This is a genomic window from Pseudomonas sp. NPDC089741 (genome assembly GCF_044748825.1).
Classification (GTDB): domain Bacteria; phylum Pseudomonadota; class Gammaproteobacteria; order Pseudomonadales; family Pseudomonadaceae; genus Aquipseudomonas; species Aquipseudomonas helmanticensis.
The window spans coordinates 1-56,269 of the sequence record NZ_JBIVGT010000030.1; the positions used below are offsets into that span (position 1 = coordinate 1).

Consider the following 56,269-nt stretch of genomic DNA (forward strand, 5'->3'; position numbering starts at 1 on the left):
ATTCTTCAACAACTTCAACCACTTGCGCTTCCGATCTCTCGTCAGCGGGAGGCGAATTCTACAGCGTTACACGCTGCTGTCAACACCTCTTTTTCAACTTCCTTTCTGGCTTCGATAAACTGAAGCAACCTGCTGCCGAAACCTACATAACTCATTGAATCTCAAGGAGTTTTCCGTTTCGACTGCGCCGGAAGTGGGGCGAATTATAGACATCCAGAATCTGCCGTCAACCCCTATTTTCATAATTCTGTCACATCGGTCAAAAAACCCCGAAAACACGAAGGCCGACCCAAGGGGTCGGCCTTCGTTGCACTGCCCTTCTACTTATAAGCTAGGGAAGGCGAACTGCGAAGCCTCATGGCTGGCACGTTGCGGCCAACGCTGAGTGATTGCCTTGCGACGGGTATAGAAGCGCACGCCGTCCGGACCATAAGCGTGCAGGTCACCAAACAGCGAACGCTTCCAGCCGCCGAAGCTGTGGTAAGCCACCGGTACCGGCAGCGGCACGTTAACGCCAACCATACCAACCTCGATCTCGTCGCAGAACAGACGCGCCGCTTCACCGTCACGGGTAAAGATGCAGGTGCCGTTGCCGTATTCGTGATCGTTGATCAGCTGCATCGCCTCTTCCAGGCTGTTGACGCGAACAATGCACAGTACCGGCCCGAAGATCTCTTCTTTATAGATGCGCATCTCTGGGGTGACGTTGTCGAACAGGCAGCCACCGAGGAAGAAGCCTTCTTCATGACCGGCCACGCTGAAACCACGACCGTCGACCACCAGGGTCGCGCCCGCCGCCACGCCGTCATCAACGTAGCCGCTGACCTTGTCGCGCGCCTGACCGGTTACCAGTGGGCCCATGTCCAGACCGCACGAAGTGCCAGCACCGATTTTCAGCGCCTGAATCTGTGGAACCAGTTTCGCTACCAGCGCATCCGCCACCTGGTCACCCACACACACGGCAACCGAGATCGCCATGCAACGCTCGCCGCACGAACCGTACGCCGCGCCCATCAGTGCACTGACTGCGTTGTCAAGATCGGCATCCGGCATCAGCACCGCGTGGTTCTTCGCGCCGCCCAGTGCCTGAACGCGTTTACCGCGCTTGGTACCTTCGGCGTAGATGTATTCGGCAATCGGCGTCGAGCCAACGAAGCTCAACGCTTTGACTTCCGGCGCTTCGATCAACGCGTCCACCGCAGTCTTGTCACCGTGGACCACGCTCATCACACCTTTCGGCAGGCCGGCTTCCAACAGCAGCTGAGCGATCAGCAGTGTCGAGCTTGGATCACGCTCGGATGGCTTGAGGATGAAGCAGTTGCCGCAGACAATCGCCAGTGGGTACATCCACAGCGGCACCATGGCCGGGAAGTTGAACGGGGTGATACCGGCGACGATGCCCAGCGGCTGGAAGTCCGACCATGCGTCGATGTTCGGCCCGACGTTGCGGCTGTACTCACCCTTGAGGATTTCCGGCGCGGCGCAAGCGAACTCGACGTTCTCGATGCCGCGCTTCAATTCACCGGCAGCGTCTTCCAGAGTCTTGCCGTGTTCTTCGCTGATCAGTTGCGAGATCCGCGCTTCGTTCTGCTCGAGCAGTTGCTTGAAGCGGAACATCACCTGGGCACGTTTGGCCGGTGGCGTATTGCGCCAGGCCGGGAACGCAGCCTTGGCGGCATCGATGGCTTTCTGGATGGTTTCGCGGGTGGCCAATGGCAGCTTGTGGATAGCCTGACCGGTAGACGGGTTGAACACATCAACCGCGCGACCGGTCTCGGTCACCAGTTCGCCATTGATCAAATGCGGGATAACACTCATCGAAAACTCCTGAATTCTTGTCCACGGGCACCCGGTCAAGGAGTGCCCGTTTTTGTAGGTATATATAGAAGGAAAAATCAGTCGAGCTTGTTCAGCACTTCGCCGACCGCGTCGAACAGACGATCGAGGTCTTGCGGCTTGCTGTTGAAGGTTGGGCCGAACTGCAGGGTGTCGCCGCCGAAACGTACGTAGAACCCGGCTTTCCAAAGGGCCATGCCCGCTTCGAACGGACGCACGATGGCGTCGCCGTCACGACCGGCAATCTGGATCGCACCGGCCAGGCCGAAGTTACGGATGTCGATGACGTGCTTGGAGCCTTTCAGACCATGCAGCGCGTTTTCGAAATGCGGCGCGACTTCAGCGACGCTCTGCACCAGGTTTTCTTTTTGCAGCAGGTCGAGTGCTGCCAGGCCAGCGGCGCAAGCCACCGGGTGCGCCGAGTAGGTGTAGCCGTGCGGGAATTCCACGGCGTACTCCGGGGTCGGCTGATTCATGAAGGTCTGATAGATCTCGGAGCTGGCAATCACCGCGCCCATCGGGATCGCGCCGTTGGTGACTTGCTTGGCGATACACATCAGGTCCGGTGTGACGCCAAAGGTGTCGGCGCCGAACATATTGCCGGTACGACCGAAACCAGTGATCACTTCGTCGAACACCAGCAGGATGTTGTGCTGATCGCAGATTTCGCGCAGGCGCTTCAGGTAACCCTGCGGCGGAACCAATACGCCAGCGGAACCAGCCATAGGCTCAACGAATACCGCGGCGATGTTCGAAGCATCGTGCAACTCGATCAGCTTCAACAGCTCATCGGCCAAAGCGATACCGCCCTGCTCCGGCATGCCACGGGAGAACGCATTGCTCGCCAGCAGCGTGTGCGGCAGGTGATCGACGTCCATCATCGACTGACCGAACAGCTTGCGGTTGCCATTGACGCCGCCGAGGCTGGTGCCGGCGATGTTCACGCCGTGATAACCACGGGCACGGCCGATCATTTTGGTTTTGGTCGCCTGACCTTTCAGGCGCCAGTAGGCACGGACCATTTTCACCGCGGTGTCGGCGCACTCGGAACCCGAGTCAGTGAAGAACACGTGGTTGAGGTTGCCCGGGGTCAGCTCGGTGATCTTCTCGGCCAGCTGGAACGACAACGGGTGGCCGTACTGGAAGCCCGGCGAGTAATCGAGGGTGCCCAACTGCTTGGAGACCGCTTCCTGAATTTCCTTGCGGGTGTGGCCAGCGCCGCAAGTCCACAGACCGGACAGCGAGTCATATACCTTGCGGCCCTTGTCGTCGATCAGCCAACTGCCTTCGGCGCCAACGATCAGACGCGGATCGCGCTGGAAGTTACGGTTGGCGGTGTACGGCATCCAGTGCGCGTCCAGCTTCAGTTGGCTGGCCAGTGGCGACTGAGCGTTTTCAGGCATGTTCATCGGGCAAAACCTCGCAGGGCATAAGCATCAGGGAGATAAAAAGCGTTGTTGCAGCTAAATTGCCACGGCGATAAAGTCGGTGAAATTCAACTCTTCTAACCTTCAGTTAGAACTCCGCTAAACAATGAGAACAATAAGATGAGCAGCCGCCGCCCCGATCCGCTGGCCCAGGTCAGTGATTTTGATATTCGCCTGCTGCGGATTTTCCGCAGTGTGGTCGAGTGTGGCGGCTTCTCGGCAGCGGAAACCGTGCTCGGCATCGGTCGTTCGGCGATCAGTCAGCAGATGAGCGATCTGGAGCAGCGTCTCGGTTTACGTTTGTGTCAGCGCGGCCGCGCCGGGTTTTCGCTGACGGAAGAAGGTCGCGAGGTGTATCAATCGGCGCTGCAACTATTAAGTGCGCTGGAAAGCTTCCGCACCGAGGTCAACGGCCTGCACCAGCATTTGCGCGGGGAGTTGATCATCGGCTTGACCGACAACCTCGTCACCCTCCCCCACATGCGCATCACCCACGCCCTCGCGCAGTTGAAGGAACGCGGGCCGGATGTGCAGATCCAGATCCGCATGATTGCGCCCAATGAAGTCGAGCAAGGCGTGCTCGATGGGCGTTTGCATGTCGGCGTGGTACCGCAGGCCAGTGCTTTGTCGGGCCTGGAGTATCAGCCGCTGTATAGCGAACGTTCGCTGCTTTATTGCGCGGTCGGTCATCCGTTGTTTTATGTCGATGACAAGCAACTGGATGACGAGCGCCTGAACAGTCAGGACGCGATTGCGCCGACGTTTCGTTTGCCGGCGGATATTCAGGCGCATTACCAGGCGCTCAATTGCACGGCCAGTGCTTCTGACCGTGAGGGCATGGCGTTTTTGATTTTGACAGGGCGTTACATTGGTTATCTGCCGGATCATTACGCCAGTCTTTGGGTGCAGCAGGGGCGGTTGCGTGCTTTAAAAGCAGGAACGCGGTTTTACGATTTAAGTCTGGCATCGGTCACGCGCAAGGGGCGGCGCCCTCATTTGGTGCTGGAGAGCTTTTTGGAGAGTCTGGCGGCGACGCGTTGATGAGGGATGCGACGTTGGTGAAGTACAGCAAGAACAAGGGATCGCGGCCTTCGGCAGCTCCTGCAGGGGGATAAGTTGAGCAAGTGGACAGGTTTTTGCAGAGGGGGAATTACTTCGTTCCTTTGATAAGAAGCCTTTAGCCATGCAGCCAGATTCCGCACCGTCCAGTGATCTGATCTACGGCCTCAACGACCGGCCCAAACCACTCGCCGCGACGCTCGCGGCGCTGCAACACGTGCTTGCCAGTTTCGTCGGCATCATCACCCCGCCGCTGGTGATTGGTTCGGCGCTGGGGCTGACCGCGTACTTACCGTATCTGATCAGCATGGCCTTGATGGTTTCGGGCGTCGGCACGTTTATTCAGGCGCGGCGGCCGTTCGGCATTGGCGCCGGGATGATCTGTCTGCAAGGCACCAGTTTCGCCTTCCTGGGCGCGGTGCTGTCGGCCGGGTTTCTGGTCAAGCAACGTGGCGGCAGCCCGGAAGACATTCTCGCAATGATCTTCGGTGTGTGTTTCTTCGGCGCAATGGTGCAGATCGTCCTCAGCCGTTTCATCGGTCAATTGCGCAGAGTCATCACGCCGCTGGTGACCGGGATCGTCATCACCCTGATCGGCATCAGTCTGATCAAGGTCGGCATCACTGATCTCGGTGGCGGTTTCAATGCACCGGACTTCGGTGCGCCGGGCAATCTGGCGCTCGGTGTATTCGTGTTGCTGACGATCATTCTGCTCAACCGTTCGAACACGCCGTGGGTGCGTTTGTCGGCGATCATCATCGGTTTGCTGCTGGGCAGCCTGGCGGCGTGGTTCAGTGGGAAACTGCTGCCACAGCCATTGCCTGACTTGCCGCTGGTGAGTTTTCCTACGCCGTTCAAGTTCGGATTCAGCTTCGACTGGACGGCATTCCTGCCCGTCGCGCTGATTTACTTGATCAGCACCATCGAAACCGTCGGCGACCTCACCGCCAACTGCATGCTCGCCCGCCAGCCAATCAGCGGCCCTTCTTATATAAGCCGCCTGCGCGGTGGCGTACTCGGCGATGGCGTGAGCTGCATGATCGCCGCGACTTTCAGCGCCTTCCCCAACACCACATTCGCGCAGAACAACGGTGTAATCCAGTTGACCGGCGTTGCCAGCCGCTACGTCGGTTTGTACATCGGCGCGATCCTGTTTTGTCTCGGCCTGTTTCCAACGATTGGCGCGGTGTTGCAACAGATTCCAAAACCGGTGCTCGGCGGCGCCACCCTGGTGATGTTCGGCGCGGTGGCTGCTGCCGGCGTACGCATCCTCGCGCAGTCGCCGCTGGATCGCCGCAGCATGTTGATCATCGCCACTTCGTTCGGTGTCGGCCTGGGCATCGCCGCGCAACCGACCCTGCTGCACTTGCTGCCGAAACTGGTGCAGAACCTGTTCGACTCGGCGATCACCAGCGGCGGTCTGACGGCAATCGTCCTCTGCCTGTTGCTGCCGGAGTCGAAAACCGAGAACGCTGAAGTGCACGCGGCGCTGAACAAGATCGAACAGGCGTAACGGTTTTATCGTTTCAGGACTTGTCGGATGCCTGTGGGTGCGCTATCAACGCAACTGGTTGCACCCACAGACAAACCCGGAAGTGCCTATGACCTTTGAAGTCCCAGCCCATGGCGGCAAACCCGCCAGCCGCATTCGTCAAAAGAACGAAGAGACCATCCTCAAAGCTGCCGAAGACGAGTTCGCCCGCCACGGGTACAAAGGCACCAGCATGAACACCATCGCGCAGAATGCCGGGTTGCCCAAGGCGAACCTGCATTACTACTTCACCAACAAACTCGGTTTGTACGTGGCGGTGCTGAGCAACATCATCGAGCTGTGGGACAGCACCTTCAACACACTCACTGCCGAGGACGATCCGGCCGAAGCGCTGACCCGCTACATCCGCGCCAAGATGGAATTCTCCCGTCGTCAGCCGCAAGCCTCGCGGATCTTCGCGATGGAAGTGATCAGCGGCGGCGAATGCCTGAGCGAATATTTCAATCAGGATTACCGCGCCTGGTTCACCGGCCGCGCGGCAGTGTTTCAAGCGTGGATCGATGCGGGCAAAATGGACGCGGTCGATCCCGTGCACCTGATCTTCCTGTTGTGGGGCAGCACCCAGCATTACGCCGACTTCGCCACGCAGATCTGTCGTGTCAGCGGTCGCAGCAAGTTGACCAAACAGGATATGGAAGACGCCGGCAACAACCTGATCCGCATTATTCTTAAAGGCTGCGGCCTCACTCCTCCTCTATAAGACATTTATGCCTTTCTCCCTCAGCGGTTTTTGCGAGTTCCGCGAAGAAATTCGCAAAAGCCGCTTTATCACCTTCGCCACGCCGATCGGCAGCCCTGCCGAGGCGCAGGCGTTCTTCGAACAGCACAGCGACTTCAACGCTTCGCACAATTGCTGGGCGTGGAAACTCGGCGATCAATACCGCAGCAATGACGACGGCGAACCGGGCGGCACGGCCGGGCGACCGATTCTGGCGGCGATTGAAGCGCAGGATTGTGATCAGGTCGCGGTGCTGGTGATTCGTTGGTACGGCGGGATTCAACTGGGCACCGGCGGGTTGGCCCGCGCGTATGGCGGTGGGGCGAACAAGTGTTTGCAAACGGCGGCGAAGGTTGAGTTGATCAGCCGGGTGCCGGTGAGTTGCGCTTGCGGGTTTGCCGAGTTGGCGTTGGTGAAGTTGCGGGTGGCGGATCTGGGTGGGTTGGTTGTGGAGGAGAGTTTTACGGCGAATGGCGTTGAGTTGAAGTTGGCGGTGGGTGAGGCGCAGATTGCGGTGTTGCAGGGGCAGTTGGCGGATTTGAGTCGGGGGCGGATTTTGTTGCAGCGGTGAAGCAAGGTCCAACGATCGCAGCGTTCGGCAACTCCTACAGGGCTGCGATCTTTTGGGGCGACTGCGAAATTTCTTATTCCATAGACTTGCCCACATCTGCTGTGCACCCGACTGTGGATAACCTGAGTACATTCCGCTGTAACCCTTCTGTCACGTGGCTTTGCGCGGTTTGTTCACTTTTCGTTCAATTCACCCGACGAACTGAAAATATCACGCAGAAACAATCAGTTAGATCCGTTTATCACCATTGGAAGAAAGCACCGCGGTGCTTATGCCCGTGCTTGCGGCTTGCGCACAAAAACTGTGGAGCAACCTGTGGATAACCCGTTCATGACCGGCTCAGTCGCAGGTGCTGCCTAGCCCCCACGCAGTTGCTCGTTTTTTGATCAGCTAATCACGGGCAAAACTGGAGCCCGATCAACGGCTTTGCGCTGATTTGGTGCCATGGTTGCAGGTGAAACGCACGCCGATGCTCTGCACCAAGCGCTCGCAAGCGCCGTGCGTGCTGGTTCCTGACTCAATGGCCAGGAAATTGCTTTATCCACAGGCACAACTCCAAGCAAGTCGAGCCTGTCATGCCCATCGCTCCTCCTATCCCGCGCCTGCAACTGCGCCAGATCAGCAAACGCTACCCCGGTTGTCTGGCCAACGACGCCATCGACCTGAGCATCGCGCCCGGAGAAATCCACGCCCTGCTCGGTGAAAACGGCGCGGGCAAAAGTACCTTGATGAAGATCATCTACGGCGTGACCCAGGCCGATGCAGGGGAAACGCTTTGGCACGGCCAGCGAGTCAACATTCGTAATCCGGCGCAGGCGCGGCAGTTGGGCATCGGCATGGTATTCCAGCATTTCTCGCTGTTCGAAACCCTCAGCGTCGCGCAGAACATTGCGCTGGCGATGGGCGCAGCGGCCGGCACACCGAAACAACTGGAGCCGAAGATTCGTGAGGTGTCGCGCCGTTATGGCATGGCGCTGGAGCCGGAGCGACTTGTCCACAGCCTGTCGATCGGCGAGCGGCAACGGGTCGAAATCATTCGCTGCCTGATGCAGGACATTCGCCTGCTGATCCTCGATGAGCCAACTTCGGTGCTGACACCGCAGGAGGCCGACGAATTGTTCATCACCCTGCGCCGCCTCGCCGCCGAGGGCTGCAGTATTTTGTTCATCAGCCACAAGCTCGGCGAGGTTCGGGCGTTGTGTCATAGCGCGACGGTTCTGCGCGGAGGACGGGTGGCTGGACATTGCCTGCCGGCCGAGTGCTCGGATCAGCAGTTGGCGCAGATGATGGTCGGCGAAGCGGCGACGTTGATTGGCGACTATCCGAAGGTCAGCGGCGGCGCGGCGTTTTTGCAGGTAACGGGATTGAGCTGGCACAATCCGGATCCGTTCGGCTGCTCACTGACTGACCTCAATGTGCAGGTGCGCAGCGGTGAAATCGTCGGCATTGCCGGGGTCGCGGGCAATGGTCAGGATGAGCTGCTCGCGCTGCTCAGCGGCGAGCAAACCCTGCCCCGGGCGGAAGCGGCAACCATTCGATTCGCCGAGCAACACGTCGCCGATCTGCGCCCGGATGCGCGACGCAAACTGGGCCTGGCGTTTGTCCCCGCCGAGCGCCTCGGTCATGGCGCGGTGCCGGAACTGAGTCTGGCGGACAACGCGCTGCTGACTGCTTTCCAACAAGGCTTGGTCAGCCACGGCTTGATCGAGCGCGGCAAAGTCGAAGCCCTCGCCTGTCAGATCATTCAGCGCTTCGGCGTGAAAACCCCGGGTACGCAAACCGCCGCGCGCAGCCTGTCCGGTGGCAACCTGCAGAAATTCATCCTCGGCCGGGAAATCCTTCAGCAACCGAAACTGTTGATCGCCGCGCACCCGACCTGGGGCGTCGACGTCGGCGCCGCCGCGACCATCCACCGTGCGCTGATCGCGTTGCGCGATGCCGGCGCGGCGATTCTGGTGATTTCCGAAGACCTCGACGAACTGTTCCAGATCAGCGACCGCCTCGGCGCATTGTGTGGTGGACGCCTGTCAGCGCTGCACAACACCACCGATACGCAGCTCAGCGACGTCGGCGGCTGGATGGCCGGTCAGTTCGACAACCCACCTTTTGCCGCCACGGTTTAACGGAGTTTCAAACATGCTGCTTTCCCTCGAACCCCGTGGCCAGCAATCGCGCCTGATGCTGTGGTGCTCGCCGTTATTGGCGGCGGTACTGACGCTTGGCTGCGGCTCGCTGTTGTTTATCGCCCTCGGGCATGACCCGCTGCAAACCTTGCATACGCTGCTGATCGCGCCGGTCAGCGATTTGTATGGCGTCTCCGAATTACTGGTCAAGGCGTTGCCGATTCTGCTTTGCGCGCTGGGCTTAGCCGTGGCGTATCAGGCGCGAATCTGGAACATCGGCGCCGAAGGTCAATTGCTCCTCGGCGCGCTCGCCGGCAGTGCCCTGGCGGTGAACATCATCGACATGCACAGCCGTTGGGCGCTGGTGTTGATTCTGCTCACCGGCACCCTCGCCGGCGCGGCGTGGGCCGGGCTGACGGCGTGGTTGCGTACGCGCTTCAACGCCAACGAAATCCTCACCAGCATCATGCTCAATTACATCGCCCTGAACCTGCTGCTGTTCTGCGTGCACGGGCCGCTGAAGGATCCGGCCGGCTTCAACTTTCCCGAGTCGGCGATGTTCGGCGATGCCAGCCGTTTGCCGTTGTTGATGGAGGATGGCCGCGTGCATGCCGGGGTGTATTTCGCCCTGCTCGCACTGGTCGCTGTGTGGGTGTTGCTGCAAAAAAGCTTTGTCGGTTTCCAGATCAAAGTGCTCGGGCTGAACAAGCGTGCGGCGGGGTTTGTCGGCTTTCGCGAGAAGCGTTTGATCTGGCTGGCGCTATTGATCAGCGGCGGCTTGGCGGGGCTTGCGGGTGTCTGCGAAGTGACCGGGCCGATCGGTCAATTGGTGCCGCAGGTTTCGCCGGGTTACGGCTATGCGGCGATCACCGTGGCGTTTCTTGGGCGACTCAATCCGATCGGGATTCTGTTTTCTAGCCTGCTGATGGCGCTGCTGTACATCGGCGGCGAAAGTGCACAAATGACCCTGAATCTGCCGCAGGCGATCACCCAGTTATTCCAGGGAATGATGCTGTTTTTCCTGCTCGCCTGTGACGTGCTGATCCTCTATCGGCCACGCCTGAATTTGCGGTGGGTGAAGCGTACTTCGACTACCGCCGTAACCGCCGGAGCGCTGTGATGGATATCGATCTGTTGAGCAATATTTTCTACGCCATGGTGCGTTGCGGCACGCCGTTGTTGCTGGTGGCGCTGGGTGAACTGATCTGCGAGAAGAGCGGCGTGCTCAACCTCGGGCAGGAAGGGATGATGCTGTTTGGCGCGGTGATCGGTTTTATCGTTGCGTTCAACAGCGGCAACCTCTGGCTTGGCGTGTTGCTGGCGATGCTCGCCGGGATGTTGTTGTCGTCGCTGTTTGCCTTGGTGGCGCTGGTGTTCAACGCCAATCAGGTCGCGACCGGACTGGCCCTGACGATTTTTGGTGTCGGCCTGTCGACCTTTGTCGGCGCGGCTTGGGTGGGGAAACCGTTGACGGGTTTTGAGCCGGTGGCGATTCCTTATCTGAGTGAGATTCCAATGATCGGGCGGATGCTGTTTGCTCAGGATCTGCTGGTGTATCTGTCGTTCGCGCTGTTTGCGCTGGTGGCGTGGGTGATCGTCAAAAGTCGTGTCGGGTTGATCATTCAGGCGGTGGGCGAGAACCCGGATGCAGCCAGTGCGATGGGGCTGCCGGTGTTGACTGTGCGCACATTGGCGGTGCTGTTCGGCGGAGCGATGGCCGGGTTGGCCGGGGCGTATCTGTCGCTGGCGTACACGCCGATGTGGGCGGAAAACATGACCGCTGGACGCGGCTGGATCGCGTTGGCGCTGGTGGTGTTTGCCAGTTGGCGGGTGTGGCGGTTGTTGCTTGGGGCATATCTGTTTGGACTCGCCAGCATTTTGCATCTGGTGGCGCAGGGATTGGGGCTGGCGATCCCATCGAGTCTGCTGGCGATGCTGCCGTATGTGGCGACGATTGTGGTGCTGGTGCTGTTGTCGCGCGATGCGCTGCGTACGCGGTTGTATGCGCCGGTTTCGCTGGGGCAGCCTTGGCAGGCGGGGCATTGATGTAGTGATTTCAATGGCCCTATCGCGAGCAGGCTCACTCCTACATTGGATCGGGTTCACAGTTCCCTTGTAGGAGTGAGCCTGCTCGCGATGGCTCTTGAACAGGCAACACCTGAGCAACGCCCCACGCCAGTTCGAAGACCAGGAAAACCAGCAGAATCGAACTGGCGCCATGCAACAAGGCATACGCCTGCCAAGCCGCAAACAAAAACCGGGCCACCGCGTCATACCGTCCATAAAGCGCCTGCGGATCACGAATCCGCAGCACCGCCCAAACACACACCACCGACCCCAACAGATTCGCCATCAACATGTGCACAGGCTGAAACGCCGGCAGCCCACCCGGCAAGTTCAGTGCGCTCAACAACCCGTGCACAAAAGCAAAACTCCATGGCGTGGCAAACGCTGCCGTCACGATCAGGTCATACCAGGCGCTGCCGCGCACCACGTTGCGATACTGCGTTGAAGTCCACATCATCCATGCTCCAGAAATTCAGGGAGCAACCACGGTAAAGCCTGGAGTATGCTCCAGGGTCAACAGCTGTTTTGAGAGCCACTATGCGCATCGGTGAATTAGCCCAGGCCAGCGCCGTCAGCCGTGACACCCTGCGTTTCTATGAGCAGCGCGGATTGATCGCGGCGCAGCGCAGTGCCAACGGTTATCGCGACTATCCGCCGGAGATGGTGCAACTGGTGCTCTATATCAAAACGGCGCAGCGTCTGGGATTTACCCTCGGCGAGATCGGCGATAGCGTCGCGGCATTGTGGAACGCGCCCGATCCGGACAACGCCGTGGCGCAGTTGCTGCGCGACAAACTGCAACTGATCGAAACCCGCATGCGCGAACTCGACGTACTGCGTCAGGAGTTGCAACTTCGGCTCGGTCAGGCCTGTCCATTGAATCCATGATCCTCATTCATCAAGGAAGCCCATCATGTCTGCAAAAAACGCACTGATCATCGGCGCCTCCCGGGGCCTGGGCCTCGGTCTGGTGAAAACCCTGCTGGCCGACGGCTGGCAGGTCACCGCCACCGTGCGCAATCCGCAAAACGCCGAGGCGCTGCAAGCACTGGGCAAGGTGCGGATCGAGAAGCTCGACATGGACGACCAGCAAGCGGTGATCGCCCTGAGCCAGCTGCTCAAGGGCGAAACGTTTGATCTGCTGTTCGTCAACGCCGGGGTCAAAGGCCCGGCCGATCAGACCCCGGGCGGCGCGACATTGGCCGAAGTCGGTCAGCTGTTTTTCACCAACGCGGTGGCGCCGATCAATCTGGCCCAGCGTTTTGTCGGGCAGATTCGTGACGGCAGCGGCGTGCTGGCATTCATGAGTTCCGGACTGGGCAGCGTGACAGTGGCGGACGCGCCGGAGCTGGCGCTGTACAAGGCCAGCAAGGCGGCGCTGAACTCGATGACCAACAGTTTTGTCACGCAGTTGGGTGAGCAGAAGATGACGGTGTTGTCGCTGCATCCGGGTTGGGTGAAGACCGATATGGGCGGCGAAGGTGCGGATCTGGATGTGGAAACCAGCACCCGTGGCCTGGTTGATCAGGTGAATGCGTACACCGGCAAGGGCGGGCATCACTTCATCAACTACAAGGGTGAAACCATTCCCTGGTAATTGATGATCCCTTGTAGGAGCTGCCGAAGGCTGCGATCTTTTGATTGTAAAAAACAAGATCAAAAGATCGCAGCCTTCGGCAGCTCCTACAGGGTTGCGTATTTTGTTGGAATGGGCGTTGTCGGATCACATCGCCATTGGGTTGTGCATTTTGGTTGTGTGTTGTCTGGTCGGGTTGGGCTTGCCCGACGCGGCGTTTTGTTTGAAACTGCGCACCTCGTCCCTTGCGGCGACCCTGGATCAGCAGACAGGGCATCACTGAGCTGGCAACCCTGAACCCAATTTTCAGAGGAGCCGGCAACATGCCCGCGACCCGTACCTGGTTAAAAAATCCCCTCGCTATTTTCACCTCCAACGAGCTCGATGCCCGTGGCGGTCTAGTCGTGCAAGACGGTGTCATCGTCGAAGTGCTGGCTGCCGGCCAACAGCCGTCGGCGCCGTGCAATGAAGTGTTCGATGCCCGTGAACATGTGATCCTGCCGGGCCTGATCAACACCCACCATCACTTCTATCAAACCCTCACCCGCGCTTGGGCCCCGGTGGTCAATCAGCCGTTGTTCCCGTGGCTGAAAACCCTGTACCCGGTGTGGGCGCGTCTGACACCTGAGAAACTCGCGCTCGCCACCAAAGTCGCGTTGGCCGAGTTGCTGCTATCGGGCTGCACCACCGCTGCAGACCATCACTACCTGTTCCCGGACGGTCTGGAAAACGCCATCGACGTACAAGTCGAAACCGTGCGTGAACTGGGCATGCGCGCCATGCTCACCCGCGGTTCGATGAGCCTCGGCGAGAAGGACGGCGGCCTGCCGCCGCAGCAGACCGTGCAGGAAGGTCAGGTGATTCTCGACGACAGTCAGCGCCTGATTCACGAGTACCACGAACGCGGCGATGGCGCGCAGATCCAGATCGCGCTGGCGCCGTGCTCGCCGTTCTCGGTGACTCCGGAAATCATGTCGGCCAGTGCTGAACTGGCGAACAAGCTCGACGTGCGCCTGCACACTCACCTGGCTGAAACCCTCGACGAAGAAGACTTCTGCCTGCAGCGTTTTGGCCTGCGCACCGTCGATTATCTGGACAGTGTCGGCTGGCTCGGCCCGCGCACCTGGCTGGCGCACGGTATTCACTTCAACCCGGACGAAATCGCGCGTCTCGGCGAGGCTGGTACCGGTATCTGCCATTGCCCGAGTTCGAACATGCGTCTGGCTTCCGGCATTTGCCCAAGTATCGACCTGACCGATGCCGGTGCCTTGTTTGGTCTGGGCGTCGACGGTTCGGCGTCCAACGATGCGTCGAACATGATTCTCGAAGCGCGTCAGGCGCTGTACATCCAGCGTCTGCGTTACGGCGCCGAGAAGATCACCCCGGAGCGTGTGCTGGGCTGGGCGACCAAGGGTTCGGCGAGCCTGTTGGGCCGCACCGACATTGGTGAGATTGCCGTGGGCAAGCAGGCGGATCTGGCGTTGTTCAAGCTCGATGAGCTGCGCTTCTCCGGCAGCCATGATCCGATTTCGGCGCTGCTGTTGTGCGGCGCGGATCGTGCGGACCGGGTGATGATTGGCGGCAAGTGGCGCGTGGTTGACGGTCAGGTTGAAGGCCTTGATCTCAAAGGCCTGATCGCCGATCACAGCCAGGCGGCTCGCCAACTGATCGCCGGTACCTGATCCCCGGATCATCCCCATGTAGGAGCTGCCGAAGGCTGCGATCTTTTGATCTGTTTTTCTAGAAGCAAGATCAAAAGATCGCAGCCTTCGGCAGCTCCTACAGGGGGCTCGGCTGGGCTTAAAGGCCGAGCAGGGACAACATGATGAACGTCGCGAACAGCACAAAGTGCGTCATGCCTTCGATGGCATTGGTCTCGCCGTCATTCAGGTTGATCGCACTGACGATCAACGTCAGGAAAATCATCACCGTCTGCACCGGCGTCATCGCCATCTGAAACGGCTGGCCGGTGTACAGCGCCATCGCCTCCATCACCGGCACCGTCAGAATCACCGTCGACAGTGACGCCCCCATCGCAATGTTCACCACCGACTGCATGCGGTTGGCCAACGCCGCGCGCAACGCGGTCAAAATCTCCGGCGCAGCGGAAATCGCCGCCACCAGAATCGCCGTGATCACCGGCGGTGCGCCCGTGCCTTCCAGACCCAGATCGAGGGTCTTCGACATCACCTCGGCGAGTGCGCCAATCACCACCACGCCAAACACCAGAATGCCGATCGATAACGCCAGGCTGACCGGTTTTGGTTTCTCCTCGACGGGTTCTTTCTTGCGGCGTTTGTCCGGGTAGCTGTAGCTGAAAAAGTAGCTGTGCGGGCCGACCTGCATGCGCAGAAACAGCGCGTAAAGCACCACCATCGCGCCGATGGTGAACGCCGAATAAATCTTCCAGTTGGCCTCGGGAATAAATTCCGGCACCACCATCGACACGCCCATGGCGGTGAGAATCATCACGCTGTAGCTGCGTGCCGAATCGTCGTTGTAGGACTGCTCGCCGTGCTTGATCCCGCCCATCAATGCGGCGAGGCCGAGGATGCCGTTGATGTCGAGCATCACTGCGGAATAGATCGTGTCGCGCACCAACGTCGGCGAGGCTTCGTTGCTCATCATGATCGCCAGGATCACCACTTCGACCAAGACGGCAGCGAGGGTCAGGATCATCGTGCCGTAGGGGTCGCCGACTTTTTCCGCGAGCAATTCGGCCTGATGGGCGACGCGCATCGAGGCGGCGACGATGAATACGATGATGACCAGACCGCCGACCAGCGCGACGATCTGACCACTGTGCAACAGCCAGTGTTCCAGCGGATAGGCGACGCACGCGGCGATGACGGCCAATAGCAGAAAGCTTTCTTGCTTGAGGATCGAGAGCATGGCGGGCCTTTTTGCCGAAGAGTGCGAATGAGCTACTGACTGCGGGGCGGCGCTAACGTTTCGTTACACCTTAGCGCACCAAGCGATAGCGTGAATCCGTTGAGTTGCACTGCGTTGGTTCTGGCGCTGAAAAGATCGCAGCCTTCGGCAGCTCCTACAGGTTGTGCATTCCCATGTAGGAGCTGCCGAAGGCTGCGATCTTTTTTGTTTGTTGTCCTGTTGGTCAGCAATTTGCATTAGCCCTGACCACACACAACAAAATGGAGTTCGAATTCATGCAACTACGTCCGCTGCACAAACTGCTGTGCGCCGCCCTCGGTCTGGGGATCAGTCTGAGCGCCAGCGCTGCCGATCCGCTGAAGGTCGGTTTCGTTTACATCGGCCCGATCGGTGACCACGGCTGGACGTATCAGCATGAACAGGGGCGCAAGGCTCTCGCCGAGAAATTCGGCAATCAGATCACCACTAACTACGTCGAGAACGTCGCTGAAGGTGCTGATGCCGAGCGGGTGATCCGCAACATGGCCAAGGATAAGTACGACCTGATCTTCACCACCTCTTTCGGCTACATGAACCCGACGCTGAAAGTCGCCAAGCAATTTCCCAAGGTGACCTTCGAACACGCCACCGGCTATAAACAGGACAAAAACCTCGGCACCTATCTGGCGCGCACCTATGAGGGTCGCTACGTCGGCGGTTTCCTCGCGGCGAAGATGACCAAGACCAAGAAGATCGGTTATGTCGCTTCGTTCCCGATCCCCGAGGTAATCCGCGACATCAACGCGATTCAACTGGCCTTGAACAAATACAACCCGGGCACCGAGATCAAAGTGGTGTGGGTCAACTCCTGGTTCGACCCGGGCAAGGAAGCCGACGCGGCCAACGCGCTGATCGATCAGGGTGTCGACGTGGTGTTCCAGCACACCGACAGCCCCGCGCCGATTCAGGCCGCCGAACGTCGTGGCGTGTACGCGGTGGGTTACGCCTCGGACATGGCGCACTTCGGCCCGAAAGCGGTGCTGACCTCGATCGTCAACGACTGGGCGCCGCACTATATTCAGGCGACGCAAAGCGTGATCGATCACAACTGGAAATCGCAGGATTACTGGGGCGGGCTGAAGGAAGGCACGGTTGAACTGCCAATCAGCGACCTGGTGCCGGCACCGGTGAAAGCCGAGGCCGAGCAGATTATTGCCGACATCAAAAGCGGTGCCTTCCAACCGTTCACCGGGCCGATCAAGGATCAGGCCGGGGTCGAGAAAATCCCCGCAGGCGTGAGTGCGACGAATGCGGAACTGGCGTCGATGAACTACTACGTTGAAGGCATGAAGGCCGAGATGCCGAAGTAATCTACCTGACCCCGATCGTTCCCACGCTCTGCGTGGGAATGCCGCCCGGGACGCTCCGCGTCCCTGCTGAAAGCGGACGCAGAGCGTCCATTGAGGCATTCCCACGCGGAGCGTGGGAACGATCTCCCGTACTTTTCAAGGATTGTGTATGGATCAGCTTCCGATCATCGATATCAGCCCGCTCTACTCCGACGACGAAAACGCCTGGCCTGCCGTGGCCGCGCAGATCGACCTGGCCTGCCGCGAATGGGGTTTCTTCTACATCAAGGGTCATCCGATCTCGCCGCAGCGCATCGACGCCGTGCTTGATCACACCCAGCGTTTCTTCGCCCTCCCCGCCGCCGAAAAACTCAAGATCGACATCACCCAGACCCGCCACCATCGCGGCTACGGCGCCATCGCCACCGAGCAACTCGACCCGAGCAAACCCAGCGACCTCAAAGAAACCTTCGACATGGGCCTGCACCTGCCCGCCAACCACCCGGACGTGCTCGCCGAAAAACCTCTGCGCGGCCCCAACCGCCATCCAGCGCAAGCGGGTTGGGAAACCCTGATGGAGCAACATTACCTCGACATGCAGGCCCTCGCGCAAACCCTGTTGCGGGCGATGACCATTGCGCTGAACATCGAACGCGATTTCTTCGACTGCCGCTTCGTTGACCCGGTCAGCGTCCTGCGCATGATCCATTACCCACCGCGCCACACCGCCAGCTCCACCGAGCAGCAAGGCGCCGGCGCGCACACCGATTACGGCTGCATCACCCTGCTCTATCAGGACAGCGCCGGCGGCCTGCAAGTGAAAAACGTCAAAGGTGAATGGATCGACGCGCCACCGATTGACGGCACCTTCGTGGTCAACCTCGGCGACATGATGGCGCGCTGGAGCAACGATCGTTATCGCTCGACTCCGCACCGGGTGATCAGCCCGCGCGGCGTTGACCGTTATTCGATGCCGTTCTTCGCCGAACCGCACCCGGACACGCGCATCGAATGCTTGCCCGGTTGTCAGGACCCACAGCATCCGGCGAAATATCCGACCACCACCTGCGCCGAATTCCTGCTGTCGCGCTTCGCCGATACCTACGCTTATCGGCGCGAGCAGGAAGCCGTTTGATGGATCGCTTGGTCAGGTTTTGCCAATTGTTTCAGCGCGCATCTGTAGAATGCCGTCATTGCACCTGATGAGAAAAGAATATGTACGACTGGCTCAACGCCTTGCCCAAGGCTGAACTGCACCTGCATCTGGAAGGCTCGCTGGAGCCCGAGCTGCTGTTCGCCCTGGCCGAACGCAACAAGATCGCCCTGCCGTGGAACGACGTGGAAACCCTGCGCAAGGCTTACGCCTTCAACAACCTGCAGGAATTCCTCGACCTGTATTACCAGGGCGCCGATGTGCTGCGCACCTCGCAGGATTTCTATGACCTGACCTGGGCGTACCTGCTGCGCTGCAAGGCACAGAACGTGATTCACACTGAACCGTTCTTCGACCCGCAGACCCACACCGACCGGGGCATCCCGTTTGAAGTGGTGCTCAACGGCATCGCGGCGGCACTGAAGGATGGCGAGCAGCAACTGGGCATCACCAGCGGTTTGATCCTCAGTTTCCTGCGCCACTTGAGCGAAGAAGAAGCCGAGAAAACCCTCGATCAGGCGCTGCCGTTCCGTGACGCGTTTGTCGCTGTCGGTCTCGACAGTTCCGAGATGGGCCACCCGCCGAGCAAGTTCCAGCGGGTATTCGACCGAGCCCGCCACGAAGGTTTCCTGACCGTTGCCCACGCCGGCGAAGAAGGCCCGCCGGAGTACATCTGGGAAGCCATCGACCTGCTGAAAATCCAGCGCATCGACCATGGCGTACGCGCCATCGAAGACGAGCGCCTGATGCAGCGGATCATCGACGAGCAGATCCCGCTGACCGTGTGCCCGCTGTCGAACACCAAGCTTTGCGTGTTCGATCACATGTCGCAGCACAACATCCTCGACATGCTCGAGCGTGGCGTGAAGGTCACGGTGAACTCCGATGACCCGGCGTACTTCGGTGGTTATGTGACCGAGAACTTCTACGCGCTGCATGAGCATTTGGGCATGACCCAGGATCAGGCCAAGCGCCTGGCGCAAAACAGCCTCGATGCGCGCCTGGTAAAACCCTAAAAGCAAAAGATCGCAGCCTTCGGCAGCTCCTACAGGAGTACACATAATCCTGTAGGAGCTGCCGCAGGCTGCGATCTTTTCAGACCACCTCGGTCAGCTCTTCGAGGGTTTTACCCCGGGTCTCCATCCCGAACAACCACACCACCCCCGCCGCAATCGCAAAGCACGCCGCCCCCAGCGCAAACACCCCGCCCTGCCCGGTAATCGGAAACACCAGCCCGGTCACCAACGGCCCGAGCAACGAACCGACGCGGCCAATGGCCGAGGCGAAACCCGAGCCGGTCGCGCGCGCCGAGGTCGGATACAACTCAGGTGTGTAGGTGTAAAGCACCGCCCACATGCCGAACAGAAAGAACTGCATGAGCAATCCCGTGCTGATCAGCAGCGCCACGTTGCCGCCGAACACCGCGCTCTGCCCATACAGAAACGCCATCACCCCGCCGCCGAGCAAGGTGACGATGCACACCGGTTTACGGCCCCAGCGCTCGACCAGCCACGCCGCCATCAAAAATCCAGGAATCCCGCCCAGCGAAATCAGCACCGTGTAATACACCGACTGCGTCACGGCAAAACCCGACTGTTGCAGCAACGCACTCAGCCATGACGTCAGCCCATAAAAACCGAGCAGCGCGAAAAACCACAGACTCCAGATCATCGTTGTGCGCTGACGATACTGCGGCGACCAGATCTGCTTGAGCGCCGAAAAGAAATGACCCGGCGGCGTTACCGTACGCGGCAAGCGAATCGGTTCCGGCAGCACCGCACCGCCCATCGACGCACGCACCCGCGCTTCGATGCCGCTCAACACCTTGTCCGCCGCGTCATCTCTCCCGGCCTGCTCCAGCCAGCGCGGTGATTCGGGAATGAAGAAACGGATCGCCAGGACAAACACCGCCGGCACCGCCAATACGAGAAAGATGTCACGCCAGCCAATCAGCGGCAGCAGGAAATACGACAGCACCCCCGCCGCGACAAAACCCAACGGCCAGAAGCCATCCATCAAGGCGATGTAGCGCCCGCGTCGCCGGGCGGGAATCAACTCGGACAGCATCGACTGCGCGATGGGAAACTCCATGCCCATGCCGATCCCCAACAGAATGCGGAACAGTGTCAGAGCCTCGACCGTTTGCGCCGTCGAGCACAGGTAACTGGCCACGCCCCACAGGACGATGCTCCACTGGAACACCGGTTTGCGCCCGAAACGGTCGGCGAGCATGCCGGACAACGAAGCCCCCAGCACCATGCCGAAAAAACTCGAGCTGGCGAGCAGCCCAGCCTGGGCGCTGCTCAGGCCGAACTCGGCTTTGATCGAGCCGAGCAGGAACGTCATCATCGCCAGGTCCATGGAGTCGAAGAAAAACGCCAAGGCAATGATGATGAAAATGATCCGGTGATAACCGCTGATCGGCAGTCGTTCCAAGCGTTCTGCCGCGCTGAAGCCGTGAGTGTCCATGCCGCCTCCCCCATCCGAAAAGTCCCCGGATCGAGTGTGCGCGATAGCGACCCTGCGTTCGTGCTGGATGCGACCTGTTCGCAGCCGTAGACGACGTCAGCAACATTGAGCCAGCCCCGAACGTTAATGACGCGCGGCTCTACTACGCCATTTGCAGCGCGGTTTCCTTGGCGAAGCGCAGCAATTCGCGTTCGCCAGTGGCCGACAATTGCAGCGCTCTGGAATCATTCGGCAAGGTCAGCCAGCCGGACTGCATGAACAACTGCAACAGCGCCGCCCCAAGTGAACCGCCCATGTGCGGTCGGCGTTCGCTCCAGTCGGGGCACGCGCAGGCCACTTGCACATTGCGATGGGCCAGCGCCTGGATGAACACCCCGCGTCCGGCCAATTGCTTCGCGCCTTTGTGAGTCACAACCACGCGCTGGTCAAACTGTTCGATCCAGCCGGCATCGAGCAGTCGCTGATAAAGATCGGCAGCCAGCGTTCCGCCCAGATGGTCGTCGCAAAAGCGCGCGCGCAACAACGACGAAGGCGCGGCCTGCGGTTTCGCCATGGGCGTGGAGCGTTTGAACACCTCGGGTATTTCTCGTGGAGTGCTGGCGATGGTCGCGCTGGCCAGCGCTTCTATCGCCGCACCGACCTCCGGTGCCGAGAGACGGAAAAAACGCTTGCGACCACGGACTTCGACCTTCAACAGACCGCCTGTGGACAGCCGCGCCAGATGCGCGCTGGCCGACGACGGTGACAGCCCTGCCAGTAGCGCAAGTTCCTCGGTTTGCCGGGCCGAACCATCCATCAACGCCCACATCATCGCGCTGCGCTTGGGGTCGGCCAGCAACGTGGCGATCTGGCTGATGCAAGGTGCATGTTCCATGTATTCACTCCCTGTGGAATCGTATCGTCTACTGCTCGCAGACATCTTGACCAGTAATGGGTCGGCGGCCAAGACGCGAAAAACGCCACGTGCCGGGGCAATGCAGACCCTTGGCACAACACCTCCCGGCATAGACGTCGCGGCCTTGCGCTGCCCTGATTTGAACAGGACCCGCTTGGTCTGACGGTGTCCGCACCGGGGTTTCGGTACTGGCATGAGGCAGGCGCTAGTATAAGCGGGATGCAAGCTCCGTCCCGCGCCGGAGCCTGCGCGGGTGGTGATTGTTCCTGACAGAAATTTCTCTATTTAACTGCGACTAATGATCAAGTTTCGAGAAATCGGGAAATTGACTACTCAATTCAGCGCATCGGCTGGCAAGCATTTCCCTCAACAGGTTCACTGGCTTACTCAATTGTGCGCGATGTGCGCACAGCAAATTCAGCGGAGCGCGCTCGCACAGCAGCTCCGGCATCAACACCTTGAGCCGGCCCGCCAGCACATCGGCGCCCACGTCGAGCCAGGATTTATAGGCAATCCCGGCGCCGGCCACCGCCCATAAGCGCACGACGTCGGCGTCATCACTGAAGCGGTCGCCGCTTACGGTCAGACCGACTTCCCGTTTGCCGTCATGAAAACTCCAATGGTCGTGCACCCGACTGCCGAGCATGTACAACAGGCAATTGTGCTGGGCCAGTTGCTCGAGCTGGTGCGGTTCGCCGTGCCGGGCCAGGTAGGCCGGGGCGGCGCAGAGCACGCGGCGGTTATCCGGGGCGATGGGCAAAGCGACGAGGCTTGAGTCTTCCGGCTCGCCATAGCGCAAGGCGATATCCACTGGCTGGCGAAACAGATCGGCGATGCGGTCACCGAGCAGCAGGCGCACCGTCAGTTTCGGATGTTCGCGCTGAAACTCGTCGAGCCACGGCAGCAACAGATTGCGCCCGAAATCCGAAGGCGCCGACAGCTGCAAGACCCCACTGACCTGATCCTGCCCGCTGGCGAGCAGGCGCCGGCCTTCATCGAGACTGCTCAATGCCGCCCGCGCGTATTCGAGAAAACCTTCACCCTCGGCCGTCAGGCGCAGGCTGCGTGTCGAACGGGCGAGCAAGCGTGCGCCGAGTTGCTGCTCGATACGCTTGAGCGCCGCGCTGGCCACGGCGGCGGACATGTCCATTACCCGCGCAGCAGCCGACAGGCTGCCCAGATCCGCGGCGCGGACAAACAACTGCAAGTCATCGAAACGCAGCATTCCCAGCCTCGATTATCAAAAAAATATTGAAAGAGAGTGCTCTTTTAGCCGGTTTTATCTTGCAGAGAAATAGCCAATCATCTGTCCATCGAATTCATCCCGCTGCTCTGGAGCCGAACATGTCTCAGCCGTTCACCGCTATCGCTACCCTGATTGCCAAACCCGGCCAGCAGGATCTTCTCGAACAAAGCCTGCGCGCACTGGTTGCACCAAGCCGTGCCGAGGACGGTTGCAGCCAGTACGACCTGCATCGCGATCTCACCGATCCGCAGGTTTTCTACGTGATCGAACACTGGGCCAGTGAGGAGATCCTCCAGGCGCACAACGCCAGCGCGCACTTTTTGCACTTCCAGGCCACTGCCGGCCAGACCATCGAACACTTCCAGCTCAAGCGCCTCGGCGCGATTGCCTGATTCCTTCTTCCATTACCTGTACGGAGCCCTTCATGAAAGCCATCGCCTATTACGCATCCCTGCCAATCAGCGACGCCAAAGCCCTGCAAGATATCGAGTTGCCAGAGCCGGTCCCTGGCCCGCGCGACCTGCTGGTGGAAGTCAAAGCGATTTCGGTCAACCCGGTCGACACCAAAGTGCGGCAGAACGTGGCGCCGGAAAATGGTGCCGCGAATGTGCTGGGCTGGGATGTTGCCGGTGTGGTCAAGGCAGTCGGCAGCGAAGTGACATTGTTCAAGGCCGGCGACAAAGTCTTCTACGCCGGCTCCATCGCCCGCGCTGGCGGCAACAGTGAACTGCACACGGTTGATGAGCGCATCGTCGGCCATATGCCGAAATCCCTCGGTTTCGCCGAAGCCGCTGCCCTGCCGCTGACCGCGATCACGGCCTGGGAGTTGTTGTTCGAGCGCCTGCAAATCCGCGAAGGCAAAACCGCTGAAGGCCAGAGCCTGTTGATCGTTGGCGCGGCCGGCGGGGTGGGTTCGATCCTCACGCAATTGGCCAAGCAGTTGACCGGGCTGAAGGTGATCGGCACCGCGTCCCGCGAGCAGACCCGCGATTGGGTCAAGGAACTGGGCGCGGATCTGGTGATCGATCACAGCCAGCCATTGAGTGAAGAGCTCAAGCGCGCTGGCATCGACCAGGTGACTCACGTCGCCAGCCTGACCCAGACCGATCAGCATCTGGATCAACTGGTCGAGGCGCTCGCGCCGCAAGGCAAACTGGCGTTGATCGACGATCCGAAGTCGCTCGACGTGAGCAAGCTCAAGCGCAAGAGCCTGTCGTTGCACTGGGAGTTCATGTACACCCGCTCGCTGTTCGAGACGCCGGACATGATCGAGCAGCACAAGCTGCTTAATCGTGTCGCGGAGCTGATTGATGCGGGGACGTTGAAGACCACGGTGGGCGAGCATTTCGGTGTGATCAATGCGGCGAATCTGCGTCGCGCGCATGAGTTGCTGGAGAGTGGCAAGGCCAAGGGGAAAATTGTTTTAGAAAGTTTCTAAAGTCAAAAGATCGCAGCCTTCGGCAGCTCCTACAGGGGGTGACGAGCCACGGTTTAGTGCGCGCGGCCGTGTAGGAGCTGCCGCAGGCTGCGATCTTTGCCGTCAGTCAGATGGCTGATCCTTGTCACAATTGCGATCGTATTCAGGACTACAATCGAAGCCTCTGCGATACATCTTTTACGCAAGGGAGGTCAGCAATGAAGATCCTGATAAAAGAAGTGGCAAAGTCTCAATGGCAGGTTCGTCTCGACCAGCACGCCGTGACATTCCGCAGTGAAGCCGAAGCACTGGCCTTCACCCGCACCCTCGAAGCGCGACTCTGCGCGCCCCATCAGATTCCCGACCGCAGCCAGCAACGCGCTGCCGGCTGAGTTTTCTAGACCTCAGCCTGCGCCAGCGCCCGGGCATTTTGCAAACGCCGGGTGAGCAACGCGACGCTCACCACCAGCACACCACACAAGCTGATGACGATGGCCATCGGCACCGCCGTGCCGTCGTGCAACACGCCGACCAGCGCTGAAGCGCCGGCGGCGACGCTGAACTGCATGCAGCCGAGCAACGCCGAAGCACTGCCGGCACGCCCGCCCTGCCCGTTCATTGCGCAGGCCGCCGCATTCGGGCTGATGCAGCCCAGGCTGGAAACACAGATGAACAACGGGATCAGCAACGGCCACAAGGATTCCGTGTGCAAGGCGCTGACGGCCAGCAAGGTCAGCCCCGCCGCCAGATAAACCCAGACCGCCCGCGACAGCAGGAACGCCGGGCCACGCTTGGCCAGCAACCGCGCATTGACCTGCGCGACCAGAATGAAACCCGCCGCGTTGGTGCCGAACAGCCAGCCGAAGTGCTCGGCAGGAACGCCGTACAGTTTGATGAAGATGAACGGCGAGCCGGCGATGTAGGCGAACATCCCGGCGATGGCGATGCCGCCGGTCAGGGCGTGGCCGAGGTAGACCCGATCCTTGAGCAGGCGCCCATACTGGCGCAGTGCGCCGGACAACGGCTGGCGCGGCATATGCGCCGGCATACTTTCCGGCAAGCCCAGTGCTACCGCGAGGCCAGCCAGTGCGCTGAACCCGGTCAACACGAGGAAAATCGACTGCCAGCCGGTGGTGTTGACCAGCAGGCCGCCGAGCATCGGTGCCAGAATCGGCGCCAGGCCCATCACCAGCATCAGTTGCGAGAAGACTTTTGCCGAGCCCACTGCGTCGCATTTGTCACTGACCACCGCCCGCGAGATCACCATCCCTGCGCAACCACCCAGCGCTTGAACGAAGCGCGCGCCGATCAGCCATTGCAGATTCGGCGCATAGGCGCAGGCCAGTGAAGCCAGGGTGAACAGCGTCAGCCCGACGAGCAACGGAATCCGCCGACCAAAGCGATCCGCCACCGGGCCGTAAGCCAGCTGACCGATGGACAGGCCAGCGAAATACGCCGCCAGGGTCATCTGCACGTGTTTCTCATCGGTGCCGAAGGCCAGCGCCATCGAGGGAAAAGCAGGCAGATAGAAGTCGATCGCCAAGGGCCCGAAGGCGGTCAAGGCACCGAGAATCAGAATGGTACGGAAGTTCATCAGGCATCCAGGTAGGCAAGTCGGCAGCCCGACAGTCTAGCTGCGCCCGGACGCCTTGAACATTCCGATAGCTCGCTAACTATAAAAACAGCAAAAGATCGCAGCCTTCGGCAGCTCCTACATTATTCAGTGCAGGAGCTGCCGAAGGCTGCGATCTTTTGCTTCTAGGCGAGTTTGACGGCGTAGCCCTCGTCGCTGATGACCTCAATCACCTGCTCGGCACTCAGCGCACTTTCCACGCCGACCTCTTTCGCCGCCAGATCGACCCGCACGCTGGCCGCCGGATCTTTGGCCTGCAGCGCGTTAGTGATGGCTTTGACACAGTGACCACAAGACATGCCCTGAACATTGAACACTTGCATGGAATGACTCCGTTGAGTGGGGTTGCCGGCAGTCTCGAGCTTGCCACGATGGCAAGGTCAAGTTCTTGAATAAACTGCCGGGCTGGCAATCGGCGCCGCGCTCGGCCAAGCTGCGTAGATCAATGACTTCAATTCAGGAGATTCAGCCATGCGCTGGTCAGTTTTCAGCCTGTTTGGCTTTCTCAGCCTTTTTACCGCCCTCCCTCAAGCGCAAGCTGCCGGCGAGGATTACGCAGTGCTGATCATTTCCCGCGAGCGCCTGGAAGTGTCGACCTCCTGCGAGATCGGCGTGTACATCCAGGATCAGCTCTCGGCGCGGCTGCTGCAGGAGCAGAGTATTTCCTTCAACCTGCCGCCGGGCACGGTGTCGCTGCGCTTGAAGTTGCTGCCGGGCCAGGTTGCCGGTTGCAACCCGGGCATGCTCGCGCCGGGTTCGCAGGAGATCAAACTGCATGCCGGTGACGTGTTGAAGTATCGGTTGGCGATGAATTCGGAAGGCGTCTATCTGAAGCGCGCCGATCTCGAATATTGAGTCGCTAGCCAAAAGATCGCAGCCTTCGGCAGCTCCTACAGGGGGATCACATTCCAATGTAGGAGCTGCCGAAGGCTGCGATCTTTTGCTTTCAGATGGCGCTTGACCTTGCCCGCATGGCAAGGTTGATCCTGTAGGCAACTTCTACAGGGAGCGTGACCGATGTCCGAATCCATCACTTTCGATCTGCCGATTGCCGGCATGACCTGCGCCAGTTGCGCCGGGCGTGTCGAACGGGCCTTGAGCAAAGTCAGCGGCGCCAGTGCCGTCAGCGTCAATCTCGCCACCGAGCAGGCCCGCGTGCAAGCGCCCGGCGACAGCTTGCCAGCGTTGATGGAGGCGGTTGAACGCGCCGGTTACACAGTCCCGCAACAGAGCCTTGAATTGAATATCGACGGCATGACCTGCGCCTCCTGCGTCGGTCGCGTCGAGCGTGCCCTGCATAAAGTCCCCGGTGTAAAAAGCGTCAGCGTCAATCTGGCCAACGAACGCGCGCACCTCGAATTGCTCGGTCAGGTCGATTCACAACCCCTGCTCGACGCGGTGAGCAAGGCCGGCTACTCGGCCAGCGTCTGGCAAGCCGAACACCCACAAACCGATAATCAGCAACGGCGTCTCAAGCATGAGCGTTGGGCATTGATCTGCGCGATCGTTCTCGCTTTGCCACTGGTAGCGCCGATGTTGCTGCAACCGTTCGGCGTGCACTGGATGCTCCCGGCCTGGGCGCAATTCGCCCTCGCCACGCCGGTGCAATTCATTTTCGGTGCGCGCTTTTATGTCGCTGCGTGGAAAGCCGTGCGGGCCGGCGCCGGTAACATGGACTTGCTCGTCGCCCTCGGCACCAGCGCCGGTTACGGCTTGAGCCTGTATGAATGGGCCACCGCCGCCGGGCGCATGCCGCATCTGTATTTCGAAGCATCGGCGGTGGTCATCGCTCTGGTGTTGCTCGGCAAATACCTCGAGAGCCGCGCCAAACGCCAGACCGCCAGCGCCATCCGCGCCCTCGAAGCCTTGCGCCCGGAGCGCGCGATTCAAGTGATCGACAGTCGTGAACAGGACGTTGCCATCAGCGCCCTGCGCCTCAACGATCTAGTGCTGGTTAAACCCGGCGAACGTTTCCCGGTCGATGGCGAAGTCATCGAAGGCCAGAGCCACGCCGACGAAGCGTTGATCAGCGGTGAAAGCCTGCCCGTGCCAAAACAACCAGGCGACAAGGTCACCGGCGGCGCCATCAATGGCGAAGGCCGTTTGCTGGTACGCACTCAGGCGCTCGGCGCGGAAACCGTATTGGCGCGGATCATTCGTCTGGTCGAAGACGCACAAGCGGCGAAAGCGCCGATTCAGAAACTGGTGGATAAAGTCAGCCAAGTGTTCGTGCCGACCGTGTTGGTTCTCGCGCTGGCGACGCTGATTGGCTGGTGGCTGTACGGCGCGCCGCTGGAAACCGCGTTGATCAACGCCGTCGCCGTATTGGTGATCGCCTGCCCGTGCGCGCTCGGCCTTGCCACCCCGACAGCAATCATGGCCGGCACCGGCGTCGCTGCGCGCCACGGCATTCTGATCAAGGATGCCGAAGCGCTGGAACGGGCTCATGAGGTCAGCAGTGTGGTGTTCGACAAGACCGGCACGCTGACCTCCGGTACGCCGCGCATCGCGCATTTCAGCGCGGTCGACGGTGATCAAAACACCCTGCTGAAACTGGCCGGTGCGCTGCAACGCGGCAGTGAACACCCACTGGCGAAAGCGGTGCTGGATGCCGCCGCCGAACGTGATCTGAACGTGCCCGATGTCAGCGACAGCCAGTCGCTGACCGGTCGCGGCATTGCCGGCACTTTTGATGGCAGGCGTCTGGCGCTGGGCAATCGGCGGATGCTCGAAGAAAACGGTTTGAGCGCCGGCCATCTACAGCACTCTGCTCAAGCCTGGGAAGCCGAAGGCCGCACCCTGTCATGGTTGATCGAGCAAAGTCCTCAACCGCAGGTGCTCGGCTTGTTCGCCTTCGGCGACACCTTGAAACCCGGCGCGCTGGAAGCCGTGCAGCAACTCGCCGCACAAAATATCCACAGTCATCTGCTGACCGGTGACAACCGTGGCAGCGCTCGCGTGGTCGCCGAGGCGCTGGGCATCAGCAATGTTCACGCCGAAGTCCTCCCGGCAGACAAAGCCGCGACCGTCGCCGAGCTGAAAAAAACCGGCGTGGTCGCGATGGTCGGCGATGGCATCAACGATGCCCCGGCGCTCGCGGCGGCAGACATCGGCATCGCCATGGGCGGCGGCACCGACGTCGCCATGCACGCGGCGGGCATCACCCTGATGCGCGGCGATCCACGGCTGGTGCCGGCGGCGCTGGAGATCAGCCGCAAAACCTACGCGAAGATTCGCCAGAACCTGTTCTGGGCATTCGTCTACAACCTGATCGGTATTCCGCTGGCGGCGTTCGGTTTCCTCAACCCGGTACTCGCCGGGGCGGCGATGGCGCTGTCGAGCGTCAGCGTGGTGAGCAATGCGCTACTGTTGAAAACCTGGAAACCCAAGGATCTGGAGGAGCACCGATGAACATCGGTCAAGCGGCCAAGCAAAGTGGCCTGAGCGCAAAAATGATCCGCTACTACGAGTCCATCGGCTTGCTCAAAGCAGCCCATCGAACCGACAGTGGTTACCGGGTCTACGGCGATGACGACCTGCACACGCTGGCGTTTATCAAGCGTTCGCGCGACCTGGGATTTTCCCTCGAAGAAGTCGGCAAACTGCTGACCCTCTGGCAGGATCGCCAGCGCGCCAGCGCCGATGTGAAGGCGTTGGCGCGCCAGCACATCGAGGAACTGAATCAGAAAATCCGTGAACTCGGTGAGCTGCGCGACACCCTGCAAGACCTTGTCGAGCACTGCAACGGCGACCACCGCCCCGATTGCCCGATCCTCAAGGAACTGGCGTCGGGCTGCTGCGCGCAACCCGCTCGCGCCTGAGTGCCAACAGTTTCACCGCGAGCAACGTGCCGAGGGGAATGCCGTGGAACAGCATGACCACGGCACCCGGCGTCCACCAGGCATAAAACGGCGCGGCGATCAGCATGCCGATGCCCAGACCGGTCATTTGCAGCAGGGTCAGGAAACTGAAGATCGGCAGGCGCAGGGATTCCGGTTCGCGTTGCAGACGTGACATCAGTCCGACCTCGGAGAAACCGTCGCCGAGGCCCGCCGGCAGTGAAAACAGCAGCAAGCCATACAGGCTGTGCTGCTGGAACATCAGGATAAAACCGCAGGACATCAGCGCCACGCCGAAAAAGAACCGGCGTTCGAGATGGATGTTGTCCGAGCCCTTCAGGCGACTGGCGATTCGCGCACCCAGCAGTTTGCCGCTGGCCCACACCGCGAGCATCAGGCCCAGGGTGGTGCTGGCGGAATCCGGGCTGAGCAGTTTCGAGATGATCGGAAAACCGACGTTGTGCGCCGCGCTGCCCAACGTATCGCCCATGCTCACGGCAAGCATCGCGGCAATCACCGGAGCGCAGCGCAGGCATTGCATGAGGGCTGACCATTCGCCGCGCCCGGGTTGTTCATCGAGGGTGGTTTGCGCGAAACGCAGCGGCAGGATCAGCAACGCGGCCAGCAGGTAAGTCAGTGCGTTCAGCGCGAACACTGTTTCGAAACCAAACCCCGCCACTAGCAACCCCGAGACCAGACTGCCACCGACCATCGCTGCCGAGGAGGCCGAGGTGATCCAGGCGTTGGCCTTGAGCAATTGATCGCTGGGGATCAGACGCGGCAACTGGCTGTTGAGGCCGATGGCGAACATCGAATTGCCCAGACCTAGCCCGAAGGCAACCACCGGCAAGAAAATCGCCTGTTGTGCGACAGGCACGACCAGCAGCAAACCGAGCAGGCCCGCCCGCAGCAGATCGAAGGCAATCAACGGCACTCGCCCACCCCAGCGGCGGTAAAACGCGGTGCCGATCAGGCTGGCAAAAATCCCCCCACCCACGCGGCTGGCGAGAAAAATCCCGACGCTCATGGCGCTGTTGCTCAGCAGGTAGACGTAAGTGGCTAGCGCGACCATGTTGAGGAAGGCGCCGAAGTCGGAGATCAGTCGGGCGGTGACGATCAGTTGGGTGTTGCGCGGGGTGCTCACATTCAGTCCTTGAGTGTGCGGAGGCCGGTCAGATTCCCACACAACTTTCAGCAACACCACTACCCCTGTGGGAGCTGGCTTGCCAGCGATAGCGGTGGTTCAGCCTGAGAAGATGTGTTGCCTGTAATGGCCCTTTCGCTGGCAAGCCAGCTCCCACAGGTTTTTTTGGTGATCTCTGGAGAACTGCAGGTCACAAAAAACCCGGCCGAAGCCGGGTTTCTCATCAAGCGATCACTGCATCCACGGTGGTGGTGGCGGTTCGTCGGACTTGCCTTTCGGCTCGTCGTCTGCCGCGCGGATCGCCTGTTTGCGTTCCTCGTCCAGCCGCGCCGCTTCGATCTCGCGCAACACCCCGCCAACATCGGCCAGGTCTTCCGGATCATCGAACTCGCCGGTCAGCACACTGTTCGGGTGCAGGATGCCGGCTTCGTACAGCGCCCACATTTCTTTCGCGTATTTGGTCAGCTTCAATTCCGGCGCAAAGCGACCGAAATACGAAGCCATGTTGCCAACGTCACGCTCGAGCATGCTGAACGCGTGGTTGTTGCCGGCAGCATCGACCGCTTGCGGCAGGTCGATAATCACCGGGCCGGTCGGGGTCAGCAGCACGTTGAACTCGGAAAGGTCACCGTGCACCAGACCGGTACACAACATCAGCACGATCTGCGAAATCAGAAACGCGTGATACTCACGAGCCTGATCCGGCTCCAGTACCACGTCGTTCAGACGCGGCGCGGCATCGCCGAATTCGTCAGCCACCAGTTCCATCAACAGCACGCCGTCGAGGAAGTCGTACGGTTTGGGTACCCGCACACCGGCACCGGCCAGACGGAACAGCGCCGCGACCTCGGCATTCTGCCAAGCATCCTCGGTCTCTTTACGACCGAACTTGGAGCCCTTGGCCATCGCCCGAGCCTGTCGGCTATTGCGCACCTTGCGGCCTTCCTGATACTCGGCCGCCTGGCGGAAACTACGTTTGTTCGCCTCCTTGTAGACCTTTGCGCAACGTAACTGATTGCCGCAGCGCACCACATAAACAGCTGCTTCTTTACCACTCATCAGTGGGCGCAGCACTTCGTCGACCAGACCGTCCTCGATCAGGGGTTCAATGCGTTTTGGAGTCTTCATCAGCTTTTATTGTGGGTCCTTTATTACCAAACACGCGAATGTCACTCGTTATACGGCAATCCTCGCGTCTCGGGGAGGGGTTGCCGACCTGTGAACCTGTGAATGCACACACTGTGCCGAAAAATCGACCGCAGCGAATCATAGCCGAGCCGGCCTTGAATGTTGGTATCGGCCGTGAAGGGCATTTGCGACAGAATCTGACATCAAGATCAAAAGATCGCAGCCTGCGGCAGCTCCTACCGGGAACACAGGCTGCGATCTTTCAGCGTTCAATGATCGCGGTAACGCCTTGGCCGCCGGCGGCGCAGATCGAAATCAGGCCTCGGCCTTTGCCTGCGGCGTCGAGCAATTTCGCCAGGTTGGCGACGATGCGCCCACCCGTCGCGGCAAACGGATGGCCTGCAGCCAGGGAACTGCCTTTGACGTTGAGTCGGCTACGGTCGATCGAACCCAGTGGCGCATCCAGGCCCAAACGGGTTTTGCAGTATTCGGGATCTTCCCAGGCCTTGAGCGTGCACAGCACTTGCGCGGCGAACGCTTCGTGAATTTCGTAGTAGTCGAAGTCCTGCAAGGTCAGTCCGTTGCGCGCCAGCAAGCGTGGCACGGCGTACACCGGCGCCATCAACAGGCCCTCGGCACCGTTGACGAAATCCACTGCTGCCGCTTCGCCATCGCGCAAATACGCGAGGATCGGCAGGCCTCGTTCCTTCGCCCACTCTTCACTGCCCAGCAGCACCACCGAGGCGCCATCGGTCAGCGGTGTGGAGTTGCCTGCCGTCAGCGTGCCTTTGGCGCTTTTCTCGAAGGCCGGTTTCAGCGAGGCGAGCTTTTCCAGGGTCAGGTCAGGGCGCAGGTTGTTGTCGCGGGTCAGGCCGAGAAACGGCGTCATCAGATCGTTATGCCAACCCTCGGAGTAGGACGCGGCCAGTTTGTGATGACTCTCAAGCGCGAGCTGATCCTGATCTTCGCGGGGAATGTTCCAGGTCTGCGCCATCAGCTCGCAGTGCTGCCCCATCGACAGGCCGGTGCGCGGCTCGCCGTTGCGCGGGAATTCGGGGATCAAGTGTTTTGGCCGTAGCTGCAGAAAAGTTTTCAGTTTGTCAGCGGTGGTTTTGCCACGGTTTGCTTGCAGGAGGATTCGGCGCAAGCCTTCGCTGACGCTGATCGGCGCGTCGGAGGTGGTGTCGACGCCGCCGGCAATCCCGCAATCGATCTGGCCGAGGGCAATCTTGTTGGCGACCAGGATCGCCGCTTCCAGTCCCGTGCCGCAGGCTTGCTGGATATCGTAGGCCGGCGTGGCGGGAGACAGGCGCGAGCCGAGCACACATTCACGGGTCAGGTTCATATCCCGTGACAATTTGAGCACCGCGCCCGCCACCACTTCGCCGATGCGCTGGCCATGCAGGTTGTAGCGTTCGATCAGGCCTTCAAGTGCGGCGGTGAGCATCGCCTGATTGCTGGCGGTGGCGTACGGCCCATTGGAGCGGGCGAAAGGGATACGGTTACCACCGATGATCGCGACGCGGCGCAGCTGACTCATGAATAACTCCTTTTCAAATTGATCGAATTCAATGCAGTGCCCTGTGGGAGCGGATCTTGTGGCGAGGGAATTTATCCCCGTTGGGTGGCGAAGCCGCCCCCAAACCTGCATCCGCGACAAATCAGGCACACCGGATGCGATTTGAACGCGACGGCTGCGCCGCCGAACGGGGATAAATCCCCTCGCCACAGATCCGCTCCCACAGGGTCGTTGGTCTACTCTGCTGTTCAAGCGTAGGCCTTATTGCGTGGATCGAACGATTGATTGCCGTGGGTAGTCCACACTTTGAACCCCAACTTTTGGAGAGCGTTCCATGTCTGACCGCTATATCGACTTCGCCAACTCGTCCATCGGCCATCGTCTGGTCGGGGCGCTGGGCCTGCCGTCGCCGGTGCGGCTGGAACGCTGGCAGGCCGGACGCCTGCGGCCGGTGGAAGGTGCACTGCTGATCGGTGGCGGTGCGCTGGCCGAAAAGGTCGCCGTATTTGCCAACCGTCTGACCGAGAGCATCTACCGCTACGGCGAGTTGCCGGCGTCCGCCAGCGAGTGGATTCCCGGCCACGGCCCGAAACTCAAGGCTGTGGTGTTCGACGCCAGCGACTTGCAGCACACCGACCAGCTCAAACAGCTGCGCGAATTCTTCCAGCCGTTGATGAAGAACCTTGAGCACAGCGCGCACCTGGTGATTCTCGGGCGCGCCCCGGAAACCCTGCGCGAACCCTTTGCCGCCAGCGCGCAACGAGCGCTCGAAGGCTTTTCGCGGTCACTGGCCAAGGAGCTGCGCAGCGGCGGCACGCTGCAACTGATCTATGTCGGCGAAGGTGCCGAAGATCAGTTGGAAGGTCCGCTGCGGTTTTTCCTTTCTCCGAAAAGCGCATTCATCAGCGGTCAGGTGATTCGCCTGACCGCCTGTGCGACGCCGGTCACCGACTGGACACGACCGCTGGCCGGGCGCAAAGCGTTGGTCACCGGTGCTGCGCGCGGCATTGGCGCATCCATCGCTGAAACCCTGGCGCGCGACGGTGCCGAGGTGATCCTGCTCGACGTACCGCCCGCCAAGACCGATCTCGAGGCCCTCGCCGCCCGCCTCGGTGGACGCGCGATCACCCTCGACATCTGCGCCGAAGACGCCGCCACGCAATTGATCGAACAGTTGCCCGACGGCCTCGACATCCTCGTGCACAACGCCGGCATCACCCGCGACAAAACCCTCGCCAACATGACCCCGGAGTTCTGGGACGCGGTGCTGGCAGTCAACCTCAATGCGCCGCAAGTGCTGACCAAAGCCCTGCTCGACAGCGGCACGTTGCATGACCACGCGCGGGTGATTCTGCTCGCCTCGATCAGCGGGATTGCCGGTAACCGTGGCCAGACCAACTACGCCGCGAGCAAGGCCGGCCTGATCGGACTGGCACAGGCCTGGGCGCCGTCACTGCTCGAACGCGGCATCAGCATCAACGCCGTGGCGCCGGGTTTCATCGAAACCCAGATGACCGCACACATCCCCTTTGCCTTGCGTGAAGCCGGGCGGCGCATGAGTTCACTCGGCCAGGGCGGTCTGCCGCAAGACGTCGCCGAAGCCGTTGCGTGGCTGGCGCAACCGGGCACCGGCGCCTTCACCGGGCAGGCGCTGCGGGTCTGTGGACAAAGTGTTCTGGGGGCTTAGGCATGAGCATCGAATGGCACACACTGGATCGCGAACCGAGCCTGCCCGGGCTATACGCACGGGCGGCGACGCGACGCAAAATCACCGGCACGCAATTGCCTGACAGCGGCTTGCGCTGCTGGGTTGATATCGATGGCCAACGGCTAGCGGTGTATCGCAAGGTCTGTGGTTTCGCCGACGACGGCTTGCTGCCGCCGACTTATCCACACGTCCTCGCATTTGCCTTGCAGATGCAATTGCTGACCGCAAAGGAGTTCCCGTTTCCGTTGCTCGGACTGATTCACCTGAGCAACCGCATCCGCGTGTTGCGGCCGATGGGCGGAATCAGTCGCGCGCAAGTCAGCGTGCGGGTGCACAACCTGCAAGCGCATCCCAAAGGCGCGACGTTCGATCTGCTGACGACTCTGGATGATCAGCTCGGGCCGTTGTGGGAAGCCGAGAGCCAGATGTTGTGTCGCGGCGTGAAACTCGAAGGCGAACCCCTCGAGCAAACGTGGGAACCTGCGCAGGCACTGAGCAAAGTGGCGCACTGGAAAGCCCCGGCCGATATCGGCCGGCAGTACGCCAAGGTGTCCGGAGATTACAACCCGATTCACTTGAGCGCCGCGAGCGCCAAGCTGTTCGGTTTCCCCACGGCGATTGCCCATGGTTTGTGGAACAAGGCGCGCAGCCTGGCGGCGCTGGCGGATCACTTGCCCAAGGCCAATCTCGAGATAGCGGTGCACTTTCGCAAACCGGTGCGCCTGCCGAGTGAAGTGACATTGCTGGCGAGCGCGGCAGGGTCCAGTGGCGAACTGCGTCTGGTCGGCGCAAATGAGCTGGAACACATGGTGGGACAATGGCAGCCAATCGCCTGATCCCGCCCCTTAGCGCCCTCGCCACAGGTTTCACCTTAGCCATCGGATGAGTGATGCGGCTGACCTGTTAATTGTGTGTATATCACTTAAGTTTTTCCGTGCCCTGCCCCAGTTGATGGAAAACACCCAGCCTTGATTCTCAAGGCTTTTTTTTGCGCGTTTATACCTTGGGTATTAGTCCTTAGGCGCTGCACTGCGCCTTATATATAAAGGCGTTAATACCAACTTGAGAATGGTCGAATCCGCGCCAGCACCTGAAATTGCAGCAACGGACGAGGCATCGCCGGCGACAGATCGGCGAGCCATCGAAGGCAACGAACGTTGTGACAGGTGCAAGGAATCTCGATCATGAAAACTCAAGACGTATGGTGCAAATCAGCAATTGCTCTGGCATTGATCCTCTCCCTCGGCCTCGCCGGATGCAGCAGCGGCGGTGGCGGTCATCACAGCAGTTCCGGCAGCTCCTCGCCAACCAGCGGTACTGGCGGTACAAGTGGCACGGGTGGTACTGGCGGCACGGGTGATACCGCAGGCACAGGCGGAACCGGTGGTACTGGCGGCACAGGCACAACCGATCCGACCAATCCAACCAACCCGACGAATCCGACTGACCCTACGAATCCAACCGATCCAACCAACCCGACCAATCCAACCACCACGCCGCTGGTGACCACCACCCTGGTGCACGATGTCGGCACTACGGTTGCTGGCGTCGGCACCGGTGTTGGCCAGATTGGCGACTCTCTGAGTACTGTTCCGGTGGTCGGTGGCGTGGTGCAAAGCGCCGCCAACACCGCTGGCAACGTCGTCAGCACATTGGGCGATGGCGTGGCGAATGGCATCGGCAAACTGCCGACCGACCCCAAAGGCCTGACCACTACAGTGGCTTCGGTCGGCGGCGTTGTGACCGATGTCGGCGACGGCGTCTCTGACCTCAGTGGCAAGCTGGCAACCGCTACCGGCAGCGTTCCTGTGGTGGGTGGCGTGATCACCAAAGTCGCGCCACTGCTCGATGGCGTCGGTGCGAAAGTCACAATGCTCGGCAATACCCTCGACACCACGCTGACCAACGGCCCAACCAGCCAACTGACGGATAAACTCGGCGCCGGCCTGGTGCCAGTGATCGCGATGGTCGAAAGCACCACCGACAAAATCGGCGGTGCCACCGGCCTCGGTGATCCGCTCAAAGGTGTGATCCAGAAAGTCGGCGATACCGTTAATGGCGTAGGCGACAAAGTTACCGACGCTGGCAACGGCAATGCCCTGACCAATACCCTCGGTGGCGCACTGAGCAACGCCGGGACTGCGGTCGGCAAGGCGGGCGGTCTGGTTTCCAACGGCACCGGTTCCGGCACCGGCGGTGGTATTGGCGGCGGTCTCGGTGGCGGCCTCGGCGGCACCGGCCTGCTGCAAACCGTCGGCGGCGCAGTGGTCAACGTCGGTTCAGGTTTGAATGCCGGCAACACTAATGGCGTGGTCAGTGCCGGTGGTGTCACTGCGGTTGGGCTGGGCAACACCGTCGCTTCGCTGAACACCGTGCTCGGCGGTTCGGGCTCACCGATCACTGCGACCACCTCGCCTCTGGCCACCGTTGGTGCCACCTTGGGCGCAGGCTTGAACCCGGTCACCAGCGCTGTCACCAACCTGACCCAACAAGTAGGTGGCGCTACCGGTCTCGGCTCGCCAGTCGCCGGCCTCACCGGCCAGGTCGGTGGTGCAGTCAGCAGCCTCGGCAACACCATCGCGGCCACCAACAACCCGGTTACCACAGCAGTCGGTGGCCTGGTCAACAACGTCGGCGGCACCGTCGCAGCAGTCGGCGGCCTGGTCAACGGCGGTGCCAGCGGGGGCACTGCCGGTGGAGTGGGTGGCGGGCTGGGCGGTGTGCTCGGCGGTTTGACCGGCGCCCTGGGAGGCAACAAACGCTAAATTGCACCTGGCCGATTCGACGGCCTCACCTACAGCGCCTACGCTTGGTTGAGGGCGGAAGATTCCCACGAGTCTTCCGCTTTTTTCTTAGGAAAAAACAGCCCCGAGCTGCGATCTGACCATGGAGTGTCCTATGCGCGTTATGGCGTCCCTGCTGTTCCTCAGCCTCAGTTCCGCTGCCCTCGCCGACACCCTGCCCAGCTTCCTCAACAGCAACGAAACCATCCGCAACCTGCCCGTGCCCAACTTGCCCGCCGATGCCTATCGCCCGAACGCGGCCCCGGTGCAAGTCCCGGATGCCGGTGCGACCACTGCGCAACCGTTGTTGATGCAGACCAAGGTCAATCTGAAAACCGTGCAGATCGAAGGCGGCACGATCTACCCGCTCACCGAACTGGCGGAAATCTATAAACCCCTGATCGGCCGCCAGACCAGCCTCGCTGACCTGATCGAAGCCACGCGCAGCATCACTCGGCGCTACCAACAGGACGGTTACCTGCTGTCCTACGCGTTTCTGCCACAGCAGAATTTTGATGACGGCGTAGCCCGCGTGGTGCTGGTGGAAGGCTATGTGCGCGATATCCAGATGCAGGGTGACGTCGGCCGGGTCAAAGGCCTGCTCGACAAACTCGCGGCAAAAATCCAGGCCGAGCGGCCGCTGACGCGCAAGACGTTCGAGCGCTACACCACGCTGATGACGCGCATTCCCGGCGTGACCATCCAGGCGCAAGTGCCACCGCCGGGCACCACCGACGGTGCCACGACACTGGTTGCCGAAGCCAGCCGCAAGCCCTTCACCAGCACGCTGAGCACCACCGAAGACAACCGCAACGGCACGCAAGCCTTGCTCGGTGTCAGCAGCAATTCGCAGACGTCGATGGGCGAACAGTTGTCCCTCAGCGGACTGTTTCCGCCGGGCGACGACAAAGAACATTACTACCGCCTCGACTACAACCAGTTCCTCAACGACGAAGGCGCGCAGCTGGCGCTCTCGGCTTCGCGTTATCGCGCCGATCCCGGCACCAATGTGCTGCTCGACAATGGCCTGGAGCTCAAACCGCATCGCGAGAATGACCGCTATTCGATCGGTTTCACCCTGCCACTGATTGCCGCCTCCAACGAACTGCTCACCGCCGGTTCGCGGCTGTATGCGGTCAACGACAAGACCCGTTACAACGTCATCGGCTATCCGCTGAGTGTTGAAGAACGCACCGACATTCGCGCCCTCGCCTTCGAGAGCGACTGGCGCAAGGCCGATGCCCGGCAACTGCGGATTTTGAGTGGCGGCGTGTATCAGGGCCTGGACAGCATGGGCGCGAAAACCAACAACAGCGCCATCGATCTGGACTTCTTCCGCGTGCGCCTGTCCGGGGTGCAGAGCGACAAGTTCTTCGACAACTGGCAGGGCGTGCTGTCGGCCGCACTGTACTGGAGCGACGACACCTTGCCCGACAGCGAGCGTGCAGTATTCGGCGGGCAGAATTTCGGTCGTGGTTACCCCGACGATCAAGCGTCCGGCGACAAGGGTTGGGGCGTGGCCTACGAGATCAACTACAGCTTCAACCGCGACGGCAATTGGCTGCGCATCCTGCAGCCGTATTTTGTGCTGGACCGCTCGCGCAGCTGGTTCAACGAACTGCCGGTACAAGCCAACAGCCTGTCATCGGCAGCCATCGGCCTGCGCTTTGGCGATGCCAAGTATTACAACATCGCCCTGGAAGCGGCGAAGGCCATGTCGGATGAAGCACTCGATACCTTCAACCGCCGGCCGCGTTACAGCATCAGCTTCAGCTACCAACTCTAATCCCCGTAGGAGCTGCCGCAGGCTGCGATCTTTTGATGTTGTTTTTTAAAAAGCCAGATCAAAAGATCGCAGCCTGCGGCAGCTGCTACAGGGTGGCTCAGGATTGTGGGTCAATCCGGTCCAGCGCGCGGCTCACCGCCAGTTCGGCCAGCATCACGATTTGCTGGATCGCCAGCGCCGTGTTGCGCTGCGGGCGGCTGAGCTGGTCGGCAAAATCACTGGCCATGACGTTGGCCGAGGCCAGCGATTCGCAGGCATGGGCAAGCAGGCTTTCGGTGTCGATGTTTGGCTGGACGAGAAACATCGTGCTCGGCTGGTAGGGTTTTGCAGGGGTGGGGCAAAGGTAGAAGTCGAGGGCGCGTTTGATCGCTTCGCGGTTTTTGACTTGATCGTCGATGCGGATGGCGTCTTCGAGGGGGGTGGTGAAATCTTGGGGCGGGTCGGGAATCAGCTTGTCCATGGAAAACTCCTACTTGGCTGTGGAAGCCAACTCTTGTCGTTTCCACACGACAAAAGGTGGCAGCTATGCGCAGGGTGGAAATACCGATAAGTAGGCAACCGGCCAGACCGAAGTCTGCCCACGCACAGCCGCCGCGACACAGTTTGCAGACGAAAGAAGTCGCCGACAACGATTACGGTGGTGGTGCAATGCATCTACTTGAATTTCAGGTTTCCACACCTGGCCGCTGCAATGGCAGCGACGACCCAAGCCTTGAGAGCGCACGTCTGACGGACAACCTGAAAACCTTGTGGGAAGGTTCTTCAAAATTGAAACAACTTTAAACATCAACATGATTCGGTGGCAGGAAGGGCGGCTCCCACATTGACCGCGACCAATGTAGGAGCTGCCGAAGGCTACGATCTTTTGACGTTGTTTTTTAAAAAGCCAAATCAAAAGATCGCAGCCTGCGGCAGCTCCTACAGGGGGTTAAGTTTCAGGTTTCAGGGTTACGGGCTGCCACCGGAACCGCTGTCGACCTTGCCGCCCTGCTCCTGATCGAAGAACGCCGGGATGTCATGTTGATAACTTTTCAGCCAGCGCTGCATGGCCAGTTCGCGTTCGGTCGGGGTCACGGTTTGCGGTTTCGGCGAGGCGACTTTGTTGCGGCCTTGCAGTTGCAGCCAGCCTTCGGTCTCCTGTTGCTGGGCCGAGGCGGGGCCGGCGTCGATGGCGTGACTGGTCAGCGGCAAGGTCAGCAGGCCCAGGCAGACAAGGATGGCTTTCATCATCGCGCTCCTTACTTGAGCATCGCCGTGACGGCGACGGTGGATCGGTTCGGCAGTTTGAGTTTTTCCGCGCGGCTTTGCGCTTCGCTGAATTGCGCGGGGCTCAAACCGAGGCGGCTGACCAGTTCAGCGGCACGGTTCCAGTCGTCCTGATAGAGCAGCAAGGTCACCAGATTCAGTGCCGCCAATTGATCGCTCTGCTTGAGTTCCATGGCGGTAAGAAACTCGAAACGCGCGTCGTCGATGCGCAATTGATTGAGGTACACCACGCCGAGGTCGTTGCGAATTTTTTCGTCGGTGGGCGCCAGACGCGCGGCGCGTTGCAGATGCGCCTGCGCCTGGCCGTAGTCGGATTTGGCCGCAGCGAGTTGTCCCAGACCGTGCTCGGCTTCGGCCGCCAGACACGAACCGAGCAGGCTGCGATACAACGGCTCGGCCTCGCTGCGCCCGAGCAGTCGATAAACCTTGGCCTTGCGCAAGCGCACGTCGGCGATGTTGTCCGGCAAGCTTTGCAGATTGGCGAGGCTGGCGTGCAGCTTGCCATCGTTGGCCATGTCATCGGCGAGGTTCAGCGACAGTTGCTGATCGGAACTCAACTTGGCGCAACTGGCCGAACCGGTCAGCGCCTCCCAAGGCATTTGCCCGGTGTTGGCACAGCCGCCAAGCAGCAGCAAACAGGCACCTGCAATCATTGCTTTCATCACGATCCCTCTAGGCTCCCAACGCTTTCGCCAGGGCGGTGAAACCCGGGCCGGCCAGGACAATCAATAACGCCGGGAAGAGAAACAGCATCATCACGACGGACATTTTCGCGGACATCTTGGAGATGTATTCCTGCAGACGCGTCAGGCGCCGGTCATCCAGTAATTGCTTGAGCGCCAGCAACGACTTCATCGCGCCGCCACCCTGATACAGCAACTGCTGGAGTATCACGCAGGTGTCGGTGAACTCATCGACCGCCAGTAACTGCGTGGCTTTGTTCAACTCTTCGCCCAGTTCGAGGCCGGAGTCGACACGGCTCAGCACCAGACGCAATTCATACGTCAGCACCGGCAACAACGCCTGACCTTCATGGCTGAGCACGCGCAACGCCTGCTCCACGGCCATGCCGGATTCGAAGAGAATGCGCAGCAGCGGAATGAACGTGCCGATCTCGCTGGCCAGTTGTTTTTGCCGACGCGCGACGGCGATCACCAACAGGCGCTTGGGCAACAGATAGCCGACGCCAAGCGCGAACAACGGCGCGATCCACTGCTTTTCCACCGCCGGGAAAAATACCGATTGCAGCAACACCGTCAGCGCCAGCAACAGCAGTGGCGAGCCGATCTGGCAAGCCGCGAACAGCGAACGCTGACGCGCACTGCGCCAGCCGAGCCGATTGAGCAGTGACTGGGTTTCGTTGTCGAGTTTGACGCTGCGCTGGCCGACCTTGCTGTCGCCGAGCACTTGCAGCAGGTTGCCAAACCGGTTTTGGCGCAGCAGATCACCTTCCAGCCGTCGATTGATCTGCCGGGCGCGGCGGCGCTGTTCCAGCAGGCCGGTGAGGAGTAAGGCGGCGGCGCCGAGCAGAAGCAGCGCGCTGATCATCAAGGGTGTGGTCATAGGCTGCGCAACATCCGCCAGAGCAACAGACTGCCGATCACCTGCATGCCGAAGGCCGTGGCCAGCATTCGTTGCCCCGAAGGGTCGTGCCACATGGCGACCAGATAAATCGGATTGGCCATCAGGAAATAACCGGCCATGACAATCGGCAGCAAACCCAGCACCCAGGCAGTGAGGCGGGTTTCGCCGGTCATCGCGCGCAACTGGCGCGAGGCCTGATCGCGCTCGCGGATCATCTTGATGAGGTTTTCCAGCAGTTCGCTGGCGTTGCCGCCGTAACGGTGATTGACCTTGAGGCCGAGGGCGAACAAACGGAATTCATCACGCTCGTACAGCTCCGCCAAGTCCGACACCGCGTCCGGCAGGCTCACGCCCAACTGCACGTTGCGCTGGACCCGGCCCATGGCGTTTTTCAGCGGGTCTTCGCTGGCTTCGATGCCGCCCAGCACGGCATCGGCGAGGGTGCGCCCGGACTTCAAACTGCGCACGGTGTGGTCGAGCAATTGCGGCAGTTGTTCGATCATCCGCCGCAAGCGCCGTTGGTAACGCCAGCTGACAAACAGGCGCACGGCCAGCGGCGGCAGCACGATCAACACCAGCAAACCGAGCACACCGGCAAGGGCAAAACCGATCAGCATGGCGAATGCCCACAACAGCAACCACAGGCCTAGGCGATCCGTCGGCCGACCGAGACCGGCACGCAAAAAAGCGCGCTCCAGTCCCGCCCAACGTGGCGCGTCTGCTGTCAGTTGTGGCTGGCCCTGATTCAGCCGATCAAGCACACGCTCGGTGCCGCCCTGGCGCCAGCCGTTGTAGAACAGGCGCAGCGACAACCCGAGCAAGCCCAGGCAAATCACGATCAGCAGCAACGGTTTGAGCATGCCGTGGCCCTCAGTGCGCCAGCGTCGGTTCGCGACGCAGCTTGTCGCCCGCCGGGTTGACCGCTTCGCGCAGGAAACCGAAACCGGTGCGCCGGTCGAGGCGAAACAGCGTATTGGTCACATAGACGTCATCGCGCACACCGACCACCTCCACCACTTCACTGACGCAGCGCCGCCCATCAGGCATGCGCGTCAGTTGAATCACCACATCAAGGGCAGCACAGATCATCTGCCGCAAAGTGCGTTCAGCGATGGTGCGCCCCGTCAGGCCGACCAGGGTTTCCAGGCGCAGCAAAGCATCCTGGGCGTTGTTGGCGTGCACGGTACTCATCGAACCGTCGTGACCGGTGTTCATGGCGGTCAGCACGTCGACCACTTCGACGCCGCGTATCTCGCCGAGGATGATCCGGTCGGGGCGCATGCGCAGGGCGTTGCGAATCAGGTCGCTGGCCTTGACTTCACCGTGGCCCTCGGCATTCGGCGGGCGGGTTTCCAGGCGCACGACGTGCGGGTGGCCAAGCTGCAATTCGGCGACGTCTTCGATGGTCACCAGACGTTCGTGCGGGTTGATCAACTGGCTGAGAATGTTCAGCAGCGTGGTCTTGCCGGTGCCGGTGCCGCCGCTGATGAGAATGTTGCAGCGCTTGCCCACCGCCTCTTCGATGAAGTCATAAATCGCCTGATCGATGGTCTGCATCGCCATCAGGTCGGTACTCTTGAGCATGTCCTTGCGAAATTTGCGGATCGACAGGCACGGCCCGTCGAGGGCAATCGGCGGGATGATCGCGTTGACCCGGCTGCCATCCGGCAGGCGCGCATCGACCATCGGCGACGACTCGTCGAGACGTCGCCCGAGTGGCGCAAGAATGCGCTGCATGACCCGTTCGACGTGGTGCGCATCGATAAAGCGCAGGTCGCTGAGGTGCAACACGCCATCGCGTTCGATGAACACCCGGTGCGGGCCGTTGACCAGAATCTCGGTCACGGCGCTGTCGCGCAGCAGCACTTCCAGCGGGCCGAAACCGGTCAGTTCGTCGACGATTTCTTCGGCCAGACGCTCCATTTCATAACGCGAAATCGCCAGGTGCAGGCGCGCGATGTATTCGGCGACTTTGTCGATGACGAACTGCGAGAGCACCTGCCGCGAGCCTTCCAGCAGGTTTTTCCCAGACTCTTCAATGGCGTCGATGATGTAGCGGTGCAGCACCAGTTTCAGACCGTCGTGGTCGGTGTTGCCGGGCGCAGCGCGCTGCGGGCCACCGAACAGTTGTTCGCTGCTCATGACGTGCCTCGCAAGCGGTTGAACCAGTTGGCCTTGGGTTTGGCCAGGCCTTCGGAGCGTTTTGCCAGGCGTTCGCCGAGGGCGCGCAGGCTTTGGCTGATGGCTTCACGCGGGGCCAGTTCGAACAGGGTGACGCCCTGGTTTTTCGCGTTGAGGCGGATCTCCGGACTGAACGCCAACACCGCGATCACTTCGAGGCCAAAGGTCTTGCCGAGGGTTTCGGAATCCGGTGCGACGTTGCGCAGGTAGCGGTCGATCAACAACCGGCCGTGATCGAGTTTCATGCCTTTCTCGCGCCACAGATTGAGCACCGCGAGGTTGCGCCGACAGTCGAGGACGTTCTGGTCGGTGTACCACAGCAGCTTGTCGCAATGGCTGACGAACGTGCGCAGCGCTTCACTGTCGGGCTGGCCGGTGAGGTTGACGACGATGTGCTGGAAGTGTTGGCGCAAGGCGCTGAGCAACATGTACAACTCGGCGGCGCTGGTGCGCTCCAGTGGCTCGTCACTGGCGGCGTACGCGAGAATGCGCAAGCCCGCTTCGGCGCTGGTGAAGGCGCTGTCGATCAGCGTTGCATCGAGACGCCGCAAGTGCCGCAGCGCATCGCCGAAATGAAACGAGCTTTCCAGCCCGAGCAAGGCCAGGCTGTCGCCGCGCGGCAAACCCAGATCAAGCAGCAACGTCTGCTGTCCGCTCTTCTGCACCACCAGCGCCATGTGGTTGGCCAGCAGCGCGCCGTCTGCGTTGCTTTGCACGCCATAAAGCACAGTCAGACCACCGAGTTGGGTATTCGGCGTGACGGCTGGCAGGCGTTTGCTCAAGCGCCGTACCAGCCCGGCGACTTCACTGGAGCGCGAGCCATAAGCGACGAAATCCCGCGCACCGGCACGCATCGCGTTGAGCACCAACTGATTGTCCATGCCGTCGCCGAGGGCGACGATGGCGAGCATCGGTTTGGCTTCGAGCACGCCTTCGATCAACGCGCTCTGCGCGACCAGATGATCGCGATCCAGCCCGACGAACACCAGGCTGGCGAAGGTCACGTCGACCAGCGCAAGCAACTCGTCAAGGCTGCCGCCACCGGCGCTGACCACTTGGCCGAGCGGCGCCAACGCGCCCTGCAACCACTCCAGATCAGTGTCGTTGCGAGTGATGGCGAGGAAGGTCTGACTGAGGCTCTGGCTCATTGCGATAACCCACTGCGTTTATCGAAGTTGCCGTTTTCAAGGAAGTACAGGCGATACCAGTTCGGGTCGTAGTTGCGCAGTTTTTCACCCGGTAGCGAAGGCAATGGCGCGTTCACTGCCAATGGCTGCACCAGGTGGGGGGTGACGATCATCAGCAATTCGCGCTCTTCGCGATTGATCGATGAGTTGCGGAAAAACGCGCCGATGATCGGGATGTCGCCGAGGCCGGGAAACTTGTTCACTTGGGACGCGTTTTGGGTGCTGATCAAGCCGCTGATGACGAAGCTTTCACCATCGGCCAGCGAGATGCTGGTGTCGGTACGGCGGATGGTGAACGCCGGCACGGTTGTGCCGCCGATGGTCACGCCATTGTTGTAGTCCAGCTCGCTGACTTCCGGCGCGACCTTGAGGGCAATGCGGTCGCGGCCAACGACGGTTGGCGTGAGGGTCAGGCGGATACCGAACTCCTTGTACTCGATGGAGTAGCTGTTGCTGTTGGCGCTCGGTACCGGAATCGGAATTTCGCCGCCGGCGAGGAAGCTCGCGCTCTGCCCGCTCAACGCCACCAGGCTCGGCCGCGCCAGGGTGTAGGCGAAACCGCTGCCTTCCAGCGCATTGACGATGCCGAGGAATTTACTGCTGCCGCCACCCCAAACGATGTTGAACATGTCGTTGGCCAGCGGAATGCTCGGTACGGCGATGCGCGGGTCGGGCAAGTTGCGCAGCGGCACGAAACCCGGCGTAACGGCAGTGTTGGGCACCGTGCCCGGACCGCCGAACAGAAAGTTGTTGGAACCCTTGCCGTAAATCGACGTGCCCGCCTCTTTCAATTTGGTGCGGCTGACTTCAACAAAGCGAATATCAGTCTGCACTTGCGACGGCAGGGTCGGATCGTCTGTCGCCGGCAGTGCCACCGCAGTCATTGCCGCACTGGCCCTGCCCTGCACAAACACCATGCTCTGGCGCGGTGAACTGGCGCAGGCTGTCCAGATCATCAGCGTGGTTGCGCCGGGCGCGACGCCGGTGAGCAAAACACCTTGATCACCGGTCACGCGCACGTCGGCAATTTTCGGATCGCCGACCGCCACGCGGGTGATCGCCACGGGTGATTGCAGTGCCTGTTGCAGACCTTCGCCGACTTCCAGCGTCGACGGTAACGGACCAAGTGCGGCGCAGTTGCCGACCGCGGCGACCGCGCTGCCGATCGAGGCGACGCTCAGCAGCGAGGCCCGGAGCAAGCCGTTGAACAGGGGCGTGAAGCATTTGCGCATGTAAAGGCGTCCTTGCTCGAATCAGGGAGTGGGTTGAGCGTTTTCGGCACCACGGATGACTTCCACGGTCGCTTTGCGCGCCGTCGGCTGCCCCGCCACGGCGAGAGGCCTGGGCGGTGGCGAGAGTGACAGTTGGCTGAACTCGATCAACTCGCGACGCGGCGTATCGAGCTGTCTGGCGACATCGTTGGCACCGGCCCAGTATTTCGCCAGTTGCTGTTCATCGGCGCTGCGCACCGCCAGGCGCAAGACGCCGGCACCGGACGCCAGCATCAAACGGCTGAGCAAGGCTTCCGGCACGGCCAGCACCACGCTGCGTGCAGCCATTCGCTGTTGTTCCTGCTTGAGTCGTTCATCGTCGCTGCGCGCCGGGCTGGTGGGTTGACCGTCGTTGGTCAGGCCCATCTGGCTGCCGACACCGAGCACGCGCACCGCTGGCACCACCAACTGCGCCGACGGCTGTGGATTGTTTTCGTCCTTGCGCAAAAACAGCAGCACATCGACGTAATCGCCCGGCGCCAGTTGCCCGCCAGCATTGATCACTTCATCCACGGCCACCGCCAGCGCGCGCTCACCGGGACGAATCATTCGCGCCAATTGGCTGCCGGGTTCGAAGCTTTCTTCACTCAGCCAACTGCCGGCACTCAACGGCCGCCATGGTGTGCGGCCGACGACTTGATCGACAGTGCTGAGGCTGCCAGCAGGCGCGGTGCGCAGTTTTTCCACGGCGACATCGGCGGCGGTGATTTTGCCGAACGGCGCGATGTCGCGTAGCAACACCACTACCGGTTGGCGGGTCGGATCTTCAACGGGCGCCGCCGGTGCAGCGACGGGGGCAACGGGGGCGACCGCAACCGGTGCGGCGACAGGTTCCACGGGCGGTTGCCGACTCAATGTCAGCCCCCAATATCCGGCAATGATGGCACCCAGCAAAAACAAGCCGGCCAGGCCCAGAGTGATGCGACTGTTCATGACGGCTCTCCCTTTCCCGCTGCGCGTTCTGTCTTATGCAATGACCCGTAACTTCCAACGAGATAAATTCGCAATCAGGCAGCTATGAACAAGTAACTATTTCGCTATTTGACGGTAGTCCAGCGCGAACAAAACGCCATTAACAGCGATGAAATATCCAACGAAAGTAGGAGGCTAAAGCGCCAAACATGGTTTTTTAGTGTAATTGCGCCAACTAATACTTTGGCGTTAATACGTTCTTACAGTTGTTGGGCCGGGGAATGCCGACAATGCTGATGCTGGCACAGGGAAATCATGTTGCGAACGCGCAACACCTGGCGTGCTCAAGGAGAATCCTCATGTCGTATTCCCACATTGCGCAAAAAATCAAATCGCAAGTCGCCTTCTTCAAAGGCCTGGCCAAAGACACCGAGGGCGCGTCCGCCATCGAATATGCGCTGGTGGTCGGCCTCGTGGCGCTGGTGATCGCAGCCTTCGGTAACGGCATCGGCACTCAGGTCACCGCGATCCTGACCCGGATCCAGACGGCACTCACCTGATCGGATCGATAACTTGTCAATGCGGCCATTGGGTTCTAACGTCAGCACTCAGTCCATTGCAGGTGTTGCCTATGAACTCTCCACACACTTCACGCCAGCAGTTGCTCCTCGTCGACGATGAGGAGGACGCACTGCTGGAGCTGGCGGAGTTGCTGGAGGGCGAAGGCTTCACCTGTCATACCGCGACGTCGGTGAAACTGGCCCTGCACCATCTCACTCGCCATCCCGATATTGCGCTGGTGATTACCGATCTGCGCATGCCGGAAGAAAGCGGCATGTCGCTGATCAAGCGTCTGCGCGAACATACCTCGCGCCAGCATCTGCCGGTGATCGTGACGTCCGGGCATGCCGATATGGAAGATGTCAGCGACATGTTGCGCTTGCAGGTGCTGGACCTGTTTCGCAAGCCGATCTATCACGTGCGCCTGCTGGAAACCCTGGACAACCTGTTTCCCAAGGCCAAGGCGAATCAAGGTTGAGGCAGGGGGTTTTAATTGTTGCCGGAACCCACTGCGATCAGTGCGCGGTCACCCGTTGACGCAAGCCGGAATTGCTCGGCGATAACGCCAGGGCCAATTGGGTGCGGTTATGCATGTGCGTCAGACGCAGCACTTGCGAGACGTAGAGTTTCACCGTGTTCTCGGTAATCCCCAGTTCGCAGGCGATCTGATAGTTGGTCTGGCCTTTGCCCACCAGCCTGGCGACATCGAGCTGGCGCGGCGACAGTTGATTGAAGATCGCGGGTATTTCCACGGTTTCGCCTTCGCCTTGCTCTTCTTCACTCGAAGACGTGGGGCCACGGCGGACTTTGTCGAGGTCCTGGTACAGGTCGTCGATCGACTCGGAGAGGTATTGCAGCTTTTGATTGAGGTTGCCGAGTTGCAGGGTTTTCTGCCGTTCGGCCAACACCGCTTCCTGACGACGCAAACCTTCAAGCAGTTCGTCCAGGTTCACCGGTTTCTGGTAGTAGTCGGCAATCCCGGCTCGCAACGCCTTGATCACGTCCTGCTTGTCGGCCCGCCCAGTGAGCATGATCGCTTCAAAGAACCGCTGCTTGCCCGCCAGGCGTTGCAGCTCTTGCACCAGCTCAATGCCGTCCATGTCCGGCATGTGCAGATCGCACAGCACCAGGCCGATGGCAGGGTCTTGGCTGAACTGGTCGATCGCCTGCTGGCTCGATTCGCACGGCACACAGCGGTAACCGCTGCTTTCGATGAATTCGCAGAGTTCTTCAACAATCAGCGGTTGATCGTCGACCACCAGAACTTTTACAGCAGACGTTAGCTTGCTCACTTGCTACTCCATGCCCAGGCCAAAGGCTGACCGTTCCTGTAATAACGCTGATTTGAAAGTAGACCCACTTTCCGACTATGTACATAGCAGTAGTGGCATGGGGCGACTAATGGATCCAAAGCAGAGTCAGGATTGCGCCCACCAGCACGAACGGTGCAAATGGCAGCTTATTTGACTTTTCCGGGGCCATATATCGAAGACGTTCCCTAAGCCGTTGACTCATATGCAGCCAGAGTTTTGGCGCCAGCAGTAACCAGAAGACGCTGGCGATTGCCGCGCCGATAAACGTGCCGAGCAGATGAGTGCCGTCCGTCGCGAGAGCGAAAGCTGTCATAAGTTTCACATCGCCAGCACCGAAACGGTTCAGCAGATAGCCTGGCAGCGTCAGCAACAGCGCCAGCAAAAAAGCCCAGCCGCCCTGCACCGCGTCTGCGCCCAGCCACGTTTGGCCAGTCAACAGCAGATACACCGCCGCCAACCCGCCAACGCCGAGGGTCAGCAGATTGCCGATGTGCCGCTGGCGGGCATCCTGCGCCGCGCATAGTGTCAGCCAGATCAGTAGGACAAAGCTGTGCATGCGGTAAAAAACGTCCGTTTTGGCCGAATGATTCTATGCTGATACTACGTAGTGAATGTCAGGGTAGACGCACTCATGAAATCCGCCCTCCCGCGCAAGCAAAAAGGCGCTGTCGCCATCGAGTTCGCCTTGGTGTTCGTCATCTTCTTCGCCGTGTTTTATGGCCTGGTGAGCTACAGCTTGCCGTTGTTGCTGATGCAGTCATTCAATGAGTCCACCGCCGAAGCCGTGCGCCGCAGCGTGGCGCTGGATCCGGCGACCGCCAACTACTCGACCGCCGTCACCGCCACCGCCCGCACCGAGCTGACCCGGCAGTTGGGCTGGCTGCCCGCCGCGTTGAATTTCAATGCGGCCACCGACAGCTCGATCACTTACGTCGGCGGTGTGTTGACGGTGACCATCAACTATCCCACCAGCAAATTGAATCAGGCGTTGCCGTTTCTGGTGTTGCCGGGCGTCGGCACGGTGCCGCGCCTGCCGGCGACATTGCGCGCCTCGTCGAGCCTGCAATTTTGAGTGCCGGTGAAACGCTGTTCAGCCGCTTGCTCAATCGACAACCCGGCACCTCCCCACCACTGGAAAGCCCGGTGGCGCAAAGCGTCGGCCTGCAGTTGTATCTGGATGGCGACGGCCAGGTCCTGCACCTGAGCGGGCCATTACGGCACTTGCTCGCGCAACGCATGGCCAGCACGCAACCTGCGCATCTGCTGGATTACCTGCTGCCGCACAGCAGTCTTGCCGTGGAGGGACAACCGGCCGACTGGCAAGGACAATTGCTCGACCTCGATTTTTTCAGCCTCGCCGGCCCGCCGCTGCACTTGCGCGGCTGGGTGCAAGCGCAGGGTGACGGCTGGCTCCTGCAGATGCTCGATATCGGCGATTTGCTCGGTGAACGGCGTCAGGCGCGTAGCCGCGAGCAAGCGCAAATGCTCGCCACGCAGATTCGCGATCAATTACGCCTGTGCAGCCTCGCCCGCCTGCCGGATGCGCTGGGCGAGCAGTTGCAACGCCTGAGTCAGCAATTGCACATCCCGTGTCTGGCGGTAGCGCTGCTCGACGAGCAAGGCCTGGGCTGGCAGATTCATCAGCATTACACCGCGTTGAACGCGCCCCGACTGTGGCGTGAACAGCAGCGTTTTGGCACTGGCCTCGACAGTTTGAACGGTGCAGCACCGCAACGTTTGCTGAGCAGCGAACAGCCGCGTCTGAGCGCATTGTTCGGCCCGCATGCAGGTTTCGCCGTGCCCTATCGCGATGCCCAAGGCGTGGCGGCATGGCTGCTGTGCGCCGACTACAACGCGCAACAACAGGCGCCGGACCTCAGCGATCACGACTGGCTGCTGCTGGCAGCGGCGGTGGCAGCACCGTTACTGGAGCGCTTGCGCGAGCATCGTCACCATCAGCAACTGGAACGCCTGGAAACCCTGCAAGCGCTGCTCGGCACCGGTTGGTGGGAAGTATTCAGCGACAGCAACGAAGTGCAGTTGGCGCCGACACTGGCGCAAAGCCTGGCGTTGACGACGACGCGGTTGCCGATTCAGGACTGGTTCAATCAGGTTCACCCCGCCGACCGCGATGAGCTGCGCAGTCGCCTGCAAGCGCTGCAAGACGAAGGCGTGCCGCTGGAGTTGTGCGTGCGCTGGCAAGCCGACGCGCAATCGTTGCCGCTGTGGTATCGCCTGCAAGGCCGCTCTTTGGGCATCGGTGCCCAGCGCCGGCTGGTGGGTTTCATGCTCGACATCAGCGACATCAAGAATCAGCAGCAACAGGCCGCCGCAGCCCATGCGCGGCTGGACAATCTGATCGCCAGTTCGCCCGCCGTGATCTACGTGCAACGCTACGTTGCCGGGGCGCTGCAACCGACGTTTTTCAGCGCCAGCCTGAGCGCTCTTTTGGGCTGGAGTCTGGCTGACTGCGACGATGGCCGTCTGGTCGAACACGTCCATCCTGATGATCGCCCACACTATTTCGAACGCACTCGGCAGTTGCTGCGCGAAGGCGCGGTGAGCGCGCGTTATCGAGTGCTTGACCATCAGGGCAACGTGCACTGGCTGCTCGACGAAGCCAAGTTGCTGCGCGACGATCTCGGCTTGCCGGTAGAAGCCGTCGGCCTGTGGCTGGACGTGACTGACGCCACTCTTGCCGCCGAACAGGTCAAGGCCAGTGAAGAGCGCTACCGGATTTTGGTGGAAGATTCGCCGGCGATGATTTGCCGTTATCGCCCGGACCTGACCCTGACGTTCGGCAACCGCCCTTTGGCGATGTACCTGGAATGCGCGCCGGAGCAATTGCCCGGGGTCAATCTGGGCAGCTGGATGTCGGACGAGCAACGTGAAGCATTCCTCCATCGTCTCGCGCAACTGACGCCGGAGGTGCCGGTGAGCACAGCGGAAATCAACCTGTGCCTGCCCGGCCGTGAGCATGCCTGGTGGGTCTGGTCGGATCGCGGCGTGTTCGATGAACACGGCACACTGATCGAGGTACAAGCGGTGGGCCGCGACAACACCGAAGTGCGCCGCTCGCAGCAACAACTGACGCAAAGCGCAAAAATGGCCACCCTTGGCGAAATGGCCACCGGCCTCGCGCATGAAATCAATCAGCCGCTGAACGTCATGCGCATGGCCATCGTCAATGTGCTCAAGCGTTTGAGCAATGGCGACGTGCAGATCGACTACCTGACCGACAAACTCAATCGCATCGACGCGCAAGTGCAACGGGCCGCGCGGGTGGTCGATCACATGCGCGTGTTCGGCCGGCGCTCGGAAGTCGAACAGCAGCCGTTCAATCCGCTGGAGGCGATCGAAGGCACGCTGTCGCTGCTGTCTGAAGGATTGCGCGGCAAAGGTGTCGAATTGCGGATCAAGGAGGCTGGCTTTGAGGTTCAGGTGCGCGGTTACGTCGATCAACTTGAACAAGTGCTGATCAATCTGATGGTCAATGCCCGCGACGCGCTGCTCGGCAAGCGCGAAGCCAACCGCGACTTCCAGCCGTGGATCGCCCTGCATGCCGAGTGTGACGAACACGTCGTGCGGCTGTGGGTCGAGGACAATGGCGGCGGCATCGACCCGCGTTTGCTGGAACGTATTTTCGAGCCGTTTTTCACCACCAAACCGGTCGGTGTCGGCACCGGTCTGGGCTTGTCGGTGAGTTACGGCATCATCGACAACATGGGCGGACGCCTGAGTGTGCGCAACGGCGACGAGGGTGCGCGGTTCTGCATCGAGCTGCCGATTGCGCTGACCGATTAGATCGCCAGCATCGGCTGCCCCGGTGGCCGGCAACTGAGGTTGGCGCCGACATCGACCTTGTTCAGGGTGATGCCGAGATTGGCCAGCAAACCATCAAGAATCGGGTCGAGTACCGGGCTGAGCAGATTGTCGATGACCACGCCCAACGTACTGTTGACGCTCGCCAGCACGTCCGCAGTGGTGGTCAGCAAGCCACCGAGCAAACTCGAACCGGTGGGTTTGTACGCCTGCACCTGAACCCCGCTCAAGGTGCCTTTCAGACTATTGACCAGGCCCTGCGTACCGAAGCTGTAATTCAGCGGCGTCTGCTTGATTTCCGGTGGCTGGTTGTAGGTGTGGATGTTCTGCATGCTCGCCACTGAGGTATCGACCATAACCCCGAGACCGCCGCCGTAAAACGGTTTGCGCGTGCTCTGGTCGCACGTCGCCGAGCCCAGCCCGAGCAGCGGAATGGTGCAGGTGATGACGCCGACATCGATCAACGCCAATGGCTGCACGGTGACATCGGCCGAGGAGGAAAACGCATTGGTCGCGTCGATCTTGCCGACCTTGAGTTTGACCAGTGACGAGTTGGTCTGGGTGGTCAGGCTTTTCGTCGCATCGCTGACGCAGTTGAAATCGGTGACATGGCTGTCAGCAGCGGCAGCTTCAAGGAGGATGTCGATGCTCGAGGTCGGCAGAATTTGCAGATTGGTGCGCTGACAGGTGCCGCCCAATGCGCAGAACAACGAGTTCAGCGTGCCGGCGATGTTCAGGTGCAGCAGGTTGTTGAGGGTGTCGGTCAAGCCACCGACCAGCGGCGTACTGACGATGGCGCTGGCCAGACCGGCGACACCGGACAGCAGTGGCAGGTTCAGCGAGATCAGTGTGCGTACCTGCGCGGTTTTCACGTAGATGCGGTTGGCGCCCATCGGGTCGGCCTTGGCCAGCGCCGGGTTGCCCACTGCCGACAACTGCGGCGGCTGGATGACTTTGACTTTCACCGAACCATTGACCAGCCCCGGAATGCTCAATGGCACGGTGGCGGTCAGGGCGTTCTGACTGTTGGCCAGTTGCACCACGGCTTCGAGTAACTGGAACACCTGCAGATTGGCATTAAGCGCGGCCGAGGTCGCGCCAGTTTGCAGTTGCAGCAACTGACCGAGCACCACCGAGGTGTTGCCGACGATGGCCTTCAACCCGAGCAAGCCGCTGACCGCGACACTGGTGGTGCTGCCACCCTTGGTCAATACGGTGATGGCGGTGTCGATCAGTTGATTGATCTGGATGCTTTGACTGAGTACCTGGGTGTAGTTACCGGCGTCGACGTGGACGTCGAGCGCCAGTTGATTGAGATAACTGAGCAGACTGATATTGGTGTCCACCAGACCTTGCCAACCGGCGACGCTGAGGTTGAGGCTGCCGCCGAGCAGTCCGCCCCACAGCGCATTCAACGCGGCTGACTTGCTGGCGTCGACCGTCAGTGCGGTGGTACCGATGGTCAGTTGCGCCATCGGCGGCAGAATCGCCGACGTGCCCACCGCCGTCGCGTGCAGGCGCGTGGTCGGAGCGACGCTGCCCGGCCGGAACAACGCGTACAGTGCGGCGCCAACACTGGTGGGCACCACGCGCGTGGCGACGACGCTGATCGCTTCTTTCTTGCTGGCATCGACGGTGAAGGCACGCAGGTTGTTCGCACCGGTTTGCACGGTGCCGCAGGTCACGGCAAGGGTCGTATCCTGCGCCACGGCAAAACCATTGCGCGCGGCGCTGGCGGTGGCAAAAGCGGCGGCGCTGAGCCCTGTCAGGCAATCACCGCTGCGCGAGATCGCCTCGAGCGCGGCGACATCGACCACCCGCTGCAAGCGCCGTTGTTCCATGTACAAGCGACCGCTGTCGACCACCAGCACCATGCACACCAGCGCCAGGCCGAGGGTTAACGCCGCCATCAGACCGATCGCCCCGCGTTGCCGGGCCGGGCCGTTGAAATGCGAACGAGGCGACATGGCGCACTCCTTTGCCGTGACCTCCATTGATGCAACTGAGTGTAGACGCGCCCGGCCCTGCCTGCTGGCAACACGCCAGCCTCAGCGCAAAAACCCAGCGTTCTGTTGAAACGGCCCTTTCAAGATCAACAGATCGCAGCCTGCGGCAGCTCCTACAGGGGTTAGCGTGGGGGGTAGTTGGTGAGGATGCGGGCGACCGTCTCGCGGATGGCGTTGCTGCGATCCTCGGGGTTGGGCTTGCTGGCGAGCATTTGCTCGTCGCTGCCGCGCCACACCAGTTTGCCGTCCTTGCCGTCGAGCAGGTCGATCTGGATGGTCGCGACTTTGTAGGTGATG

52 protein-coding genes (1 of these 52 cut by a window edge) are annotated in these 56,269 nt (G+C 60.8%); 27 read left to right on the forward strand and 25 right to left on the reverse strand.

Annotated elements, in window-relative coordinates; all coding sequences use genetic code 11:
- Positions 1-324: 324 nt before the first annotated feature.
- Both ACIPZE_RS22610 and ACIPZE_RS22615 read right to left on the reverse strand, forming a co-directional pair.
- Entirely contained in the window at positions 325-1,818 is a 1,494-nt protein-coding gene (locus ACIPZE_RS22610; protein WP_400775380.1) for a CoA-acylating methylmalonate-semialdehyde dehydrogenase, read from the reverse strand.
- A gap of 77 nt (positions 1,819-1,895) precedes the next feature.
- Positions 1,896-3,245: an aspartate aminotransferase family protein gene (locus ACIPZE_RS22615; protein ID WP_283437805.1), complete on the reverse strand. Its 1,350-nt coding sequence runs from the start codon at positions 3,243-3,245 to the stop codon at positions 1,896-1,898.
- A 138-nt stretch (positions 3,246-3,383) separates the two neighbouring features.
- Here ACIPZE_RS22615 and ACIPZE_RS22620 point away from each other — a divergent pair, with 138 nt between their 5' ends.
- From ACIPZE_RS22620 to ACIPZE_RS22650, 7 genes are all read left to right on the forward strand, one after another.
- Positions 3,384-4,304, forward strand: a complete 921-nt coding sequence (locus tag ACIPZE_RS22620) for a LysR family transcriptional regulator (protein ID WP_053116962.1) — start codon at positions 3,384-3,386, stop codon at positions 4,302-4,304.
- Positions 4,305-4,446: 142 nt separating this feature from the next.
- On the forward strand, positions 4,447-5,835 hold the full coding sequence (locus ACIPZE_RS22625) for a uracil-xanthine permease family protein (RefSeq protein ID WP_400775382.1): 1,389 nt from the start codon (positions 4,447-4,449) through the stop codon (positions 5,833-5,835).
- 88 nt (positions 5,836-5,923) lie between these two features.
- Positions 5,924-6,574, forward strand: coding sequence for a TetR/AcrR family transcriptional regulator (locus ACIPZE_RS22630; RefSeq protein WP_400775385.1), 651 nt, complete (start codon positions 5,924-5,926; stop codon positions 6,572-6,574).
- 7 nt (positions 6,575-6,581) lie between these two features.
- Entirely contained in the window at positions 6,582-7,163 is a 582-nt protein-coding gene (locus ACIPZE_RS22635) for an IMPACT family protein (RefSeq protein ID WP_400775388.1), read from the forward strand.
- A gap of 575 nt (positions 7,164-7,738) precedes the next feature.
- On the forward strand, positions 7,739-9,286 hold the full coding sequence (locus tag ACIPZE_RS22640) for an ABC transporter ATP-binding protein (protein WP_400775390.1): 1,548 nt from the start codon (positions 7,739-7,741) through the stop codon (positions 9,284-9,286).
- Between the two features lie 13 nt (positions 9,287-9,299).
- Positions 9,300-10,406, forward strand: a complete 1,107-nt coding sequence (locus ACIPZE_RS22645) for an ABC transporter permease (protein ID WP_400775392.1) — start codon at positions 9,300-9,302, stop codon at positions 10,404-10,406.
- Positions 10,406-11,332, forward strand: a complete 927-nt coding sequence (locus ACIPZE_RS22650; protein WP_400775395.1) for an ABC transporter permease — start codon at positions 10,406-10,408, stop codon at positions 11,330-11,332. Before ACIPZE_RS22645 ends, ACIPZE_RS22650 begins: the two co-directional genes overlap by 1 nt.
- 40 nt (positions 11,333-11,372) lie before the next feature.
- On the opposite strand, the gene ACIPZE_RS22655 is transcribed toward ACIPZE_RS22650, so the two are convergent.
- Complete coding sequence (locus ACIPZE_RS22655; protein WP_400775397.1) at positions 11,373-11,807, reverse strand: hypothetical protein; 435 nt, start codon at positions 11,805-11,807, stop codon at positions 11,373-11,375.
- 83 nt (positions 11,808-11,890) lie between these two features.
- On the opposite strand from ACIPZE_RS22655, the gene ACIPZE_RS22660 reads away from it, so the two are divergent.
- The 3 genes from ACIPZE_RS22660 to ACIPZE_RS22670 all read left to right on the forward strand — a co-directional run bounded on the left by ACIPZE_RS22660 (position 11,891) and on the right by ACIPZE_RS22670 (position 14,611).
- On the forward strand, positions 11,891-12,241 hold the full coding sequence (locus tag ACIPZE_RS22660) for a MerR family transcriptional regulator (protein ID WP_150795725.1): 351 nt from the start codon (positions 11,891-11,893) through the stop codon (positions 12,239-12,241).
- 22 nt (positions 12,242-12,263) lie between these two features.
- Positions 12,264-12,950, forward strand: coding sequence for an SDR family oxidoreductase (locus ACIPZE_RS22665; RefSeq protein WP_400775470.1), 687 nt, complete (start codon positions 12,264-12,266; stop codon positions 12,948-12,950).
- Between the two features lie 302 nt (positions 12,951-13,252).
- On the forward strand, positions 13,253-14,611 hold the full coding sequence (locus tag ACIPZE_RS22670) for an 8-oxoguanine deaminase (protein ID WP_212546367.1): 1,359 nt from the start codon (positions 13,253-13,255) through the stop codon (positions 14,609-14,611).
- Positions 14,612-14,729: 118 nt separating this feature from the next.
- Here ACIPZE_RS22670 and ACIPZE_RS22675 read toward each other — a convergent pair whose 3' ends face one another.
- Positions 14,730-15,821 carry a calcium:proton antiporter gene (locus ACIPZE_RS22675; RefSeq protein ID WP_400775399.1) on the reverse strand — a complete coding sequence of 364 codons (1,092 nt, stop codon included), beginning with the start codon at positions 15,819-15,821 and terminating at the stop codon, positions 14,730-14,732.
- A 275-nt stretch (positions 15,822-16,096) separates the two neighbouring features.
- Here ACIPZE_RS22675 and ACIPZE_RS22680 point away from each other — a divergent pair, with 275 nt between their 5' ends.
- The 3 genes from ACIPZE_RS22680 (at position 16,097) to ACIPZE_RS22690 (ending at position 19,318) form a co-directional block, all read left to right on the forward strand.
- Positions 16,097-17,170 carry a BMP family ABC transporter substrate-binding protein gene (locus ACIPZE_RS22680; RefSeq protein WP_283437815.1) on the forward strand — a complete coding sequence of 358 codons (1,074 nt, stop codon included), beginning with the start codon at positions 16,097-16,099 and terminating at the stop codon, positions 17,168-17,170.
- A gap of 148 nt (positions 17,171-17,318) precedes the next feature.
- A complete protein-coding gene (locus ACIPZE_RS22685) occupies positions 17,319-18,284 on the forward strand; it encodes a 2-oxoglutarate and iron-dependent oxygenase domain-containing protein (protein WP_400775402.1) in 966 nt (321 codons plus the stop codon).
- A gap of 80 nt (positions 18,285-18,364) precedes the next feature.
- Entirely contained in the window at positions 18,365-19,318 is a 954-nt protein-coding gene (locus tag ACIPZE_RS22690) for an adenosine deaminase (protein WP_008082147.1), read from the forward strand.
- Between the two features lie 79 nt (positions 19,319-19,397).
- On the opposite strand, the gene ACIPZE_RS22695 is transcribed toward ACIPZE_RS22690, so the two are convergent.
- The 3 genes from ACIPZE_RS22695 to ACIPZE_RS22705 all read right to left on the reverse strand — a co-directional run bounded on the left by ACIPZE_RS22695 (position 19,398) and on the right by ACIPZE_RS22705 (position 22,891).
- On the reverse strand, positions 19,398-20,771 hold the full coding sequence (locus ACIPZE_RS22695) for an MFS transporter (protein WP_283437818.1): 1,374 nt from the start codon (positions 20,769-20,771) through the stop codon (positions 19,398-19,400).
- A gap of 142 nt (positions 20,772-20,913) precedes the next feature.
- Positions 20,914-21,645, reverse strand: coding sequence for a helix-turn-helix transcriptional regulator (locus ACIPZE_RS22700; protein WP_129388668.1), 732 nt, complete (start codon positions 21,643-21,645; stop codon positions 20,914-20,916).
- A 316-nt stretch (positions 21,646-21,961) separates the two neighbouring features.
- Positions 21,962-22,891, reverse strand: coding sequence for a LysR family transcriptional regulator (locus tag ACIPZE_RS22705; protein ID WP_283437819.1), 930 nt, complete (start codon positions 22,889-22,891; stop codon positions 21,962-21,964).
- Between the two features lie 119 nt (positions 22,892-23,010).
- Here ACIPZE_RS22705 and ACIPZE_RS22710 point away from each other — a divergent pair, with 119 nt between their 5' ends.
- From ACIPZE_RS22710 to ACIPZE_RS22720, 3 genes are all read left to right on the forward strand, one after another.
- A complete protein-coding gene (locus ACIPZE_RS22710) occupies positions 23,011-23,304 on the forward strand; it encodes a putative quinol monooxygenase (RefSeq protein WP_283437820.1) in 294 nt (97 codons plus the stop codon).
- A 32-nt stretch (positions 23,305-23,336) separates the two neighbouring features.
- Entirely contained in the window at positions 23,337-24,350 is a 1,014-nt protein-coding gene (locus tag ACIPZE_RS22715; RefSeq protein WP_400775407.1) for a zinc-binding alcohol dehydrogenase family protein, read from the forward strand.
- Between the two features lie 197 nt (positions 24,351-24,547).
- Entirely contained in the window at positions 24,548-24,721 is a 174-nt protein-coding gene (locus ACIPZE_RS22720) for a hypothetical protein (RefSeq protein ID WP_007914687.1), read from the forward strand.
- Between the two features lie 5 nt (positions 24,722-24,726).
- On the opposite strand, the gene ACIPZE_RS22725 is transcribed toward ACIPZE_RS22720, so the two are convergent.
- On the reverse strand, positions 24,727-25,923 hold the full coding sequence (locus tag ACIPZE_RS22725) for a multidrug effflux MFS transporter (RefSeq protein ID WP_400775410.1): 1,197 nt from the start codon (positions 25,921-25,923) through the stop codon (positions 24,727-24,729).
- 164 nt (positions 25,924-26,087) lie between these two features.
- Complete coding sequence (locus tag ACIPZE_RS22730; protein WP_283437822.1) at positions 26,088-26,285, reverse strand: cation transporter; 198 nt, start codon at positions 26,283-26,285, stop codon at positions 26,088-26,090.
- A gap of 148 nt (positions 26,286-26,433) precedes the next feature.
- Here ACIPZE_RS22730 and ACIPZE_RS22735 point away from each other — a divergent pair, with 148 nt between their 5' ends.
- The 3 genes from ACIPZE_RS22735 to cueR all read left to right on the forward strand — a co-directional run bounded on the left by ACIPZE_RS22735 (position 26,434) and on the right by cueR (position 29,783).
- Positions 26,434-26,817 (forward strand): hypothetical protein, encoded by a 384-nt coding sequence (locus ACIPZE_RS22735; protein WP_129388650.1) that lies wholly within the window; start codon positions 26,434-26,436, stop codon positions 26,815-26,817.
- A gap of 162 nt (positions 26,818-26,979) precedes the next feature.
- Positions 26,980-29,373, forward strand: coding sequence for a heavy metal translocating P-type ATPase (locus tag ACIPZE_RS22740; RefSeq protein WP_400775413.1), 2,394 nt, complete (start codon positions 26,980-26,982; stop codon positions 29,371-29,373).
- Positions 29,370-29,783: a Cu(I)-responsive transcriptional regulator gene (gene cueR / locus ACIPZE_RS22745; protein ID WP_283437824.1), complete on the forward strand. Its 414-nt coding sequence runs from the start codon at positions 29,370-29,372 to the stop codon at positions 29,781-29,783. The genes ACIPZE_RS22740 and cueR overlap by 4 nt, the downstream gene beginning before the upstream one ends.
- Here the strand turns inward: cueR and ACIPZE_RS22750 are convergent.
- The 3 genes from ACIPZE_RS22750 to ACIPZE_RS22760 all read right to left on the reverse strand — a co-directional run bounded on the left by ACIPZE_RS22750 (position 29,737) and on the right by ACIPZE_RS22760 (position 33,613).
- Positions 29,737-30,945 carry an MFS transporter gene (locus tag ACIPZE_RS22750; protein WP_400775416.1) on the reverse strand — a complete coding sequence of 403 codons (1,209 nt, stop codon included), beginning with the start codon at positions 30,943-30,945 and terminating at the stop codon, positions 29,737-29,739. The genes cueR and ACIPZE_RS22750 overlap by 47 nt on opposite strands.
- A gap of 231 nt (positions 30,946-31,176) precedes the next feature.
- Positions 31,177-32,073, reverse strand: coding sequence for a PA4780 family RIO1-like protein kinase (locus tag ACIPZE_RS22755; RefSeq protein WP_129388633.1), 897 nt, complete (start codon positions 32,071-32,073; stop codon positions 31,177-31,179).
- Positions 32,074-32,335: 262 nt separating this feature from the next.
- Complete coding sequence (locus ACIPZE_RS22760; protein WP_400775418.1) at positions 32,336-33,613, reverse strand: acetyl-CoA C-acetyltransferase; 1,278 nt, start codon at positions 33,611-33,613, stop codon at positions 32,336-32,338.
- Between the two features lie 313 nt (positions 33,614-33,926).
- Between ACIPZE_RS22760 and ACIPZE_RS22765 the strand changes: the two genes are divergently transcribed.
- The 4 genes from ACIPZE_RS22765 (at position 33,927) to ACIPZE_RS22780 (ending at position 39,869) form a co-directional block, all read left to right on the forward strand.
- Entirely contained in the window at positions 33,927-35,279 is a 1,353-nt protein-coding gene (locus ACIPZE_RS22765; RefSeq protein ID WP_400775420.1) for a 3-oxoacyl-ACP reductase, read from the forward strand.
- A 2-nt stretch (positions 35,280-35,281) separates the two neighbouring features.
- Positions 35,282-36,136: a MaoC family dehydratase gene (locus ACIPZE_RS22770; RefSeq protein WP_400775421.1), complete on the forward strand. Its 855-nt coding sequence runs from the start codon at positions 35,282-35,284 to the stop codon at positions 36,134-36,136.
- Positions 36,137-36,484: 348 nt separating this feature from the next.
- Positions 36,485-38,065 carry a collagen-like triple helix repeat-containing protein gene (locus ACIPZE_RS22775; protein WP_400775423.1) on the forward strand — a complete coding sequence of 527 codons (1,581 nt, stop codon included), beginning with the start codon at positions 36,485-36,487 and terminating at the stop codon, positions 38,063-38,065.
- Between the two features lie 133 nt (positions 38,066-38,198).
- Positions 38,199-39,869 (forward strand): ShlB/FhaC/HecB family hemolysin secretion/activation protein, encoded by a 1,671-nt coding sequence (locus tag ACIPZE_RS22780; protein WP_400775424.1) that lies wholly within the window; start codon positions 38,199-38,201, stop codon positions 39,867-39,869.
- A 97-nt stretch (positions 39,870-39,966) separates the two neighbouring features.
- Here the strand turns inward: ACIPZE_RS22780 and ACIPZE_RS22785 are convergent, their stop codons facing one another.
- The 9 genes from ACIPZE_RS22785 to cpaB all read right to left on the reverse strand — a co-directional run bounded on the left by ACIPZE_RS22785 (position 39,967) and on the right by cpaB (position 48,291).
- Complete coding sequence (locus tag ACIPZE_RS22785) at positions 39,967-40,329, reverse strand: DUF6124 family protein (RefSeq protein WP_400775426.1); 363 nt, start codon at positions 40,327-40,329, stop codon at positions 39,967-39,969.
- A 488-nt stretch (positions 40,330-40,817) separates the two neighbouring features.
- Entirely contained in the window at positions 40,818-41,096 is a 279-nt protein-coding gene (locus ACIPZE_RS22790; RefSeq protein ID WP_129388613.1) for a DUF3613 domain-containing protein, read from the reverse strand.
- 11 nt (positions 41,097-41,107) lie between these two features.
- Positions 41,108-41,797 carry a tetratricopeptide repeat protein gene (locus tag ACIPZE_RS22795; RefSeq protein WP_129388610.1) on the reverse strand — a complete coding sequence of 230 codons (690 nt, stop codon included), beginning with the start codon at positions 41,795-41,797 and terminating at the stop codon, positions 41,108-41,110.
- A 10-nt stretch (positions 41,798-41,807) separates the two neighbouring features.
- On the reverse strand, positions 41,808-42,698 hold the full coding sequence (locus ACIPZE_RS22800) for a type II secretion system F family protein (RefSeq protein WP_400775430.1): 891 nt from the start codon (positions 42,696-42,698) through the stop codon (positions 41,808-41,810).
- Positions 42,695-43,579, reverse strand: a complete 885-nt coding sequence (locus ACIPZE_RS22805; protein WP_400775433.1) for a type II secretion system F family protein — start codon at positions 43,577-43,579, stop codon at positions 42,695-42,697. Before ACIPZE_RS22805 ends, ACIPZE_RS22800 begins: the two co-directional genes overlap by 4 nt.
- Positions 43,580-43,589: 10 nt before the next feature.
- The gene (locus tag ACIPZE_RS22810) at positions 43,590-44,861 is read right to left on the reverse strand and encodes a CpaF family protein (protein WP_129388601.1); all 1,272 of its coding nucleotides are present in this window, start codon (positions 44,859-44,861) and stop codon (positions 43,590-43,592) included.
- On the reverse strand, positions 44,858-46,048 hold the full coding sequence (locus ACIPZE_RS22815; RefSeq protein WP_283437834.1) for a pilus assembly protein: 1,191 nt from the start codon (positions 46,046-46,048) through the stop codon (positions 44,858-44,860). Before ACIPZE_RS22815 ends, ACIPZE_RS22810 begins: the two co-directional genes overlap by 4 nt.
- Positions 46,045-47,319 carry a type II and III secretion system protein family protein gene (locus ACIPZE_RS22820; protein ID WP_400775436.1) on the reverse strand — a complete coding sequence of 425 codons (1,275 nt, stop codon included), beginning with the start codon at positions 47,317-47,319 and terminating at the stop codon, positions 46,045-46,047. The genes ACIPZE_RS22815 and ACIPZE_RS22820 overlap by 4 nt, the downstream gene beginning before the upstream one ends.
- A 21-nt stretch (positions 47,320-47,340) precedes the next feature.
- Positions 47,341-48,291, reverse strand: a complete 951-nt coding sequence (gene cpaB / locus ACIPZE_RS22825; protein ID WP_283437836.1) for a Flp pilus assembly protein CpaB — start codon at positions 48,289-48,291, stop codon at positions 47,341-47,343.
- Between the two features lie 338 nt (positions 48,292-48,629).
- On the opposite strand from cpaB, the gene ACIPZE_RS22830 reads away from it, so the two are divergent.
- Positions 48,630-48,830, forward strand: coding sequence for a Flp family type IVb pilin (locus ACIPZE_RS22830; protein ID WP_008078249.1), 201 nt, complete (start codon positions 48,630-48,632; stop codon positions 48,828-48,830).
- Positions 48,831-48,901: 71 nt separating this feature from the next.
- Positions 48,902-49,309 carry a response regulator gene (locus ACIPZE_RS22835; protein WP_129388589.1) on the forward strand — a complete coding sequence of 136 codons (408 nt, stop codon included), beginning with the start codon at positions 48,902-48,904 and terminating at the stop codon, positions 49,307-49,309.
- A gap of 37 nt (positions 49,310-49,346) precedes the next feature.
- Here ACIPZE_RS22835 and ACIPZE_RS22840 read toward each other — a convergent pair whose 3' ends face one another.
- Both ACIPZE_RS22840 and ACIPZE_RS22845 read right to left on the reverse strand, forming a co-directional pair.
- Entirely contained in the window at positions 49,347-50,123 is a 777-nt protein-coding gene (locus ACIPZE_RS22840; RefSeq protein ID WP_283437837.1) for a response regulator transcription factor, read from the reverse strand.
- Positions 50,124-50,229: 106 nt separating this feature from the next.
- Positions 50,230-50,700 (reverse strand): prepilin peptidase, encoded by a 471-nt coding sequence (locus ACIPZE_RS22845; RefSeq protein WP_400775441.1) that lies wholly within the window; start codon positions 50,698-50,700, stop codon positions 50,230-50,232.
- A 75-nt stretch (positions 50,701-50,775) separates the two neighbouring features.
- Between ACIPZE_RS22845 and ACIPZE_RS22850 the strand changes: the two genes are divergently transcribed.
- Positions 50,776-51,216: a TadE/TadG family type IV pilus assembly protein gene (locus ACIPZE_RS22850; RefSeq protein WP_129388581.1), complete on the forward strand. Its 441-nt coding sequence runs from the start codon at positions 50,776-50,778 to the stop codon at positions 51,214-51,216.
- Positions 51,213-53,948, forward strand: coding sequence for an ATP-binding protein (locus ACIPZE_RS22855; RefSeq protein ID WP_400775444.1), 2,736 nt, complete (start codon positions 51,213-51,215; stop codon positions 53,946-53,948). Before ACIPZE_RS22850 ends, ACIPZE_RS22855 begins: the two co-directional genes overlap by 4 nt.
- Here ACIPZE_RS22855 and ACIPZE_RS22860 read toward each other — a convergent pair.
- Positions 53,945-55,933 carry a TadG family pilus assembly protein gene (locus ACIPZE_RS22860; protein WP_283437840.1) on the reverse strand — a complete coding sequence of 663 codons (1,989 nt, stop codon included), beginning with the start codon at positions 55,931-55,933 and terminating at the stop codon, positions 53,945-53,947. The genes ACIPZE_RS22855 and ACIPZE_RS22860 overlap by 4 nt on opposite strands.
- Positions 55,934-56,094: 161 nt before the next feature.
- Positions 56,095-56,269, reverse strand: the 3' end of a protein-coding gene (locus ACIPZE_RS22865; RefSeq protein ID WP_008078236.1) for a DUF4136 domain-containing protein. The gene runs 383 nt beyond the window's last position; the window shows 175 of its 558 coding nt (coding positions 384-558); the start codon falls outside the window, past its right edge; its stop codon occupies positions 56,095-56,097.

Bases quoted from the DNA above. Each gene is read 5' to 3' on its own strand.
- ACIPZE_RS22610 (WP_400775380.1), bottom strand. From the start codon at position 1,818: ATGAGTGTTATCCCGCATTTGATCAATGGCGAACTGGTGACCGAGACC.
- ACIPZE_RS22615 (WP_283437805.1), bottom strand. From the start codon at position 3,245: ATGAACATGCCTGAAAACGCTCAGTCGCCACTGGCCAGCCAACTGAAG.
- ACIPZE_RS22620 (WP_053116962.1), top strand. From the start codon at position 3,384: ATGAGCAGCCGCCGCCCCGATCCGCTGGCCCAGGTCAGTGATTTTGAT.
- ACIPZE_RS22625 (WP_400775382.1), top strand. From the start codon at position 4,447: ATGCAGCCAGATTCCGCACCGTCCAGTGATCTGATCTACGGCCTCAAC.
- ACIPZE_RS22630 (WP_400775385.1), top strand. From the start codon at position 5,924: ATGACCTTTGAAGTCCCAGCCCATGGCGGCAAACCCGCCAGCCGCATT.
- ACIPZE_RS22635 (WP_400775388.1), top strand. From the start codon at position 6,582: ATGCCTTTCTCCCTCAGCGGTTTTTGCGAGTTCCGCGAAGAAATTCGC.
- ACIPZE_RS22640 (WP_400775390.1), top strand. From the start codon at position 7,739: ATGCCCATCGCTCCTCCTATCCCGCGCCTGCAACTGCGCCAGATCAGC.
- ACIPZE_RS22645 (WP_400775392.1), top strand. From the start codon at position 9,300: ATGCTGCTTTCCCTCGAACCCCGTGGCCAGCAATCGCGCCTGATGCTG.
- ACIPZE_RS22650 (WP_400775395.1), top strand. From the start codon at position 10,406: ATGGATATCGATCTGTTGAGCAATATTTTCTACGCCATGGTGCGTTGC.
- ACIPZE_RS22655 (WP_400775397.1), bottom strand. From the start codon at position 11,807: ATGTGGACTTCAACGCAGTATCGCAACGTGGTGCGCGGCAGCGCCTGG.
- ACIPZE_RS22660 (WP_150795725.1), top strand. From the start codon at position 11,891: ATGCGCATCGGTGAATTAGCCCAGGCCAGCGCCGTCAGCCGTGACACC.
- ACIPZE_RS22670 (WP_212546367.1), top strand. From the start codon at position 13,253: ATGCCCGCGACCCGTACCTGGTTAAAAAATCCCCTCGCTATTTTCACC.
- ACIPZE_RS22675 (WP_400775399.1), bottom strand. From the start codon at position 15,821: ATGCTCTCGATCCTCAAGCAAGAAAGCTTTCTGCTATTGGCCGTCATC.
- ACIPZE_RS22680 (WP_283437815.1), top strand. From the start codon at position 16,097: ATGCAACTACGTCCGCTGCACAAACTGCTGTGCGCCGCCCTCGGTCTG.
- ACIPZE_RS22685 (WP_400775402.1), top strand. From the start codon at position 17,319: ATGGATCAGCTTCCGATCATCGATATCAGCCCGCTCTACTCCGACGAC.
- ACIPZE_RS22690 (WP_008082147.1), top strand. From the start codon at position 18,365: ATGTACGACTGGCTCAACGCCTTGCCCAAGGCTGAACTGCACCTGCAT.
- ACIPZE_RS22695 (WP_283437818.1), bottom strand. From the start codon at position 20,771: ATGGACACTCACGGCTTCAGCGCGGCAGAACGCTTGGAACGACTGCCG.
- ACIPZE_RS22700 (WP_129388668.1), bottom strand. From the start codon at position 21,645: ATGGAACATGCACCTTGCATCAGCCAGATCGCCACGTTGCTGGCCGAC.
- ACIPZE_RS22705 (WP_283437819.1), bottom strand. From the start codon at position 22,891: ATGCTGCGTTTCGATGACTTGCAGTTGTTTGTCCGCGCCGCGGATCTG.
- ACIPZE_RS22710 (WP_283437820.1), top strand. From the start codon at position 23,011: ATGTCTCAGCCGTTCACCGCTATCGCTACCCTGATTGCCAAACCCGGC.
- ACIPZE_RS22715 (WP_400775407.1), top strand. From the start codon at position 23,337: ATGAAAGCCATCGCCTATTACGCATCCCTGCCAATCAGCGACGCCAAA.
- ACIPZE_RS22720 (WP_007914687.1), top strand. From the start codon at position 24,548: ATGAAGATCCTGATAAAAGAAGTGGCAAAGTCTCAATGGCAGGTTCGT.
- ACIPZE_RS22725 (WP_400775410.1), bottom strand. From the start codon at position 25,923: ATGAACTTCCGTACCATTCTGATTCTCGGTGCCTTGACCGCCTTCGGG.
- ACIPZE_RS22730 (WP_283437822.1), bottom strand. From the start codon at position 26,285: ATGCAAGTGTTCAATGTTCAGGGCATGTCTTGTGGTCACTGTGTCAAA.
- ACIPZE_RS22735 (WP_129388650.1), top strand. From the start codon at position 26,434: ATGCGCTGGTCAGTTTTCAGCCTGTTTGGCTTTCTCAGCCTTTTTACC.
- ACIPZE_RS22740 (WP_400775413.1), top strand. From the start codon at position 26,980: ATGTCCGAATCCATCACTTTCGATCTGCCGATTGCCGGCATGACCTGC.
- cueR (WP_283437824.1), top strand. From the start codon at position 29,370: ATGAACATCGGTCAAGCGGCCAAGCAAAGTGGCCTGAGCGCAAAAATG.
- ACIPZE_RS22755 (WP_129388633.1), bottom strand. From the start codon at position 32,073: ATGAAGACTCCAAAACGCATTGAACCCCTGATCGAGGACGGTCTGGTC.
- ACIPZE_RS22760 (WP_400775418.1), bottom strand. From the start codon at position 33,613: ATGAGTCAGCTGCGCCGCGTCGCGATCATCGGTGGTAACCGTATCCCT.
- ACIPZE_RS22765 (WP_400775420.1), top strand. From the start codon at position 33,927: ATGTCTGACCGCTATATCGACTTCGCCAACTCGTCCATCGGCCATCGT.
- ACIPZE_RS22770 (WP_400775421.1), top strand. From the start codon at position 35,282: ATGAGCATCGAATGGCACACACTGGATCGCGAACCGAGCCTGCCCGGG.
- ACIPZE_RS22775 (WP_400775423.1), top strand. From the start codon at position 36,485: ATGAAAACTCAAGACGTATGGTGCAAATCAGCAATTGCTCTGGCATTG.
- ACIPZE_RS22780 (WP_400775424.1), top strand. From the start codon at position 38,199: ATGCGCGTTATGGCGTCCCTGCTGTTCCTCAGCCTCAGTTCCGCTGCC.
- ACIPZE_RS22785 (WP_400775426.1), bottom strand. From the start codon at position 40,329: ATGGACAAGCTGATTCCCGACCCGCCCCAAGATTTCACCACCCCCCTC.
- ACIPZE_RS22790 (WP_129388613.1), bottom strand. From the start codon at position 41,096: ATGAAAGCCATCCTTGTCTGCCTGGGCCTGCTGACCTTGCCGCTGACC.
- ACIPZE_RS22795 (WP_129388610.1), bottom strand. From the start codon at position 41,797: ATGAAAGCAATGATTGCAGGTGCCTGTTTGCTGCTGCTTGGCGGCTGT.
- ACIPZE_RS22800 (WP_400775430.1), bottom strand. From the start codon at position 42,698: ATGACCACACCCTTGATGATCAGCGCGCTGCTTCTGCTCGGCGCCGCC.
- ACIPZE_RS22805 (WP_400775433.1), bottom strand. From the start codon at position 43,579: ATGCTCAAACCGTTGCTGCTGATCGTGATTTGCCTGGGCTTGCTCGGG.
- ACIPZE_RS22810 (WP_129388601.1), bottom strand. From the start codon at position 44,861: ATGAGCAGCGAACAACTGTTCGGTGGCCCGCAGCGCGCTGCGCCCGGC.
- ACIPZE_RS22815 (WP_283437834.1), bottom strand. From the start codon at position 46,048: ATGAGCCAGAGCCTCAGTCAGACCTTCCTCGCCATCACTCGCAACGAC.
- ACIPZE_RS22820 (WP_400775436.1), bottom strand. From the start codon at position 47,319: ATGCGCAAATGCTTCACGCCCCTGTTCAACGGCTTGCTCCGGGCCTCG.
- cpaB (WP_283437836.1), bottom strand. From the start codon at position 48,291: ATGAACAGTCGCATCACTCTGGGCCTGGCCGGCTTGTTTTTGCTGGGT.
- ACIPZE_RS22830 (WP_008078249.1), top strand. From the start codon at position 48,630: ATGTCGTATTCCCACATTGCGCAAAAAATCAAATCGCAAGTCGCCTTC.
- ACIPZE_RS22835 (WP_129388589.1), top strand. From the start codon at position 48,902: ATGAACTCTCCACACACTTCACGCCAGCAGTTGCTCCTCGTCGACGAT.
- ACIPZE_RS22845 (WP_400775441.1), bottom strand. From the start codon at position 50,700: ATGCACAGCTTTGTCCTACTGATCTGGCTGACACTATGCGCGGCGCAG.
- ACIPZE_RS22850 (WP_129388581.1), top strand. From the start codon at position 50,776: ATGAAATCCGCCCTCCCGCGCAAGCAAAAAGGCGCTGTCGCCATCGAG.
- ACIPZE_RS22860 (WP_283437840.1), bottom strand. From the start codon at position 55,933: ATGTCGCCTCGTTCGCATTTCAACGGCCCGGCCCGGCAACGCGGGGCG.